Consider the following 53077-nt stretch of genomic DNA (forward strand, 5'->3'; position numbering starts at 1 on the left):
GGTTACATTTCGAACCCGGAAGCTAAGCCTTACAGCGCCGATGGTACTGCAGGGGGGACCCTGTGGGAGAGTAGGACGCCGCCGAACAATTATTGCTGGGAGACCCCGCACCGGGAACGGTGCGGGGTTTTCTGCGTTTTACCCCGTTTTACCCCCGGTTTCTAGCCCACCAGCTTTGTTTCATAGGCCAGGATGACCGCCTGGACGCGGTCCCTCGATCCCGTCTTTGCCAGGATGCGGCCCACGTGTGTCTTCACCGTGGACTCGGCGAGGTGGAGGCGCTCGGCTATCTCCGTGTTGGTCCAGCCCTGGCCCATGACGCGCAGGATTTCGGTTTCGCGTTCGGTCAGTGGGGTCAGGCGCGGATCGGGGGATCCGGGCGCGTGGTCCGGTGGGCTGGTGGCCGGCAGGTGGTGGACGTACGCGTCGAGCAGGCGGCGGGTCAGGCTCGGGGCGACCACCGCGTCGCCCGTGGCCACCGCGCGGATGCCGGAGAGGAGTTCCTCCGGCTGGGCGTCCTTGACCAGGAAGCCGGAGGCGCCGGCGCGCAGGCCTGAGTAGGCGTACTCGTCCAGGTCGAAGGTGGTGAGGATGAGGACGCGGCTGCGGCCGCCGTCCGCGACGATGCGGCGGGTCGCCTCGATGCCGTCCAGGCCGGGCATGCGGACGTCCATGAGGACGACGTCGGGGCGGAGTTCGGCGGCCATCCGGGTCGCTTCGGCGCCGTTGGCCGCCTCGCCCACGACCGTCATGTCGTCCTGGCTCTCCAGAAGCATGCGGAAGCCGAAGCGCTGGAGGGGCTGGTCGTCGGCGATGAGGACGGTGGTCACTGCGGGGATTCCTCCGGTAGGTGCAGGTGGACGCGCCAGCCCCGCTCGGGTGCCGGGCGTGGACCGGCCTCAAGTGTGCCCCCGTACAGGGACGTGCGCTCGCGCATCCCCGGCAGGCCGCGGCCGCCGGTCGGGGCGGGGGACTGGGGCGGAGTCGCCCGGCCCGTGTCGGTGACGGTGAGGGTGGCGGCGCCGTCCGTCCCGTAGGAGAGGTCGATGTGGGCGGTCGCGTCGGGGCCGGCGTGCTTGAGGGTGTTGGTGAGAGCTTCCTGGATGACGCGGTAGAGGGTCAGCTGGCGGCCCTCGGGGAGGGTGGGCTCGCCTTTGACGGTCTTGTGGACGGGCAGCCCGGCCCGGCGGACGCCGTCCAGAAGGCGGTCGAGGTCGGTGAGGGCCGGCTGTGGGGCCAGTTCGGGTGCCGCGCCGTCCTGGGCGTCGTCGCGCAGGACGTCCAGGAGGCGGCGGAGTTCGCCCAGCGCCTGTCGGCTGGTGGTGCCGATGGCGTCGAGGGCCTGGGCGGCGCGGTCCGGGGACTTGGCGGCGGCGTAGCGGCCGCCGTCGGCGAGGCCCGTGATGACGGAGAGGTTGTGGCCGATGATGTCGTGCATCTCCCTGGCTATGCGGGCGCGTTCGGCGGCGGCGGCGAGCCGGACCTGCTGGTCGCGTTCGGTCTCCAGGCGGCGGGCACGGTCCTCCAGGGCTTCGGTGTAGCCGCGCCGGGTGCGCACGGTGATGCCGATGAGAGCGGCCACGCCGACGGCGACGAGCTGCGAGCCGAGCTGCTGGTTCCAGGAGCTCGTGCTGTCCCCGTAGCGGGCGACCGAGACACAGGTCGGCGCGGTCACCACGGCCACCGCCCACCAGAGGTTGCGCAGCGGCAGGCGCAGGGCGATGTGGTGGACGAGGAGGAGTTGGAGCAGGGCGGCCTGGAGGGCGGCGCCCGACCATGCGCTCACCAGTGCCGCGGGCAGCGTGAGGAGGAGGGCGCCCCGGGGGTGGCTGCGGCGCCACACGACGGGGACGGAGAGGGCGAGGCTGAGCACGACGACGAGGACGACGGGGACGTCGGGGTCGTGGGCGACGCTGCGCCAGCCGTCGCCGGTCCCGTCGATCAGGGCGGCCAGGACCCAGAAGCCGGTGAGTGTGAGGTCCCACAGGAGCGGATGGCGGTGGTCGAAGGCGCGGATCCGTCGGTTGACGCGCTGGACGTGGTCGGTGACGGGTTCGGCGGCTCGGTCTTCCGGTACCGGCTTCACGGGCTCCATCCGACCATGGTCGGGGGTACGAGCGCCACGGGCGTCCGTCCGGGGGCCGTATATGAGATGAGGGGCGTAGTACCCGGGTATTACGGTGGCCGGCATGACTGCCTCGGTCCCCGGTGACTACGTGATCCGTTCCATACGCGCCGACGAGTGGCGTGCGGTGAAGGAGCTGAGGCTGCGCGCGCTGCGGGACCCGGTCGCGGATCTCGCGTACCTGGACACGTACGAGGAAGCCGCCGTGCGGCCGGACTCCTTCTGGCAGGAGCGGGCGGCCGGAGGCGCCGAGGGGGCCACCGGGGCGCAGCAGCTCGTTGCCGTGGGGCCCGGCGGGCTGTGGCTCGGCACGCTGAGCGTGTTCGTGGAGGAGGCCGGGACGACGGACTGGGCCGGGTTCCCGGTGGAGCGGCGGCAGGGACATGTCGTCGGGGTGTTCGTACGGCCCGAGTGGCGGGGGAGCGGGCTGACCAAGGCGCTGTTCGACGCCGGTCTCGAATGGGCGTGGGCGAACGGCGTCGAGAGGATGCGGCTCATCGTGCATCCCGACAACGGGCGGGCACAGGGGGCCTACCGGAAGGCGGGGTTCGCGCCGAGCGGGCGGACGGTGCCGCTGGAGGGCGGGCCCGGGGACCACGAGTTGGAGTACGTGCTCGAGCGCTGACCGGGTCCGGCGTCCTTCCGTCAGACGGGCAGTTCGTCGTGGGGCCAGCGGGCGCGGGCCTGTTCGCGGGAGCGGAGCAGGGCCAGGGTCGGCATGCCGATGTCCGTGCCGGTGGCCAGCAGCTCCGGGAGCTGGGGCAGCGGGGCGACGGCCGCGACGTCGTCCAGGACGAGCGTCATTGGTGGGTCGAGGCGACCGGAGGATGACCGTTCGGCCATGCGCCGGCCGCGCTCGACCACGCTGGAGACGAGCGCCGTCAGCAGCGGCATCGCGCCCGGGCTCGTGCGGGGGTCCTCAATGGATTCACCCACCACATAAAGGGTGCCCTGTTCGTGGATGAAGGAATCCAAGGCGAGGGCATCAGTTCGGTTGGGAGTGCATGCCTCGCGGATATTGACCGTGGAGAGCGCGGCGAGGGCCCGGGCGGTGAGCTGCTGGGCCATGTCCCGGCGCTCGGGGTGGGCGGTGAGGGATCCTTCGAGTTCTCCCGCGGAGCCGGGGGCGGCCTTGGGGTGGGTGCGCAGGATGCGGACGGCGTCCTGCACCTGGAGGCCCTGTGACCAGCGGTGGACGTGGCGGATGGTGCGGCCGTCGATGGCGGCGGCGTGGAGGTAGCAGCGCAGCAGCAGTTCGGCCGTGTCGCCGACCGCCTGGTCGAGGCGGGCGGTGGGGCGGACGGGGGTGAGCAGGGCGGCGGCTCTGGCGGTGGCCGTCTGTCTGTCCTCGCAGCCCGCGGTGGGGGACCAGTGGAGGCGGGCGGGGGTGTCGCAGAGGTGGTTCGGGTCGTAGAGGTGGGTGGGGCCGAGTTTGGCGCGGGCGTCTTTGGTCTCCGACCACAGGGCGGGGTTGGAGGTGATGACGAGGGCGGCGCCTTCCGCGTCCCGCAGGGCGCCGGTCGCGGTCTCGTGGCGGCTGGCCTTGGGGCCGTAGTGCACCGCGCCTTCGGCGCGGTTGGCTTCCCACCCACCCACCCGTTCGCCCTTGAGCAGAGAGGCTGAGGGGTGGTCGGTCACCTGGGCCGGAGTGTGTGGAGTCACGGGGTCGTCCTGCTGCGGCGCCCTCGGGGTGGGTACCTCGTGCACCGGCACGTCAGGGAGCGGGGTCTCCCGGACGGGCGTCTCCTGCGCCACCGGTGCCGGCACTGATGGCGGCACCTCGCGCCGTCGTTGTCGTACCGCGCGCCACCGTGCCACCGTGCCCATCACGAACACCGCGAGCACCACCAGCACCATCAGCTGCCCGATGAACAGCCCCCAGAACAGCCCGTACCCGGAGAGTGCCGTCTCGGGGGCGTCCGGCCACGCGCCCGGGATGTCGTGGGGCTCGGCGATCAGTTGGCGCATGGCCTGCGGGGTGCCGGTGAAGCTGACGCCGTCGGGCCAGGAGCCGTGGGCGAACAGGGCGGACAGGCCGGTCGCGGTCCACACCAGCAGGGTCATGCCGAGGATGAAGGCCAGTATGCCGACCAGCAGGCCGTCGGGGATGCCGCCCTGGGCCGGCCGCTGATCGCGGCGGTCGTCCGGTCTCATGCGTCCGGTGCCTCTCCTCGTCCCACTGTCCTGCTGCCCTGCTGCCCTGCTGTTCCTACGCCACCGTCGATTCGGACGAGTCGCCGATGTGCTGCTCCATGAACGCCGCCGCCCGCTCCTCCGCCTCCAGCTCCGCGGCGCGCAGGGCGTCGTCGGTCAGGTGGTCGGCGGAGGACTCGGTCATCGCGCGGTCGGTGAAGACCAGGGGGCGTTCGGTCTCGGTGATCAGGTGTTTGACCACCTGGACGTTGCCGTTGACGTCCCAGACCGCGATGCCGGGGGTGAGGGAGGGGATGATCTCCACCGCCCAGCGGGGCAGGCCGAGGACGCGTCCGGTGGCCCGGGCCTCGTCGGCCTTCTGGGCGTAGATGGTGCGGGTGGAGGCCATCTTGAGGATGGCCGCGGCCTCTCTGGCGGCGGCCCCGTCGACGACGTCGGACAGGTGGTGGACCACCGCCACGAACGACAGACCGAGCCGGCGCCCGAACTTCAGCAGCCGCTGGAACAGCTGCGCCACGAACGGGCTGTTGATGATGTGCCAGGCCTCCTCGACCAGGAAGATGCGCTTCTTCCGGTCGGGGCGGATCCAGGTGTGCTCCAGCCAGACGCCCACGATGGCCATGAGGATGGGCATCGCGATGGAGTTGCGGTCGATGTGGGACAGGTCGAAGACGATCAGCGGGGCGTCGAGGTCGATGCCGACGGTCGTCGGGCCGTCGAACATGCCGCGCAGGTCGCCGTCGACGAGCCGGTCGAGGACCAGCGCCACGTCCAGGCCCCAGGCCCGTACGTCGTCTATGGCGACGTTCATCGCCTCGGCGGACTCCGGCTCGGGGTGGCGGAGCCGCTCGACGATGTCGGTGAGGACCGGCTGGCGTTCGACGATGGTCTCGTTGACGTAGGCGTGCGCGACCTTGAGGGCGAAGCCGGAGCGCTCGTCCAGGCCGTGGCCCATGGCGACCTCGATGATCGTCCGGAGCAGCGCCAGCTGGCCCGTCGTGGTGATCGCCGGGTCGAGGGGGTTGAGCCGGATGCCGTGGTCCAGGGCGGCCATCGGGTCGAGGCGGATGGGAGTTATGCCCAGCTCCTCGGCGATGAGGTTCCACTCGCCGACGCCGTCCTCGCCCTGGGCGTCCAGGACGACGACCTGGCGGTCGCGGAAGCGGAGCTGGCGCAGGACGTACGTCTTCTCCAGGGCCGACTTGCCGTTTCCCGACTCCCCGAGCACCAGCCAGTGCGGGGCGGGGAGCTGCTGGCCGTACAGCTGGAAGGGGTCGTAGATGTAGCCCTTGCCGGAGTAGACCTCGCGGCCGATGATCACGCCGGAGTCGCCGAGGCCGGGGGCGGCCGTGGGCAGGTAGACCGCCTGGGCCTGGCCGGTGGACGTGCGGACGGGGAGGCGGGTCGTCTCCACCTTCCCGAACAGGAAGGACGTGAAGGCGTCGGTGAGGACGGTCAGCGGGTCCCGCATCAGGCTCAGCCCCTACCTTCGGATGCCGGTGGCGAACGGAAGAGTGTTCACGAAGGCGCGATGGTGCTCACGGTCGCACCACTCCAGTTTCAGGTACGACTTTCCGGCCGACGCCCTTATCGTCCGCTTGTCGCGGGCCAGGGCCTCGGGGGTGCGGGAGGAGACGGTGATGTAGCCGACCAGGTTGACGCCGGCCGCGCCGCTGGCGAGGTCCTCGCCGCGCTGGTCGAGACGGCCGTGGGCGGCGATGTCGCGGGGGTCCACGGTCCGGTTCATCTTGGCGGCGCGGGACGCCTCGGCGTCGTCGTTGGTCTTCTCGGTCAGCATGCGCTCGATGGCGACCTCGGTGGGTTCGAGGTCCATCGTGACGGCGACGGTGCGGATCACGTCCGGGGTGTGGACGAGGAGGGGGGCCAGGAAGTTGACGCCCACCGGGGTCATCGGCCACTCCTTGATCCAGGCGGTGGCGTGGCACCAGGGCGCGCGGGTGGCGGACTCGCGGGTCTTGGCCTGGAGGTAGGTGGGCTCCATGGCGTCCAGCTCGGCCGGCCAGGCGTTGCGCTTGGTCATCGCCTGGATGTGGTCGATCGGGTGGTCCGGGTCGTACATGGCGTGGACGAGGGAGGCGAGCCGGCCCTGGCCCAGCGGCTGGCGTACGCGGATGTCGGCTTCCTGGAGGCGGGAGCAGATGTCGGTCAGCTCGCGCGCCATGACGACCGCGAGCCCGGCGTCCCGGTCCAGCTTGCGCCCGGTGTGCGGGCGGGCGGCGCGGGCCATGGTGTGCGCCTCGGCGGCCAGCTCGCGGTTGTAGTGCATGCAGGCGATGAGATAGGCGCGGTGCTGCTCGCTGCTGGTGGACACCATCGACTGGAGCTGCTCGTACGACTGCCGCAGCCACGGCGCCGACTTCTCGTCGCCGCGCTGGAAGACGTCCTTGGCGTGCGCGTCGGGGTCGGCCGGGAGGGTGCGGGCGAGCATCTGGATGCGGGTGACGAAGCCGTCGCCGTTGGCCACGTGCTTGAGCAGGGTGCCGAAGCGGTCGACGAGGGCTTCCTGGTCCTCGGAGTCGCGCAGGCCGACGCCGGGCCCCTCGATCTCGATGGCGGCCGTCACGGTCTTGCGGTCGGCGTGCAGCAGTACGGCGATCTCGTCGGGCCCGAAGGGCGCCGCCAGCCAGGAGATGCGGCCGATGCCGGGCGGCGGGCCGATCTCGATCTCGCGGCCGTCGATCCTGGTACCGGCCTCGATGGCGCCGGAGCGGTACGTGGTGCCCCTGCGGAGGGTGCGCTTGTAGCTGCGGTTGATCTCGAACCACCGGTAGAACGTGCGGTGGTTGTACGGCACGTAGACCGCCGCCAGCGCGAGCATCGGGAAGCCGCAGAGCAGCACGATGCGCAGGGACAGGACGGGGACGAGGAGCCCGCACATCATGCCGAGGAACGCGCCCGCGACGATCAGCGCGATCTCACCGGTCTCGCGATTGCGGCCGACGATCGCGTTCGGCCGGGCGCGGCCGATCAGATACGTACGGCGGGGCGTGACCGTATGGGACACCTGGGACTCGGTCGTCAACGCCCGTCACCTCCTGTGCTCTTGCTGTTGCGGGTGTTGCTGGCGTGCGGTGTGTTCACCGGGCTGCCGGAGCGCGGTGCGGGTGCGGCGGAGGGGACACTTCCGCCGCCGCCGTTCGAGGGGCGAGAGCTGTGCGCGGCGACTCCGCCGGAGGCGGGGTTCGAGGGGCGGGCGGGCGCGGCGGACGAGGACTGTCCGCCGCCGTCACCGCCGCCGCGGCCGCTGTGGGTTCTGATGCCCTGTGCGACCAGGTTCGCCGGGGAGCTGATCACGGCCGCGGCCTTGCCCTCGGCACCCTGCATGATGCGGTTGTTGCGGCCGTTGGCGATCTCGTCGCCGAAGCCGGGGACGAAGCGGTAGATCATCGCCGAGGCGAAGATCGCGAGCAGGATGATGGCGAGGCCGGACACGATGGCGGCCACGGAGTCGGGCCCGTCCTCCGTGGTCAGCGCGCCGGCGAGGCCCAGCACGATGACGATCACCGGCTTGACCATGATCACGGCGATCATGATGCCGGCCCAGCGGCGGACGTGGCCCCACAGGTTCTTGTCGACCAGGCCGGCGTAGACGACGACACCGAGCAGGGCGCCGACGTAGAGCAGGACGGCGCGCAGGTACAGCTCCAGGTAGAGGACGCCCGCGGCGACGATCGACACGAACGACACCAGGATCAGCATGATCGGGCCGCCGCCTATGTCGTTGCCCTGCTGCAGCGCCTGGGAGAACGTGCCGAAGAAGGTGTCCGTCTGGTCGCCGGTGCCCTTGGCGAGGACGTCGGTGACGGCGTCGGTGGCCGACACGACCGTGTACAGGATCAGCGGTGTGAAGGCCGACGCCAGGACGGTGAGCCAGAGGAACCCGACGGCCTCGGAGAGCGCGGTGGTGAGCGGGACGCCGCGGACGGCACGCTTGGCCACCGCGAGCAGCCAGAGGATCAGGGTCAGGAACGCGGACGCCGCGAAGACGACGGCGTACTGCTTGAGGAACGTGTTGTTCGTGAAGTCGACGTCGGCGGTGTTCTTGACGGCGTCGCTGAGCGTGTCGACGGTCCAGGCGGCAGCGTCGGCACAGCCCTTGGCGAGGGAGGAGAGGGGGTCGAGGGTGGAGGGGAGCGTGTCGGGGGCCCCACCACCACCGGACCCACCGCCTTCGCCTCGTTCGCAGTAGTCCTTGGCGGGGCCGTGGATCAGGTCGCAGGGGTCATCGCTCGGCGAGGGCGTCGGAGTAGGGGCGGCGAAAGTGCGGGTGGCGAAGAGGAAGGCCGCTGTCTGCACGGCCGCGACGACGCCGGTCAGTTCGAATACGCGGCGGTTAGCGCGCATACGTGAACCCTCCGTACTCCTGGACGGCCTTGGCCATCTCGTCCGCGGTGGATGCCTTGTCGTCGCCGGGAATTGGCGCGGGGCCGTCCTTCTGCGAGTGCGTCACGATCTTCCAGTCATCATTGACCCACGTAAGCTGCATGGTGATGGTGAACCAGCTGCTCGTGACTGGGGACGTGGAGTTCCGACCCGCGAGGCCGAGAAGGCCGCTGCACCAGACCTCGACGGTCGTGCTGTCGGCTGCGCTCTCGGTGACCTTGGTGCCGATCGGGCTCGTGCGAGACACGAAGGTGTAGCCCTTGGGTGTCGAGCCGTCCTTGTTGAGGCCGACATTCTGGTTGAACTCTGGGCTGTATGCCTTGTCCAGGGTGGCCTCGAAGTCTGCCACTCTGTCGGGAACGATGATGGACTGCAGGATGGCGTCCCGCTTCGCCTTGTCGAACATCCCGTCAGAACCCAGTGCCACCGCGTAGTTCGCCGCCGCGCTCTGTGCTCCCTGCGCGTCGTGGGCGAAGCCCGACTGGACCGGACGTGTTCCCGAAGGCGCCGTCGCCGAGGTCTTCGGCTTGTCTCCGTCTCCGTCCTCCCCGGATGCGGAATCGCTTCCTCCACGGTTCGCGAAGGCGATCGCGGCGATGAGGAGGACGACGACGCCGACCACGGTGACCAGGCTGCGCGAGGAGGAGCGGCCGCCGCGTCGGGGGCCGCCCTCGTCCTCGGGCAGCCGGAGCCGCGTCTGACCGGCGCCGCCGTAATCGCCGGACGACTGGTGATCGTCTCCGAGACTCATGCCGCGTACGCCCCCTCGACGTCGGGTCGGCCGTGTACGTACGACGGTAGCCGTGCTGGGTCCCGCTCGGGCGCGGTGTTATGACTCGACATCAGGGAAACGCAACCTCAGCCGGTTGGCACGACGGGCGGGTGGGATGGAGGGGGAGGAACGGATGTCTGCCGGGCTACACGGCCATCCCGTACACGATGGTGAAGAGCGTGCCGAGCGAGCCGATGATGAACACGCCCGTCAGGCCCGCGATGATCAGGCCCTTGCCCTGCTCCGCGCTGAAGGTGTCCCGGAGTGCGGTGGCACCGATGCGCTGCTTGGCGGCGCCCCAGATGGCGATGCCGAGGCAGAGCAGGATGGCCACGGCCATGACCACCTCGATCATCACCTTGGCCTCGTTGCCCAGGCTGCCGAAGGGGCCCCAGTCCGGAGCGATCCCCCCGATGATGGTGTTGATGTCTCCCTCGTCGGCCGCAAAGAGCATGTAAGTCACCGCCCCTGTTGGGTAGTTCCGCGCCCTCTGCGGACATGCAGAGGTCAAGCCTCATTGTCGCCGACGATGACGCCGTCGCATGTCGCCTTGGCGTCATTGTTTGGCGGGTTTCGTGCGAACAGCTTGTCACCGTCCGGCGCCGGCTGGTCAGTCGGCTCCTTGACGGCTTCTGGTGGTCGTATCGTCACTCTGTGTATCACGGCGGGGCATGGCTGGCAACGATGCGTAAGCGAAACCTGTGGTGCGGTTCGGTCGTTAGGCCCTGATGCGGTGTCAGTACTTGGCGCAAAAGCTGACCCGCGCGACATGGCCGGGAAACGGCACTGAACGGCGTGTCCATGGGGGATGGTTGGGGCATGCGCAAGATGTGGGTCGGTGCCGGTGTCGCGGTCGCCCTGGGGATGGGCTTCGTGATGCTGCTCGTCGTGGGTGTCTACCTCGTCGCCGGGAACCTGGCCGGCGGTGCGGGCGGCGAGGCCAAGAAGCTCGCCAAGGGGAGCGTGCCCGCGGTGTACCAGCCGATCGTGCAGAAGTGGGGCAATCTCTGCCCGGCCATCAACCCCGCGCTGCTCGCCGCCCAGTTGTACCAGGAGAGCGGGTTCGACCCGAAGGCCCGGAGCGCGGCGGCGGCGCAGGGGATAGCGCAGTTCATTCCCGGCACGTGGGCCGTGCACGGGGTCGACGGCGACGGGGACGGCGACCGGGACGTGTGGGATCCCGAGGACGCGATTCCGTCGGCCGCTTCGTACGACTGTTCCCTCGCCTCCTACGTGAAGAGCGTGCCCGGCAATCCGACCGAGAACATGCTGGCCTCCTACAACGCGGGTCCCGACGCGGTGATCAGGTATCAGGGTGTGCCGCCGTACGAGGAGACCAGGAACTACGTCAAGACCATCACCACGCTGGAGAAGAGCTTCGCCGCGCCCACCACCCGGGTCGACCCGTCCGAGCAGGCCGCCGGGGCCATCGCCTACGCGCAGAAGAAGCTGGGGACGCCGTATCTGTGGGGTGGGAACGGGACCGCCGACCAGGGTGGGCGGTTCGACTGTTCGGGGCTGACCAAGGCGGCGTACGAGAGTGTGGGGATCACGCTGCCGCGGGTCGCCAACGACCAGTACAACGCGGGGCCCCATCCGGGACGGGACGAACTGCTGCCGGGGGACCTGGTGTTCTTCTCGGACGACCTCACCAACTCGCGGGCCATCCGGCACGTGGGGATCTACGTGGGCGGTGGGTACATGATCGACGCGCCGCGGACGGGGGCCGTGATCCGGTTCGACCCGATCGACACCCCCGACTACTTCGGGGCCACCCGGGTGACCGAGGATGGCGCGAAAGCGCTGCCCACCACGGTGTGAATGGGAGGGTGTGAACCCAACGTGAAACCCTGCCCTGAGCTGCGACGACGTGTCTCTCTTCGATAACGTCTGCGTGATCATTCAGTGGAGTGTGGAACGTATCAACGGGGACCGTGCGTTCCTGTTGACGTACAGCTGACCACGGGGGTGGCAGAAGAGGCGTGCGTTCGGCGCGCCGGAGGACATGACGAAGGGGCCGCAGCACCATGGCTGGACTCGCCGAATCCGGGTCGAACCCCGACGTCGAGCTGCTCTACGACATCAACGGCCTGGCCAAGGACGCGCCGCACTGGTTCGACCGGGTCATGGAGTTCGTCGGTGAGTACGGACTGCTGTTCGCGATCGTGCTGCTGGTGCTGTGGTGCTGGTGGGGTGTGCGGCGCCGCGGCGGCGAGGACGCGGCGCCGAACGTGGCGGCCCTGGTGTGGGCGCCGCTCGCGGCCGGGGTCGCGGTGCTGGTCAACGTGCCGATACGGGGTTTCGTGGAGCGGCCCCGCCCCTTCAAGTCCCATGAGGGCCTCGAAGTGCTGGTGGAGGGGAAGAACGACTTCTCGTTCGTGAGCGACCACGCCACGCTCTGCATGGCCCTGGCGGTCGGTCTGTTCGTCGCCAACCGGAAGTTCGGGATCGCCGCGATCGTGCTGGCGCTGTTCGGCGGCTTCGCCCGGGTCTACATGGGTGTCCACTACCCGACCGACGTCGTGGGCGGCTTCGCCCTCGGCACGGCCGTCGCGCTGCTGCTGTCGCCGGTGGCGATGGCCCTGCTGACGCCGCTGACCCGGGCCGTCGAGCGTTCGCCCCGGGTGGGGTGGCTGGTCAGCGCGCGGGGGCGGGCCGGTGCCGCCGGGCGCGGTGCCGTGATTCCCGGGGCACGCAAGGGGAGTGCCTCCGAGGCGTCGGGCGAGCGGGACCTCGCCGCCTGACGCTCACAGTGCCTGGGGGAAGGTGAAGACGCGGTCCGGGTCGTACTGGTGCTTCAGACGCGCCAGGCGCGGGGCCGCGTCTGCGTAGTAGGCCTTCCGCCAGTCCGTCAGATCCGGATCCGTGTAGTTCTGGTAGGCGGCGCCCGAGGCGTACGGCCGCATCGAGCCGTAGGCGGAATCCAGCCAGGACCGCGGCGCCCTTCCGCTCGTGCCCGACCGCCACGAGACAAGGTACTGGGCCAGCATCCGGGAGCGCCGGTGCACGAACGCGGTGGCCGTCGGGGAGACGCGGTTCACCGCCCCGCCGAGCGCCGTGAACGCGATGCTGCCGGCGCCGCCGCGCACCCGCGGGAGCTGCGCGAGCAGGGCCTCGATGCCGGCGGGCGGGATCGAGCGGTCGTAGAAGTCCGAGCGGGCGGCGTACGTCTCGCGGCCCAGCGAGCCCTGCGGGGAGTGGCCGGGCGCCGAGCCCGGGAGGTGGCAGCGGGCGTCGGTCGAGAAGGACGAGCAGCCCGCGTACATCTCCATCGACTCCTCGTACGTACGGCGCTTGAGGGAGACGTGGCTCGCGGAGGCGCCGATGCGGTCGGCGAGGCGGTCGACGGCGTTCTGGAGTTCGCCGTAGGTGCCGAGGGAGAAGGCTGAGACCGACAGGGTGGGGGTGTGGCCGGGGGCGGCGGCCAGGTGGAGGGAGGACCAGATCTCGTCGGGCTGGTCCGGGCCCCACTCCTGCCAGGCGCGGACGACCGCGGCCGCCTTCCGCCATGGCCAGGTCATGAACGCCGATACGGCTCTGGGCGCCGGGTGGGTGCGGAAGTGGAACTCCGTGACGATGCCGAAGTTGCCGTTGCCCGCGCCGCGCAGGGCCCAGAAGAGGTCCTTGTGCTCGCCTGTCGCGTCGGCGGTGATCTCCTTGCCGTCGGCCGTGATCAGGGTGGCCCGGGTGAGGCTGTCGCAGGTCAGGCCGTAGGCGCGGGAGACGACGCCGTGGCCGCCGCCGAGGGTGAGGCCGGAGATGCCGACGGTGGGACAGGAGCCGGCCGGGACCGTCACGCCCTTCGCGGCGAGGGCGCGGTAGACGTCGATCAGTTTGGCTCCGGCGCCGACGACCGCCTCGCCGGCGGAGGCGCGGACGCGGTTGAGTTTCGAGACGTCGACGATCAGACGGCCGTCGCCGGAGGACCAGCCGGCGTAGGAGTGGCCGCCGTTGCGGATCGCGACGGGGATGTGGTGGGCGCGGGCGTAGGAGAGGGCGGTGCGGATGTCGTCGGGGTGGGCGGCGTAGGCGACGGCGGTGGGTTCCAGGGTGTCGAAGCGGGTGTTGTAGAGCTGGTGGGCCGTCTTCCAGGTGGGGTCGCCGGGGCGGATCAGCGGGCCGTCCAGGGACTTGGCGAGGGCGGTCCAGGTGGCGGGGGCCTTGGGGGCGGGGGTGGTGCTGCCGGCGGAGGTGAGTGCGGTGCGGGTGCCGGTTGCGGTGCCTTTGGAATCGGTGCCGGGGGGCCCGTCCTTGCCCGTGCAGGCGGCTGTCGTTGCCGCCAGGGCGGCGGCCGTGGTGGTGGCCAGGAATGTGCGCCGGTGCATGTCGCCTCCGCGTCCCGTGGGGGGTCGTGGAGGGAGACGGGGGTGCGGGGGTACGGGTTCCCGGGGCGGGTGGGTGGACAGGTGTACGGCGTTGGGGGCGTCGTGGGGGTGGGGGGAGGCGCGATTGCCCGCAGCCATGCGTGGGGGCTACGTGGGGGTGTGGGTCTTGGCGTCCGTGCGGGCCTGGCTTCTGGCTCTTCGGGCCGGGCCGCGCCAGCCGCAGGTGCAGCGGGCCAGGCAGAAGGGGCCTTGTTCGACCGTTGTCGTGAGGTGTTCCGGGGCGTCCCCGGGGGCTTCGAGACCGTCCTGCTGCGCCACGCCCACAACGTTACCGGGGTCGCCTGCCCCTCGTTAAGCGGGACGGCAGGGGGTCCGGAACGGGCGTACGGCTTGGGATAGCAGGTGGCGATGGTCGGGCGGGAGTGGGAGCGGGAGCGGGAGCGCGAGCGGGAGCTGCGGAGTGGGAGGTCGGGCGGCGGCCTCGCCCTCGCCGGCGGTGCGGTCTGCGTCTGTCTGGCCGTTGCCGGGTGTTCCGGTTCCGGGCAGGAGGCCACGGTCCAGGGAGCGGGCGGCGGCGATCCGGTCGCCGTGCTGCACCGGGCCGCCGACCGGCTGGTGGCCGCCGGGAGCGCCAAGGCGCGCACCGCGATGCAGATGGCCAGCGGCGGGACGCGGGTGACCATCCGGGGTGAGGGCGTGTACGACTTCGAGGAGCGGCTCGGGCAGCTGAAGGTGCGGCTGCCCCAGGACCCGGCGGGGGCGAGTGAGCACCGGCCGATCACCGAACTGCTCGCTCCGGGTGCCCTTTTCATGAAGAACCGGGGTGCCGGTGTCCCCGACGACAAGTGGGTGCGGGTGGAGACCGACTCGCTGTCCGACGGGAACCTGGTGACCGGCGGGGCGACGGATCCGTTCGCCGCCGCCGAGGTGCTGCGGGGGACGCGGACGGCGACGTTCGTGGGACGCACCGAGCTGGCCGGGACCGAGGTGCGGCACTACCGGGGGACCGCCGATCTCGCGCGGGCGGCGCGCGGTGCCTCGGAGGGCAACAGGAAGGCGCTGGCCGCGGCGGCCGAGGGGTTCGCCACCGCCGAGGTGCCGTTCGACGCCTACCTCGACGACGAGGGCCGTATCCGCAAGGTCCGGCACCGCTTCAGCTTCGCCAACGGGCAGGAGGACGGCACCGGCATCGTGGACGTCGCCTCGACGACGCTGCTCTACGATTTCGGCGCCGCCGTGCGCGTACGGTTGCCCGAGGACCAGGACATCTACGCCGGCAAGATCGCCGCCGAACCGGGCGAGCGGGGCGTGGACGGCAAGAACTAGCCCTTCCGTGCCATGCGCGGTGCGTAGGCCGCTCCCTACTCTAGGAAGTCGGTGACGGCAGAGACGAGGTGACGCGTGTGGCTCCGGTCGGCGGTACGGCGGTTCAGGACCACGTGGCCCTCGCCGAGATCGAGCTGTGCGGCGAGCTGATCATCGCGGCGTCGGCCGCCCGGGAGCGGCTCAGCCTGGAGAGCATCGACGAGGTGCTGCGCGTGGCCGAGGAGCGCTCACGTGCGCAGTAGCCTGCCGATGGCCTTCGTCGCCTCTTCCACCTTCGCGTCGATCTCGGTGCCGCCCTTGAGGGCCGCGTCGGCGACGCAGTGCCGCAGGTGCTCCTCCAGCAGTTGCAGCGCGAAGGACTGCAGGGCCTTCGTGGAGGCGGAGACCTGGGTCAGTATGTCGATGCAGTAGACGTCCTCGTCGACCATCCGCTGCAGGCCGCGGATCTGGCCCTCGATGCGGCGCAGGCGTTTGAGGTGCTCGTCCTTCTGCTTGTGGTACCCGTGCACGCCGCGGTCGTGGTCGGTCACGATGTCCGTGCCGTCCGTCTCCGCCTGGTGCACCGTCTGGTTCACGGCCTGGTCCACGGCGGGGGAGGGCGCACCCGCGCCGGCCTCGGTGGTCGTCATCGCGTCCTCCAATAACGGACATATACCCCTGGTGGGTATATGGTAACGAACTTTCCCGGGTAGGGGGCACTTGCCGGAGCGGCCGACGTCGCCCCCCTGCTCATCACTCTGCCTGATGGGCGACACTGGTGGACGGCCGATAGCAGTGGCCGGATGATGCGCCTAGCATCAGCCTGACCGAAACCGATGCACCCCGAGGACCCCACGTGCGCTTTCGTCTGACCCCCAGGGAGACGAGCTTCTACGACATGTTCGCCGCCTCCGCGGACAACATCGTCACGGGCTCCAAGCTCCTGATGGAACTGCTCGGGGCGGACGCATCCGCCCGGGCCGAGATCGCAGAGCGTATGCGGGCCGCCGAACACGCGGGTGACGACGCCACGCACGCGATCTTCCACCAGTTGAACTCCTCGTTCATCACGCCCTTCGACCGCGAGGACATCTACAACCTCGCCTCCTCCCTCGACGACATCATGGACTTCATGGAGGAGGCCGTCGACCTGGTCGTCCTCTACAACATCGAGGAACTGCCCAAGGGTGTCGAGCAGCAGATCGAGGTGCTGGCGCGGGCCGCCGAGCTGACCGCCGAGGCCATGCCGAACCTGCGCACCATGGACAACCTCACCGAGTACTGGATCGAGGTCAACCGGCTGGAGAACCAGGCCGACCAGATCCACCGCAAGCTGCTCGCCCACCTCTTCAACGGCAAGTACGAGGCCATCGAGGTGCTGAAGCTGAAGCAGATCGTGGACGTGCTGGAGGAAGCGGCCGACGCGTTCGAGCACGTGGCGAACACGGTGGAGACCATCGCCGTCAAGGAGTCCTGAGCCGTTCATGGACACCTTTGCTCTGGTCGTGACCATCGGGGTCGCGCTCTTCTTCACCTACACCAACGGTTTCCACGATTCGGCCAACGCGATCGCCACCTCCGTGTCGACGCGTGCGCTGACGCCCCGCGCAGCGCTCGCTATGGCCGCGGTGATGAACCTGGCCGGCGCGTTCATGGGGTCCGGCGTCGCCAAGACCGTCAGTGAGGGGGTGATCCAGACCCCCGAGGGTTCGAAGGGGATGGGGATCCTCTTCGCGGCGCTCGTGGGAGCCATCGTCTGGAACCTCATCACCTGGTACTTCGGCCTTCCCTCGTCCTCGTCGCACGCGCTGTTCGGCGGCATGGTCGGCGCGGCGCTGGCCGGAAGCACGACCGTGTACTGGCACGGGGTCGTCGACAAGATCGTCATCCCCATGTTCGTGTCGCCCGTGGTCGGCCTGCTCGCCGGTTACCTGGTGATGACCGCGATCATGTGGATCTTCCGGCGGGCCAATCCGCACAAGGCGAAGCGCGGCTTCCGCATCGCGCAGACCGTGTCGGCGGCGGGCATGGCGCTGGGGCACGGCCTGCAGGACGCGCAGAAGACGATGGGCATCGTCGTGATGGCACTGGTCATCGCCGACGTCGAGGACTACGGCGACCCGATCCCGGTGTGGGTGAAGCTCGCCTGCGCGCTGATGCTGTCCGCGGGGACGTACGCGGGTGGCTGGCGGATCATGCGGACGCTCGGCCGGAAGATCATCGAACTGGATCCGCCGCAGGGATTCGCCGCGGAGACGACGGGCGCCTCGATCATGTTCGGGTCGGCGTTCATCTTCCACGCGCCGATCTCCACGACGCACGTGATCACCTCGGCGATCATGGGTGTGGGAGCGACGAAGCGGGTCAACGCCGTGCGGTGGGGGGTCGCGAAGAACATCATCATGGGGTGGTTCATCACGATGCCCGCCGCCGCGGTGGTGGCCGCGGTGTCGTTCTGGATCGTGGATCTGGCGGTTCTCTAGCGAGCCGCGAGTTGCGAGTGGCCAGTCGTGAGTCGCCGCGCGGGAAGTGAGAGGGCCCGCCCCCGGAATCCGGGGGCGGGCCCTTGTGCTCCTCGCGGTGGCACCGCCATGCAGCACCGCGAGGGGTTCGGTGGGGCGGGGCCGGTCTAGCCGAAGCGGCCGGAGATGTAGTCCTCCGTGGCCTGGACCGACGGGTTGGAGAAGATGCGCTCCGTCTCGTCGATCTCGATCAGCTTGCCGGGCTGGCCGACCGCCGCCAGGTTGAAGAACGCCGTACGGTCCGAGACGCGCGCCGCCTGCTGCATGTTGTGCGTCACGATGACGATCGTGAAGCGCTCCTTCAGCTCGCCGATCAGGTCCTCGATCGCCAGGGTGGAGATCGGGTCGAGGGCGGAGCAGGGCTCGTCCATGAGCAGGACGTTCGGCTCGACCGCGATGGCCCGGGCGATGCACAGGCGCTGCTGCTGGCCGCCGGAGAGCCCGGAGCCCGGCTTGTTCAGGCGGTCCTTGACCTCGTTCCAGAGGTTGGCGCCCCGCAGCGACTTCTCGACGACGTCGTCCAGCTGGGACTTCTTGTACTTGCCGTTCAGGCGCAGGCCCGCCGCCACGTTGTCGTACACCGACATCGTGGGGAACGGGTTCGGGCGCTGGAACACCATGCCGACCTCGCGGCGCACGGCCACCGGGTCGATGCCCGCGCCGTAGAGGTTCTCGTCGTCGAGCATCACCTTGCCGTCGACGCGGCCGCCCGGGGTGACCTCGTGCATGCGGTTGAGGGTGCGCAGGAAGGTGGACTTGCCGCAGCCGGAGGGGCCGATGAAGGCCGTCACGGAGCGGGGCTCGACGGTCATCGAGATGTCCTCGATGGCCAGGAAGGAGCTGTAGTAGGCGTTGAGGCCGCTGACATCTATGCGCTTGGCCATGGGTATCACTGCTTCTTTCGGTCCGAGTCGCTGACTGTTCTGCGTCGGTCGCGTCAGCGACCCGTCTTCGGGGCCTTCCAGCGGGCGATGCCGCGGGCCGCGAGGTTGAGGATCATGATGAAGGCGATCAGCGTCAGGGCCGCCGCCCAGGCACGGTCGTAGGCCGCGTCGGAGCCCGCGCCGTACTGCAGGTAGATGTACATCGGCAGCGACTCCTGCGGGTCCTGGAAGGGATTCGCGTTGATGAAGTCGGTGCCCCAGACCAGCAGCAGCACGGGGGCCGTCTCGCCGGTGATGCGGGCGACGGCCAGCATGACGCCGGTGACGATGCCGCCGATCGAGGTCGGCAGGACCACCTTGATGATCGTGCGCCACTTCGGCACGCCCAGGGCGAGGGAGGCCTCGCGCAGCTCGTTCGGGACGAGCTTGAGCATCTCCTCGGTGGAGCGGACGACCACGGGGATCATCAGGATGCACAGGGCGAAGGAGCCGGCCACGCCGGAGGGGCCCATGTCCAGGATCAGCACCCACAGGCTGAGCACGAACAGACCCGCGACGATGGACGGGATGCCCGTCATGACGTCCACGAAGAAGGTGACGGCCTTGGCGAGCCGGCCGCTGCCGTACTCGACCAGGTAGATCGCGGTGAGCACGCCGACCGGCACCGAGAACAGCGTGGCGAGGCCGACCTGCTCCAGGGTGCCGAGGATGGCGTGGTAGATGCCGCCGCCGGGCTCGCTGTCGCCGACCACGCCCATCGAGTGGGTCAGGAAGTAGCCGTCGAGGACCTTCACGCCCTGCTTCACGGTCTCCCAGATCAGCGAGAGCAGCGGGATCAGGGCCAGCAGGAAGGCGACCCAGACCATGCTGGTCGCGACCCGGTCCTTGGCCTGCCGGCCGCCCTCGACGCGGGCCGAGATGCCGTACGAACCGGCGACGAAGAGGACCGCGGCGATCAGGGCCCACTGGATGCTGCTGTTCAGCCCGGCGGCGGCGCTGATGCCGAGGCCGAGGAGGACCGAGCCGGCCGCGACCGCCCAGGGGAACCACTTGGGCAGGGTGGCGGCGCGCAGGGAGCTGCGGTTCTTGGGGGCGGGGGTCAGGGTTGCGTGGCTCATGCGTTGGCCCCCGAGTACTCCTTGCGGCGGGCGATGATCATGCGGGCGCCGCCGTTGACCAGCAGGGTGATGACGAACAGGACCAGACCGGAGGCGATCAGGGCGTCGCGGCCCATCTGGGTGGCCTCGTTGAACTTGCTGGCGATGTTCTGGGCGAAGGTGCCGCCGCCCGGGTCGAGCAGGCTCGGGGTGATGTCGAAGGTCGGGGAGAGCACCATGGCCACGGCCATCGTCTCGCCGAGCGCGCGCCCGAGGCCGAGCATCGAGGCGGAGATGACGCCGGAGCGGCCGAAGGGCAGCACCGACATCCGGATGACCTCCCAGCGCGTGGCGCCGAGGGCCAGGGCGGCCTCCTCGTGCATGCGCGGGACCTGCCGGAAGACCTCACGGCTGACGTTGGTGATGATCGGCAGGATCATGATCGCCAGCAGGATGCCCACGGTGAGCAGCGAGCGTCCCGCACCGCCGTTCCACTCGAAGATCCCGGTCCAGCCGAGGTACTCGTCGAGCCAGCCGTAGAGGCCGTTCAGGTGCGGCACCAGGACGAGCGCGCCCCACAGGCCGTAGACGATCGAGGGCACGGCGGCGAGCAGGTCGATCACGTAGCCGATCAGGCCGCCGAGCTTGCGCGGGGCGTAGTGCGTGATGAACAGCGCGATGCCGACCGAGACCGGGACGGCGATGGCCATGGCGATGATCGACGACACGACGGTGCCGTAGGCCAGGACCGCGATGCCGAACTCCGGCGGGCTGCCGGTCGGGTTCCATTCGAAACTGGTGAAGAAGTTCGCCTCGTCGTCGCCGATGGCGAGGACGGCGCGGTAGGTGAGGAAGGCCGCGATGGCGGCCATGATGACCAGCACGAGGATGCCGGACCCGCGGGAGAGCCCGACGAAGATCCGGTCGCCGGGGCGGGTGACGCCGCGGCCCGCGCGCGTGCCCTTGGCGGCGGGCGGCTGGGGTGTGGGGGAGGGGGCTGGCTTCTGGGTGTCCGTTGTTATGTCCATCGGGTTCTCCGGTCTGCGGAGCCGCCGTGGTCGGCGGCTCGGGCGGAGCCCCGGTCAAGGGCTCCTGGCGGCGGTGCACCGGACGGTGCGGTCCGGCCCCGGCGGGCACTGTCGGTCCCGGGAGGGGACGCTGTCGGCTCCGCGTGAGGACCGGACCGCACTCGGGTCAGCTCAGGCCCGAGATGGTCTCGCGGACCTTGGTGATGATCTCGGTGGGCATCGGGGCGTAGCCGGCGTCCGCCAGCAGGCCCTGGCCGTCCTCCGAGGCCATGTAGTTCAGGAAGGACTTGGTGGCGGGCAGGGTGTCCGCCTTGTTGCCCTTGTCGCAGGCGATCTCGTACGTCACCAGGACCAGCGGGTAGGCGCCGTCGGCGTCCGGGGTGTAGTCCAGCTCCAGGGCGAGGTCCTTGCCGGTGCCGACGACCTTGGCCGCGCCGATGGCGGCGGTGGCGTTCTCGACAGTGGCCTTGACCGGCTCGGCGGCCGCGGTCTTGACGTCGACGGTCTTGATGCCGTCCTTGGCGTAGGACAGCTCGAAGTACGAGATGGCGCCGGGGGTCTGCTTCACCAGGCCGGCCAGGCCGGAGGAGCCCTGCGCGGACTGGCCGCCCTTGGCCTCCCAGGACTTGCCGCCCTCGTACTTCCAGTCGGCCGGCGCGGCGGCCTTCAGGTACTTGGTGAAGTTGTCCGTGGTGCCGGACTCGTCCGAGCGGTGGGAGGCCTGGATCTTCAGGTCGGGCAGCTTGGCGTCGGGGTTGAGCTTCTTGATCGCCTCGTCGTTCCAGTTGGTGATCTTGCTGTCGAAGATCTTCGCCATGGTCGGCGCGTCCAGGACGAGCGTGTCGACGCCGGGGACGTTGAAGCCGACCGCGATCGGGCCGCCGACCATCGGCAGGTCGATGGCCTGGCCGTCCTTGCAGACCTTCTTCGAGGCCTCGATCTCGTCCGGCTTCAGCGCGGAGTCCGAACCGGCGAACGCGGTCTGGCCCTGCGTGAAGGCGGTGATGCCCGCGCCGGAACCGGTCGGGTTGTAGTTGATCTGTACGTTCTTGCAGGCCGCGACGTACTGCTTGACCCAGGCGTCGATGGCGTTCTTCTGGGCGGACGAGCCGGAGGCCTGGAGCTGGCCCTTGGCGTCGTCGCACTTGATGTTGCTGTTGGCGGCGGCGGAGCTGGAGTCGCTGCCGCTGTTGCCGCCGGTGTCGTCCGAGCCGCACGCCGTGAGGGCCAGGGCGCCGGAGACGGCGAGAGCACCGAGAGCGAGGGCCCGCCGGTTCATGCGCTGAAGCTTCACTTGAGGGAGTTCCTTCCAGGAGCCGCCGTCCTGAATTCGGCGGCGTGCGAGGAGTGGTAAGGCCGAAATTAGGCAGATGAGATGAAGGCGCCGAAGGGCGTAAATGAACGCGGGGTGAACCCCTGTGGACGGTGCGGTGAGGTCACGGAACGCTTACGTCAAGGACACGGGCCGGTTCCGGGGCGCTCGGGGGCCCGCCGGGTGCTCAGGCTGCGTGCTCAGGGCTGGGTGCTCAGGGCCGGCGCTCAGGGAAGGCGCGTGGCGAGCAGTTCGTCGACGAGGGCCCGGTCCCGGGGCTGGGTGAGGCGGGCGCGGGCCGCGTCGGGGGCCAGCCACAGGATGCGGTCGACCTCGTCCGAGGGGGCGAAGGCGCCGGTGCCGGCCGCCGCGGCCCAGTAGCGGACCTCCTTGGGGCGGCCGTTCGCGAGGTAGCGCACGGCGGTCAGCTCGGCGCCCGGCACGGCGGCGTACCCCGTCTCCTCCGCGACCTCGCGCAGGGCGCCCGCGAGCGGGTCCTCGCCCGGCTTGAGCTTGCCCTTCGGATGCGACCAGTCGTCGTACTTCGGGCGGTGCACGAGGCACAGTTCCCGGCCGTGGGGGGTCGCCTGCGGCGCGGGGCGCCACAGGACGCAGCCGGCCGCGCGGACCGTGGTGTCTTCGTCTGCGGGGTTCACGGTGCGCATGCCTCCCTTCGTCCTGCGGTCGTTCCTGCGGCCGTTCTACGGCAGCCTGATCGGTTCCTTGCGCCAGCTGTGCTGGAACGCGTACCGCGCGGCCTCCACCTCATGCCGCTGGTCGGCGTGGAGCACGCCGAGCGCGTACGCCGTGGCCGGGGCGATGCGCGGGGTGCGTGCGGCCTGGGCTGCGGCCGCGGCGGCCTCGGAGGCGTCGCGGTGCCGGTCGAGGGCCTCACCGGCGGCCAGGAGGCGTACGTCCACCGAGTCCTCGGGAGTCCCGTCGGTCCCGGCCGTTCGGGGGTCCGCGCCGGCCAGCGCCTCCAGGGCGTAGCGGTGCAGGCGGAGCAGCAGGCGGACCTGGTGCCAGGGGGAGTCCTGGGGGTGCGGGGCGGGGTCCGGGGAGAGCCCGTGGACCAGCGCCTCGGCGTTGTACGGACTGCCCGCGGTGACCAGGGGGAGGGCGGCCACGGCGTCCGTGAGGCGCTCCTGCGCGGCGGTGGCCAGCGGGCGGAGGTCTACGGGCGCGGCGCCGGTCGTGGCGCCGGGTGCCGGGGTGAGGGCCGAAGCGGCCCTGCGTCCGGCGCTGCTCAGGGGGACTTCGCTGGCCAGTAAGGCGACCTTGTCGGCGACGGCGTGGAAACGGCTGCTGCCCAGGGCCTGGAGGGCGGTGGAGTGCGCCCGGGTGCGGGCCAGGGTCAGCTGCCGGTCGAGCAGCGCGCCCGCCTTGGCCGCGCCCACCGTGAGGTTGCCGCGGTTCGCGGACGCCGGGTGGGTGTGGGGTGCGGTGGGGGGCAGGGCGGTGGTGGGGGCGGTTGCTGTGGCCCGGCCCACCGGGCGCGGGGCCGGGAACGCCGTCGAACCGGAGAGCCGGTGCAGGGCCTGGAGCAGGCGCTCCAGACGGGACGCGTACGCGTGCTCCAGGGCCAGCGTGCCGGACAGCCAGGCCAGCTCGGGGCGCATCTCCTCCGCCCAGCCGGCGTCCAGCAGCGGCTGGAAGGTGTGCAGGGTGCCGCTGATGCGGCGGGCCGCGCGGCGCAGGGCTCGGGCCGCGTCCACGTCGTCCGTGGGCTGGGCCGCCCGGGGCGGGTCGCCGAGGGCGCCGTTCGCGCCTGCCGTCGTGCCGGCGCCCGTGGCTGTACCCGTGCCCGTGCCCGTGCCCGGCCCCGACTCCCGGTGGCGGCGCAGTGCGCGCAGGAACTCGGTGGCCTGGGCGCGTAGGTAGGCCACCAGGGCGTCGGTGCCCGCGTCGGTGACTTCATCAGTGCCTGCATCAGTGCCTGCGGCGGCGTGCGGGGCCGCACCGGCGTGCGGGTGCGGGTGCGGTTGCTGGTGCGGCGGTCCGGTGGACGCCGGGGGGGCCGTCGGGGTTTCCGTCGGAATGTCCGTCGGGTCAAGGTGTCGCTGTGCCACGCCGGCGCCTCCGGGCGTCTATGAGCATCTCCTGGATGTTGCGCAGGGGCTGGCCGTCCGCGTCGGTCGCGTGCCGGGTCCACTCGCCGTCCGGGCCGAGGTGCCAGGAGGCGGTGCCGTCGGACATGCCGTTCTCGAGGAGCCGGTTCAGGGCCGCCCGGTGGGCCGGGTCGGTCACCCGGACCAGGGCCTCTATCCGGCGGTCGAGGTTGCGGTGCATCATGTCGGCGCTGCCGAGCCACACCTCGGGCTCACCGCCGTTGCCGAAGGCGAAGACCCGCGAGTGCTCCAGGAAGCGGCCGAGGACGGAGCGGACCCGGATGTTCTCCGACAGGCCCGGCACGCCCGGGCGCAGCGCGCAGATGCCGCGCACCCACACGTCGACCGGCACACCGGCCTGGGAGGCGCGGTAGCAGGCGTCGACCACGGCCTCGTCCACCATCGAGTTGACCTTGATGCGGACGTGGGCGGGGCGCCCGGCGCGGTGGTGCTGGATCTCCTTGTGGATGCGGGAGACGAGGCCGTCGCGCAGCGACTTGGGCGCGACGAGGAGGCGGCGGTAGGTCTCGCGCCGTGAGTAGCCGGAGAGGCGGTTGAACAGGTCGGAGAGGTCCGCGCCGACCTGCGGGTCCGAGGTGAGCAGGCCCAGGTCCTCGTAGAGGCGGGCCGTCTTCGGGTGGTAGTTGCCGGTGCCGACGTGGCTGTAGCGGCGCAGGGTCTCGCCCTCCTGCCGTACGACCAGGGAGAGCTTGCAGTGGGTCTTCAGGCCGACCAGGCCGTAGACGACGTGGCAGCCGGACTCCTCCAGCTTGCGGGCCCACTTGATGTTGGCGGACTCGTCGAAGCGGGCCTTGATCTCCACCAGGACGAGGACCTGCTTGCCGGACTCGGCCGCCTCGATGAGCGCGTCGACTATGGGGGAGTCGCCGGACGTCCGGTACAGCGTCTGCTTGATCGCGAGGACGTCCGGGTCGGCGGCGGCCTGCTCCAGGAACGCCTGCACGGAGGTGGAGAAGGAGTCGTACGGGTGGTGGAGCAGGACGTCCTTGGTGCGCAGGGCGGCGAAGATGTCCGGCGCGGACGCGGACTCGACCTCGGCCAGGTCGCGGTGGGTGCCGGCGACGAACTTCGGGTACTTCAGCTCGGGCCGGTCGATGCTGTGGATGCGGAAGAGGCCGGTGAGGTCCAGGGGGCCGGGGAGCGGGTAGACCTCCGCCTCGCCGATCTTCAGCTCGCGCACCAGGAGGTCCAGGACCTCGCGGTCGACGGATTCCTCGACCTCCAGGCGGACGGGCGGGCCCAGGCGGCGCCGCATCAGCTCCTTCTCCAGGGCCTGGAGCAGGTTCTCCGCGTCGTCCTCCTCAACCTCTAGGTCCTCGTTGCGGGTGAGGCGGAAGGTGTGGTGCTCCAGGACCTCCATGCCCGGGAACAGCTCCTCCAGGTGGGCGGCGATGACGTCCTCGACGGGGACGTAGCGGCCCGGGGAGGCCTCCAGGAAGCGGGAGAGCAGCGGGGGGACCTTGACGCGGGCGAAGTGACGGTGGCCGGTGACGGGGTTGCGGACGACGACCGCGAGGTTGAGGGAGAGGCCCGAGATGTACGGGAAGGGGTGGGCCGGGTCGACCGCGAGGGGGGTGAGGACCGGGAAGATCCGGTGCCGGAAGAGAGTGAACAGGCGGGCCTGCTCCTTCTCGGCCAGCTCGCTCCAGCGGACCAGGTGGATGCCCTCCTCGGCGAGGGCCGGGGCGACGTCCTCGTGGAAGCAGGCGGCGTGCCGGGCCATCAGCTCGCGGGAGCGGGCCCAGATCATGTCCAGGACCTCGCGGGGCTGGAGGCCGGAGGCGGAGCGGGTGGCGACGCCGGTCGCGATGCGGCGCTTGAGGCCGGCGACGCGGACCATGAAGAACTCGTCGAGGTTGCTGGCGAAGATCGCGAGGAAGTTGGCCCGCTCCAGGAGGGGGGTGCTCGGGTCCTCGGCGAGTTCGAGCACGCGTTCGTTGAACGCGAGCCAGCTGCGTTCGCGGTCCAGGAAGCGGCCCTGCGGGAGGCGGGCGCCGCCGTCCTGGGACTCCTCCGACTCCTCGTACGCGTCGAGGTCGGAGTCGATGTCCGGCTCCAGGCCGGAGACCGTGGCGGCCACGGTGTCCGGGCGGTGCGCCGCGATGGAACCCACGGAGGGCTGCGTGTGCTGGACCTCGGCCTGAGTGTTCGGCTGCCTCATGAACCCATTCTTCCGCGCCGCGCGCGCGTCAGGCGCGTCGGAGGGCCCGAAGGGCCCGGAAGGCTGTGGCTCGGTCGGCTTCATTCGGTGAGCCTCGCAAGGCTGTCTGAATCGATGGTTACGGGGACATGACGTGTGGGATAGCGGGGTGCCTCTGGAGGGTGGTGGCCCGGGGGTGCCTGCGGCGGCCTGCGCGGGGTCGGTGGGGGTGCGCGTGGCGCGGTGCGTGCGGTGGGTGGGTCGGGGGCGCGCCGGGGGGTGTCCGTCCTCGGAACGGCGCGAAATCGGTCGGCTACGGAAGCGAACTCCGTTGACGCGCCAACCGCTGCGGGCGGACACCCCCCGACCCGCCCCCTTCGCGCCGTACCTACCGAGCTGCGGGCAGTCGTGCCGCTGGGGCGGCACGGGTGGGCGCAGCGGCACCCCGCAACGCCGGGCCGCGTCCCCCACCCCGCGCCCGCACCCACGCCGGGTGCCATGACCACGCCGGGTCACGTGATCCACCGGCCCCGGGTGCCCGCGAACGTTGGTTCACCGCACCCCCTACCCTCGCCAAAGCCTCCGCCAGGAGATCGTGTGAACCGGTCGGGCGGGCTCGTGCGATGAGGAGATGTGAGCGAAACGAGAAGCGACGGGGAGCTGCTGCGGGCCGTCGCGGCGGATGCCGACCGCCGCGCCTTCGAGGAGCTGTACCGCCGGTACGCCCCCTGGCTGACCGCCCGCATGCGCAGCCGCTGCGCCGACGCCGCCGTGGTCGACGACGTCGTGCAGGAGACCTTCCTCGCGGTGTGGCGCGGCAGCGCGCGCTACCGGGAGGAAGGGGACGTAGCGGGGTGGCTGTGGCGGATCGGGTCCCGGCGGCTGATCGACGCCCTGCGGGGCGAGGGCGCGCGCGGACGGCTGCGGCAGGCGCTGGCGCGGCTGCGGCACCGGGACGAGGTCTCGGCGGAGGAGCGCGTCCTGGCCGGGGTCGAGCACGGCGACCTCGCCGGTGCGCTCGTGCGGCTCTCGCCGGAGCTGCGTGCGGTGCTCCAGGCCACCGTCGTCGACGGGCTGACCACCCGTGAGGCGGCCGTCCTGCTCGGCATCCCGCCGGGCACGGTGAAGACGCGGGCGATGCGGGCCCGCAGGCAGCTGCGGGAGGCGCTGGCATGAGGATCGAGGAAAGCCGTCCCCGGGACGCCTGGCACGTGGACGAGGACGACCTGCGGGCCTACGCCCGGGGCGACCTCCCGGCGCCCGCGCTCTGGTCGACCGACGCGCATCTGACCGCCTGCGCCCCGTGCCGGGGCGTCCTCGCGGAGGTGAGCGACGCCGCCGCGCTGGACGCGGGGTGGGCACGGCTCGACGCCGAGCTGGACGCGCCCCGGCCGGGGTGGTTCGAACGGCTGCTGGTGCGGTGCGGCGCGGGCGACGGCACCGCGCGACTGCTCGCGGCCACCCCCATACTGCGCCGGTCCTGGTTCGGCGCCCTCGCCGCGGTGCTGCTCATGACCTTCCTCGTGGCCGTCTCGGCCGGTGCCGCCGGCCGGCCCACGCTGTTCCTGGTCTGCGCCCCGCTGCTGCCGCTGGTCTCGGTGGCGCTCGCCTACGGGCCCGCGCTGGACCCCACGCACGAGATGGCCGTCGTCTCGCCGATGCACGGCTTCCGGCTGCTGATGATCCGTACCGTCGCCGTGCTCGTGGTGGCGCTCGGGGTGGGCGGTCTGGCCAGCCTCGCGCTGCCCGGGTACGGGGTGGCCGCGCTGGCCTGGCTGTTGCCCGGGCTCGCCCTCACCGCGACCGGGCTCGCGCTGACGCCCAGGCTGGGCCCCGTGCTCGCGCCGTCCGTGCTGGTGTGCGCCTGGGCGGCGGTGCTGCTGGCCGCGGACGCGGCCCGCGCGTCGACGGACGGCCCGCTGGCGCCGTTCACCGCGGCCGGGCAGGGCGTGTCCGGACTCGTGGCGGTGCTGGGCGCCGGGCTGCTGTTCCTGTTCCGCGACCGGTTCGACGTATCCGCGCGCGGTGTCGCGTGAGCCCCTCCTTCTTCTCGACCCCCTTCATGTACGGGAGTGCCGAATGACCCCCACTGTTTCCGCCTCCGGGCTGAGCCTGCACTACGGGCGCACCCGTGCCCTCGACGACGTCTCGCTGCGGCTGACCCCGGGCGTCACCGGGCTGCTCGGGCCCAACGGCGCCGGGAAGACCACGCTGTTGCGCGTGCTCGCCACCGCGGTGCCCGCGGACCGGGGGGCCTTCACCGTCCTCGGGCACGACCCCGGGAGTTCGCGCGGTCGGCAGGAGGTGCGGCGGCGGCTCGGGTATCTGCCGCAGACGCCCGGATTCCACCCGGACTTCACCGCCTTCGAGTTCGTCGACTACGTGGCGATCCTCAAGGAGTTGGCGGACCGCCGGGAGCGGCACCGGGAGGTGCGGCGCGTACTGGAGGAGGTCGACCTCGGGGACGTGCGCGGACGCCGGATCAAGAAGCTGTCCGGGGGCATGCGGCAGCGGGTCGCGCTCGCCGCCGCGCTGGTGGGGGACCCGGGGTTCCTGGTGCTGGACGAGCCGACCGTCGGTCTCGACCCCGAGCAGCGGATGCGGTTCAGGGAGCTGATCGCCGGGGCCGGGGAGGGGCGGACCGTGCTGCTGTCCACCCACCAGACCGAGGACGTGGCGATGCTCTGTCACCGGGTGATCGTCATGGCGGCCGGGGCGGTGCGCTTCGACGGGACTCCGGCCGAGCTGACCGCGCGGGCCGCCGGCCGGGTGTGGAACAGCACGGGGAAGGATCCCGGCGCCAAGGCCGGCTGGCGCACCGGCACCGGTTCCTTCCGGAACGTGGGCGATCCGCCGCCCGGTGCCGAGCCCGCCGAACCCACCCTGGAGGACGGCTACCTGCTCGTCCTCGACGGCGCGGGCACGGAGGTGTCGGCATGAGCGCCGTACTGGTGGAGGAGTCCGCGCCGGTGCGGGCGCCGCTTGAGGACCGCGGAGTGCGGGCCGTGCTCGCGCTGGCCCGGTTCGAGGCCCGCAGGCTGCTGCTGAGCATTCCCGTCCTCATCGCCTTCGCGGCGTACGTCGCGTGGATCGTCTGGCGCACCAGGACCTCCTGGGACGGCAGCCCCGCTCTCCAGGACGCCGACCGCGCCACCCAGTCCATGCCGATGCTCGTCGGCCTGGCCGTCCTGCTGTACGCCAACTACGCGGTTGTCCGCTCCGAACGGCACGGCACGGAGCCCCACTTCTCGGTGCTGGTCCTGGAGCCGTGGCGCCGTACGGCCGCCCATGCGCTGGCCGTCGTACCGGCCGCCCTGCTCACCGCCGTGTGCGTGGCCGTCCAGTTCACCTGGGAGGCGCTCAAGCCGGGTGCGATCGGGCACGGTTCGCCGGCCGAGCTGGCCGTGGGGCCGCTGACGGTGCTGGGGTTCGGGACACTCGGGGTGCTGCTCGGCCGGGTGGCGCGATCGGCGTTCGCCGCGCCGCTGCTGGTGGTCGTGCTGCTGTTCACGTTCGTCCTCGGTACCGCGCCCGGCGACGCGAGCGGGCTGTCCTGGCTGGCGCCGGTGGTGTCCGAGACCGGGCCGAACACCTTGCCCTCCGAGCTGCTGGGGCGGCCCGCGGCCTGGCACGCGTTGTACCTGGCGGGCGCGGCCCTGTGCGTGGCCCTCCTCGCGGTGGCCGTCGCCGGCGGGCGCGGCATGCTGGTCCGGGCGGGCCTCGTCCTCGGTCTCGCGGCGGCGGTGACGGGCGGGGTGTTCCAGGCCGGGGGCTCGACGCCGTCGCCGGAGCTGACCGCGGCCCGCGAGCGGGCCTCGGTGCGCCCGGAGCTGACCTGCGCCGAGCACGGTCGGTCGAAGTACTGCGCCTTCCCCGAGTGGGGTCCGCGGATCAGTGCCTGGGCGGGGGTCGTGGACCGCGTCCAGTCCCTGGCCGGGGGTTCGGCGCGGGAGCGGCCCCTTGTCGTGCGGCAGCGGATCGACGCCCGGTACGGGCCGGTGGACGACGTCGCGATCCCCGCGCTGACCGACGCCGACCGGGTGACCGTGGGCGCCGCCTGGGGCGGCAACCGGGTCCCCGAGTTCTCCAGTGCCGTCGCGGCCGTCCTCGTCGCGGGCACGGAGGCGGCGGGCAGTGAGATCTGCGACGGGCGGATGGTCACCGTCATGTGGCTCTCGCTGAGCTGGCAGGACGACCCGATGGACGCGCTGCGCCGGGTCCGCGTCGACGACAGTGTGCAGGGCGGGGCGGTGGTGCTGTCGCCGACCGACCCGCTGACCATGACGGAGGGCCAGACGGACGTCGTACGGCACCTGCTGGAGAAGCCGCCGGCCGGTGTCGGGGCGCGGGTGAAGGAGCACTGGGCCGAGCTGACCGAACCGGGTGTCACGACCGCCCGCGTCGCGGAACTGCTGGGTGTGGCCGCGCCGGAGAAGGCGGACTCGTGCGAGTGACGGTGCGGGCCGGCGACCTGGTCGGTCCAGTGTGGCGCACGCTGCCGTGGCGGGCTCTGGCCGCGGCGGGCGCCCTCGGCCTGCTGCTCGCCGCCGCCCCGGCCGCCACCGGTGCCGAGCCGGCCCCCTGGCAGTCGCTGTTGCTGCTGCGGGGCGCCGCCCTGATCGGCGCGCTCGGACTGGCCTTCCTGCTGGACGACCCGGCCCGCCACCTCACCACCGCCGTGCCGACCCTGCGGCCCGTCCGGCAGGCGCTGCGGGTGGCCCTGGTCGCGCCGCTCGCCGCGCTGTGGTGGTCGGCCGTCCTGCTCCTGACCCCTTCGGCGTCCCGGCCCCCGATACCCCAGGTCACCCTGGAGGCGGTCACGGCGGGCGTCCTGGCGCTCGCCGCTGCCGCCCTGGCCGTACGGCTGACCGACGAGGAACGGCCCGGGCCGTTCGTCGCGGCGGCCCTGCTGCTCACGGCCGTCCTCGCGCCGCTCCTCGCCCCGGAGGGATGGGCGCTCTTCGTCCAGGCGGACGACCCGCGCTGGTCCGCCGCGCACGACCGGTGGGCGGTGCTGGCGGCGGCGGTGGCCGTGGCGGGAGCGGTGTGCGGGCCGGAGCCGGTGGGGCGGGGGCGGACCCGGCGGCTCAGGTCTCCGTGCGGTACATCAGGTCCGTCTCGTGGGTGACGAAGCCGAGGCGCTCGTAGACGGTCACCGCCGCCTTGTTGTCGGCGTCGACGTACAGCATCGCGGTGGGCAGGCCCTGCCCCTCCAGGTGGCGCAGGCCGATGGTGGTCAGGGCCTTGCCCAGGCCGCCGCCCTGGGTGTCGGGGCGGATCCCGAGGACGTACACCTCGCCCAGCCGTTCCTCGGCGTGCACCTTGGTCCAGTGGAAGCCGATCAGTTCGCCGTCCCGTTCGGCGAGGAAGAATCCCGCCGGGTCGAACCACGGCTCCGCCTTGCGGTCGTCGAGGTCGCGCTGGGTGAGCGAGCCCTGTTCGGGGTGGTGGGCGAATGCGGCCGCGTTCACGGCGAGCCAGGCCGCGTCGTCCCTGCCGGGCACGAAGGTGCGCACGCTCACGCCCTCCGGCAGCCGCGGTTCCGGCAGGTCCAGACCGGACAACGGGCGGCGCAGCTGGCGCAGTTCGCGGAAGAGGGAGAGCCCCAGCACCTGTGCGAGGTGCCGGGCCGCAGCGTGCCCGCCGTGCGCCCAGACCCGCAGCCGCTTCCCGGAGGCGGCGAGCAGCGCGGAGCCCAGGGCCCGTCCGTGTCCCTGGCCCCGGTGCGAGGGGTGGACGACCAGCTCGGCGGCCGGCGGCTCGACCGGGTCGGTGCCCTCCAGCTGGGCGTAGCCGACGACTTCACCGCCGTCCAGGGTGAGCAGGAGGTGTACGACGCCCTCCCGGGCGGGGCCGCGCAGTTGCAGCCGGCCCTGCTCGGACACGGCGTGCTGACCGTCGTTCCGGGCCGCCTCGGTGAGCAGGGCGAGGACGGCTTCGGTCTGCTCCGGCGTGAGTTCGGCGAGGGTCTCGATCGAGCGGGGGCGGCCGGGCCGCACGGTGTCGTCGCTGGTCATGCGTACGAGGGTAAGGGGCGGGCTGGGCAAAGCGGCGGCAGTGGACGAGGACGGGGAAGGGGGCGAGGAAGAGGGCGAGGAAGGGGGTGAAGTTAAACCAGGATGTAATCCGGAAGCCCCTGTCGCGCTACGCGCGTTGACTCTAGGCTGCTGCGCCGACGAGCCGTCTCCTCAGCGGCTCGCGCCACGCACACCCACAGGGGGGCGCATGCCAGCCACAGCACAGTCGCACCAGCCGCGTCGCAGACGCCGTACGAGCCGTCTCCTCGTCGCCGCCGCCACCGTCGTCACCGCCGGGGCGCTGGCCGCGGCGGCGCTGCCGGCCTCGGCGAGCGCGGGCGGAAACGACCGCGGGCACGGCGGCCACGGGCACGGTCATGGTCACGGCCAGGGCCGTTATCAGGACGTCCAGCTGCTCTCCTTCAACGACCTGCACGGCAATCTGGAGCCGCCCGCCGGTTCCTCCGGCCGGGTCACCGAGGTCCAGCCGGACGGCACGACGAAGACGATCGACGCGGGCGGCGTGGAGTACCTGGCCACCCATCTGCGCGAGGCCCGCAAGGGCAACCGGTACTCCATCACCGCCGCGGGCGGCGACATGGTCGGCGCCTCCCCGCTCCTGTCCGGTCTCTTCCACGACGAGCCGACCGTCGAGGCGCTGAACAAGCTCGACCTGGACGTCACGAGCGTCGGCAACCACGAGTTCGACGAGGGCGCCAAGGAACTGGCCCGCCTTCAGAACGGCGGCTGCCACCCCACCGAGGGCTGCTACACGGACCAGGAGTTCAAGGGCGCCGACTACCCGTATCTGGCGGCGAACGTCCTGGACGAGAAGACCGGGAAGCCCCTCCTCAAGCCCTACTGGGTGTGGAAGCAGCGGGGAGTCAAGGTCGGCTTCATCGGCGTGACCCTGGAGGGCACCCCGGACATCGTCTCGGCGGAGGGCGTGAAGGGCCTGAAGTTCAAGGACGAGGTCGAGACGATCAACAAGTACGCCAAGGAGCTGCAGCGCCAGGGCGTGAAGTCGATCGTCGCCCTCATCCACGAGGGCGGCTTCCCCGCCTCGTCCTCCTACAACTACGACTGCGACTCCCCGGGCGCGGGCGACGGCATCTCCGGCCCGATCGTCGACATCGCCAAGAACATCACCCCGCAGGTCGACGCGCTGGTCACCGGCCACACCCACAACGCGTACGTCTGCACGATCCCCGACCCGGCGGGCAACCCGCGCATGGTCACCTCGGCCTCGTCCTTCGGCCGCCTGTACACGGACACCACGCTGACGTACGACCGCGCCACCGGTGACATCGCCCGTACCTCGGTGAAGTCGGCCAACCACGTGGTGACGCGGGACGTCCCGAAGGCGCCCGACATGACCCGGCTGATCGGCAAGTGGAGCACCCTCGCCGCCCCGATCGGCAACCGCCCCATCGGCTACGTCTCCGCCGACATCAACCGCGACGGCACCGAGTCCCCGCTGGGCGACCTGATCGCCGACGCGCAGTTCGCGTACGGCAAGGCGCAGGACCCGCAGACCGACCTGGCGCTGATGAACCCGGGCGGCATCCGGGCCCCGCTGACCTACACGGCCTCCGGCGCCGAGGGCGACGGCGTCGTCACCTACGCCGAGGGCTTCACGGTCCAGCCCTTCGCCAACACGGTGAACCTCAAGGACTACACGGGCGCGCAGCTGATCCAGGTCCTCAAGGAGCAGGTGAGCGGCCCGAACGAGGCGGCCCCGAAGATCCTCCAGGTGTCCTCCGGCCTCACCTACACCCTGGACCTGACCAAGTCGGGCGCGGACCGCGTCGTCACGGACTCCATCCGTCTGAACGGTTCGCCCATCGACGAGAACGCCACCTACCGCGTCGCGTCCAACAGCTTCCTCGCGGGCGGCGGCGACGGCTTCACCACGCTGGGCGAGGGCACGAACGAACTCGTCGGCGCGGACGACCTGGCGGCCTTCGAGCAGTACCTGACGGCCAACTCCTCGGCGACCGCCCCGATCACGCCCCCGGCGGCGGACCGGATCACGGTCGTGGAGTAGGCGACGGCCGGCTGCTCGGGGCAGGGGCCCGGCACGTCCGACGGTCGAGGGGCCGCGGGTGTGCCGGGCCCCTCGCCGTGCGGGGACGGGGCGGAAGTCAAGCGGCGGGTGCGGTGTGCGCACCTTCGGGTGACGGGCGGCGGCGGAAACGGTTCACTGCTTTGTGGTCTGAGTATGGTGGGGCCATGGCAGAAAACACGACCATTCAGGTGTCGCGCCGGGCCCGCGACCACCTCGCGCAGGTCGCCAAGGAGCGGGGCATGACCCTCGGCCAGCTCGTCGAGCAGCTCGCCTCGGAGCAGCCGACGGCGGAGCAGATCGCGGAGCGGGTGGCGGCCACCCGCGCAGTCCTGCGCGAACGGCTCGGCTGCACGCTCAGCGACGAGGAGTTCGACGAGGGGCCGAACGTGCTGGCCAACATCTACGCGATGGCCGCGGAGAAGACCCGGGCTCTCCGGGAGGACGCCGCGTGATCATTCTCGACGCGGACGCCGCGCTTGCGCTCGCGCAGGGACACGAGGCACTCCACCGCCTCGCAGACAACGTCGCGCACACGCCCGGTGACTGGCTGCACCTCCCGGCGCTGTGCCTCATGAAGGCGGAGGAGCGGGAGGCGAACGTCGGGAGTGCCCTGCTGGCACTTCCCGGGCTGCACATCGATCCGTTCGGCCAGACCGCGGCCGTAACCGTCGGGGGGATGGTGCGTGACGGCTGGGGCGGCGCCGATACGTGTCACGCGTTGTACGTGGCGACGCCGCACCTGGACTCGGGGGGTATGTCGATCATTCTGACGGGCCGGGAGGATCTCTACCCGCCGGGGTTCCTCACCGTCGACATCGATGCTCCCGGCATGCTCGGCTTCCACTGACGCCGCTCAGGCGTCGAAACGCCTCCGTGCTCCCTCGATGTGGCCGAGGTGGCTCTGGGTCCAGTCGCAGATCAGGTCGACCGTCGCGCGCAGGGCGCGGCCCGGCTCGGTGAGGGTGTACTCGACCTTCGGCGGCACGGTCGGATGCACCGTGCGGTCGACCAGGCCGTTGCGCTCCAGCATCCGCAGGTTCTGGGTGAGCATCTTGTGGCTGATGCCCTCGACCTCGCCGCGCACCTCGCTGAAGCGCAGGGTGCGCTCGCCGAGCGCCTCGATGATCAGGAGCGCCCACTTGTTGGCGACGTCCGAGAAGATCTCCCGCGCCAGGGAGTCCGCGCGCCGCAGGTCCGCGTCCTCGGGCAGGCCGTTGAGCAGTTGCTTGGTCACCATTAGGTTCCCCAGTCACCGAAAAGTGCGTTCTTCCAGTTCAGCCTTCACTCTCCTACAGTTCCCGAGTAACCACAAGAGAGTGATCCGGAAGGGCGAGCACCATGACCACCCACGATGTCTACCGCTTCGACGTGCCGGCCGAGGACGACTTCGGCTACTCCCAGGCGATCAGGTCGGGCGAGCTGGTCCACGTCTCCGGGCAGCTCGCGTTCGACGCGGCGGGTGAGTTCCCGGACGGCGGCGACTTCGCCGCCCAGCTCCGGCGCACGCACGCCAACATGGACCGGGTCCTGGACCACTACGGAGCCACCCGCAACCAGATCGTGTCGCAGACCCAGTACGTGGTGGACCTGCGGCAGCACGCCGCCGCGGTTGCGCGGGGCAACCTGGCGTACTTCGGCGGGCACCGCCCGGCCAGCACGGTCCTGGGCGTGACCGAGCTGACCCTGCCCGGTCAGGTCGTCGAGATCGGCTTCGTCATCGATCTTCGGCTGCCCGCCTGAGGTCCTGCTCCGGCGGCGGCACCGGCGCCCCCGGCAGCCGGATCGTGGCCGTGGTGCCGCCGCCGTCGGCCCGGGTCAGGCCCACCGTGCCGCCCGCCTGCTGCACCGTCCGCGCCACGATGGACAGGCCCAGGCCCGAGCCGGGCAGGGCGCGGGCGCTCGGGGAGCGCCAGAAGCGGTCGAAGACGTGGGGGAGCTCGTCGGCGGGGATGCCGGGGCCGTGGTCGCGGACGGTGAGGACACCGTCCGCGAGGCGTACGTCGATCGTGCCGCCGTCCGGGCTGAACTTCACCGCGTTGTCGAGCACGTTGACCACCGCGCGTTCCAGCGCGGCCGGTTCGGCCCGTACGTACCAGGGGCTCACGTCCGCGTCGATCGCCAGCTCCGGGCCGCGCAGCCGGGCGCGGCGCAGCGCCGACTCGACGACGTCGTGCCAGGCGAGGATGCGGGTGCGGCCCTCGTGCTGGCCGGTGTCGGGGCGGGAGAGTTCCTGGAGGTCGCCGATGAGCGCCGCCAGTTCCGTCATCTGCGCCTTCACCGAGGCGAGCAGCGCCTTGCGGTCGGCCTCCGGGATCGGGCGGCCGGTCTCCTCGCTGCGGGTGAGCAGCTCGATGTTGGTGCGCAGCGAGGTGAGCGGGGTGCGCAGTTCGTGGCCCGCGTCGGCGATGAGCTGCTGCTGGAGGTCGCGGGAGCTGGCCAGGGACGAGGTCATGCTGTTGAAGGATCGGGACAGGCGGGCGATCTCGTCGTCGCTGTCGTCCGCGACGGGGATGCGCACGGTGAGGTCCTCGGTGCGGGCGACGTGTTCGACGGCCCGGGTCAGATCGTCGACGGGCCGCAGGCCGGTGCGGGCCACCCACAGCCCGGCGGCGCCGGCTCCGACGACCCCCGCGCCCGCGACGATCACCAGCACCAGGGCGAGGTCGTTGAGGGAGCGGTTCACCTCGCCCAGCGGCCGGGCGGCGGAGACGGCCACGCCCAGCTCGGGCAGCACGCTGTAGGTGTAGACGCGGTACTGGGCGCCGTCGTCCCCCGTGGCGTCGTGCAGCGCGTCGGTGGCCCGGCCCTCGGCCACGGCGTGGTCGGCGTCGGTGAGCGGCACCTCCTGGGTGCCGATGATGAGGCAGCTCCCGCCCGTGCCGTCCACGAGCTGTACGGACGAGCCGAAGGGGTTCTGCTCGTGCGTGACGGGGTCGTGGGCGCACGCGCCGGTGCGCAGGTTGACGTACTGGCTCACCTGCTGCTTGGTCATGCGGTTCGCCTTGAGGGCCTCGTCCAGCGAGCTGACCAGCACGCTCTTGACCACGAACCAGCAGGCGACGGCCGCCGCCGCCACCGCGAACGCCACCGCCGCCGCCACCAGCAGCGAGAGCCGCGCCCGGATGGGCAGGGCGCGGACCCGGCGGACCAGGCCTGTCACTCGGCGCCGCCCTGCCGCAGGACGTAGCCGACGCCGCGGACGGTGTGCACGAGGCGCGGCTCGCCGCCCGCCTCGGTCTTGCGGCGCAGGTACATGACGTACACGTCGAGGGAGTTCGACGACGGTTCGAAGTCGAACCCCCAGACGGCCTTCAGGATCTGCTCCCGGGTGAGGACCTGGCGCGGGTGCGCCATGAACATCTCCAGCAGGGTGAACTCGGTGCGGGTCAGCTCCACCGGGCGTCCGGCCCGGGTGACCTCCCGGGTCGCCAGGTCCATGGTCAGGTCGGCGAAGCCGAGGGTGTCGTCGTCCTCGGCGGTGGCCTCCACGGCCGCCGCGTAGGAGCTGCGGCGCAGCAGCGCGCGGATGCGGGCGAACAGCTCGTCCAGCTCGAACGGCTTGACCAGGTAGTCGTCCGCCCCCGCGTCCAGGCCGGTCACCCGGTCGCCGACCGTGTCGCGGGCCGTCAGCATCAGGATGGGGGTCAGGTCACCCGCGCCGCGGATGCGGCGGGCGGCGGTCAGGCCGTCCATGCGGGGCATCTGGATGTCCAGGACGACGAGGTCGGGCCGGTACGCCGCCGCCTTCTCCAGCGCGTCGGCGCCGTCGACCGCGACCTCGGTGTCGTACCCCTCGAAGGCGAGGCTGCGCTGGAGGGCCTCACGGACCGCCGGCTCGTCGTCGACGATCAGGATGCGCTGGATCTCGCGGTCGCGGTCGCGGTCGGCGTCTGCGGGGCTCATGGGCTCGGGTCCTCGGATGCGGTCGGGTGCGGGTACGGAGTGTCAACGCCTTCAGCGTCGCACGTCTTCGCGCCCGCTCGGCTGCTCGCCAGTCGCCAGTCAGCTGCTTGTCAGTTGCTTGTCAGTTGCTCGCGCCCGCCCGCAGCTCGGGCAGGTCGGCCTTGACCGTGTTGATCGGGATGGCGAAGCCGAGGCCCACGCTGCCGGCGCTCGCGGAGGACTCGGTCGCCGAGTACATCGCGGAGTTGATGCCGATGATGTTGCCGTTCATGTCGATCAGCGCGCCGCCGGAGTTGCCCGGGTTGAGGGACGCGTCGGTCTGGATCGCCTTGTACGTCGTCGTGGACGAGCCGGTGTCGCCGTTGAACTGCTGCCCGCCGAACTCGAACGGCCACTGGCCGCCCTGCCGCTGCTGCTGTTGCTGCTGGCCCTCGTCCGTGGAGACGGTCACGTCCCGGTCGAGGGCGGAGACGATGCCGCTGGTCACCGTGCCGGTCAGGCCCTCGGGGGAGCCGATGGCGACGACCTGGTCGCCGACCCCGATGCCGGCGGAGTCGCCGAGGGTGGCGGCCTTGAGGCCGGAGGCGTTCTCCAGCTTGATCAGCGCGAGGTCCTTCTTGCTGTCGGTGCCGACGACCTCGGCGGTGTACTGCTTGCCGTCGTTCGTCGTCACCTTGACCGAGGAGGCACCGGCGACGACGTGGTTGTTGGTGATGATCTCGCCGTCGTCGGTGATGATCACGCCGGAACCGGTGGAGGAGCCGGCGTTCGAGGTGGCGTTGATCTCGACGATGCTCGGGCTGACCGCCTTCGCGACGCCGGAGACCGTGCCCTTCTGGCTGGAGGGCACCACGTTGGTGCTGGTCGAGCTGGAGGCGACGGTGTCGCTGCCGGTCAGCTCCTGGATGCCGTACGCCGTGCCGCCGCCGACGGCCGCCGCGACGATCGCCACGGCCACCAGCAGGGCGGCGGGGCCGCGCCGCCGGGCCGGGCGCCCGCCGTGCGGCGGCTCGGGCAGGGGCTGCGTGGGGTGGTTCCCGGGCGGCTGCGCCGGCGGGGGCGGCCACTCCGGGTTGACGGGAGAGGAGGCGTGCTGGGGGGTTCCCTGGTACGGGTTCGCGTGCTCGTACTCGCCGTTGTGGCGGAGGCTCTCGGTCATGTCCATGAGCTTCCCGCCCGCGGATGAGAGCGGCCTGAGTGCTGCCTGAGAAGCCCGGCAGAACCTCGTATGCCCGATATAAGGGCGTCCGCACCAGGGCGTAGGCGGGGGCGAGGGCGCGCGCCGCCGGGCGGCGGCTACGCGCAGCCGCAGGACTGCCGTACGACGAGCTGCGACGGGAAGACCTTCAGCCGCTCGCGGCGGGAGCCCGCCACCCGCAGGCCGTCGTCCAGGACCAGGTCCACGGCGGACCGTGCCATCGCCGACCGGTCCGAGGCGACCGTCGTCAGGGGCGGGTCGGCGAGAGCCGCCTCCTTGATGTCGTCGAACCCGGCCACCGCCAGCTCGCCGGGGACGTCGATGCGCAGTTCGCGGGCCGCGCGCAGCAGGCCGATCGCCTGGTCGTCGGTGGAGCAGAAGATCGCGGGCGGGCGCTGCGGCCCGGAGAGCAGCTCCAGGCCCACGCGGTAGGCGTCGTAGCGGTTGTACGGTGCCTCGAAGAGCCGGCCCTCGGTGGAGAGCCCGGCCTCCTTCATCGCGCGCTTCCATCCCTCGACGTGGTCGGAGACCGGGTCGCCGACGGACGGGGTCTCGGCGGTGCCGCCCATGCAGGCGACGTACGGGTACCCGTGCTCCAGCAGGTGGCGTACGGCGAGCTGGGCGCCGCCCAGGTCGTCCGTGACGACGGCGACGTCGTCGATGGCCTCGGGGCGCTCGTGCAGCAGCACCACCCGGGCGTCCCAGGCGTCGATCTCGGCGGCGGCGTTGTCGTTCAGCGCGTGGCTGACCAGGATCAGGCCGGAGACCCGCATGCCGAGGAAGGCGCGCAGGTAGTGCACCTCGCGCTCGCCGACGTAGTCGCTGTTGCCGACGAGCACCATTTTCCCGCGCTCGGAGGCGGCCCACTCGACCGCGTGCGCCATCTCCGCGAAGAACGGCTGGCGTGCGTCCGGCACGATCAGGCCTATGAGGTCCGTGCGCCGCGACGCCATCGCCTGGGCGACCCGGTCCGGGCGGTACCCCAGTTCCTTGATCGCCGCGAGGACACGCTCGCGCGTGGCCGGGGCGACCGGCCGGGGTCCGTTGTTGATGACGTAGCTGACGACGGCGGTGGAAGTCCCCGCCAGTCGCGCCACGTCATCCCGAGTCACCTTGGCCACGCGCGGAGTCTACGCGGATGGACCCGCTCCGGGCAGGGCGTATCACACCTTGGATGACCTTGCGCCCGCCGCCTCGTCCGTGTCGGCGGCCGCCCTTCCGGGCGCCTCGCCCCTCTCCGCCTTCTCGGCCTTCCCGGCCATCTCGGTCTTGTCGACCTTGTCGGTCTTGTCGGCCTTCTCGCCCTTCTCGCCCTTCTCGGGCTTCTCCGGCGTCACGAAGCGGTAGCCGACGTTGCGGACGGTGCCGATCAGCGACTCGTGCTCGGGGCCGAGCTTGGCGCGCAGCCGCCGTACGTGCACGTCGACCGTGCGGGTGCCGCCGAAGTAGTCGTAGCCCCACACCTCCTGGAGCAGCTGCGCGCGGGTGAACACCCGCCCCGGGTGCTGGGCGAGGTACTTCAGCAGCTCGAACTCCTTGAAGGTCAGGTCCAGGACCCGGCCCTTCAGCTTCGCGGAGTACGTCGCCTCGTCCACCGACAGGTCGCCGTTGCGGATCTCCATGGGGGAGTCGTCGCCGCCGAGCTGCTGGCGGCCGGTGGCCAGCCGCAGCCGCGCCTCGACCTCCGCCGGACCGGCGGTGTCGAGCAGTACGTCGTCGATGCCCCAGTCGGCGGTGACGGCGGCGAGACCGCCCTCGGTGACGATGAGGACCAGCGGGCAGCTGAGGCCCGTGGAGCGCAGCAGCTGGCACAGGCTGCGGATCTGGGGGAGGTCGCGGCGGCCGTCGACGAGGATGACGTCGGCGCCGGGGGTGTCGACGAGGGCGGGGCCCTCGGCGGGGGCGACGCGTACGTTGTGCAGCAGCAGGCCGAGGGCGGGAAGCACCTCCGTCGACGGCTGGAGGGCGTTGGTCAGGAGCAGCAGAGAACTCATCGCGCCCCACCTGCCTGGGACGGTTTGTGGTCGTGCCCGGTTCGCTCGCCCATAACGTCTGGTTCCTCCTGGGTCCCTGCGAGGACGTTTGCGGCACTGCTTCGTACTGGTGGCGTCCGGGAGGTGAATGCCCGGCGGCCGCCCGACGGCCGCCCGGCATCGCTCCCGAAAGCACAAAAGGACCCGGGGGCTACGTTGCCCGAGTCCTCTGCCCAGCAGAATAGCCGACATGAGCAACCGACCGCCGGGTCATGTGGCGCGTTCCACCCGTGGTCCAGCCAATCGTCCGCATCCCGAGACGCCCCGGGGAGCGCCGCGCCGCACGCCCGCGCGCACCTTCCTCCGGACGGCCGACGGTGTCCCCATCGACGCCGTGTACGAGCCGGGACCGGGCGGCCGCGACCCCTCTGACCTGGTGTTCGTCGTCGCGCACGGGTTCACGGGCGACGCCGACCGGCCCCACGTGCGGCGGATCGCGGCGGCGTTCGCGCGGCACGGTGCCGTGGTCACGTTCTCCTTCCGGGGCCACGGCGCGTCCGGCGGGCGGTCCACCGTCGGCGACCGCGAGGTGCTCGACCTGGCCGCGGCGGTGGCGTGGGCGCGCGGCTTCGGGCACGCGCGCGTGGTGACCGTCGGGTTCTCCATGGGCGGCTCGGTGGTCCTGCGGCACGCCGCGCTGTACGCCGGCGACGACGTGGCGGGCACGGACGCCGTCGTGTCGGTCAGCTCCCCCGCCCGCTGGTACTACCGGGGTACGGCACCCATGCGCCGGCTGCACTGGCTGGTCATGCGCCCCGCCGGGCGGCTGGTGGGCCGCTACGGCCTGCGCACCCGGATCCACCACCGGGACTGGGACCCGGTGCCGCTGTCGCCGGTGGAGGCGGTGGCCCGGATCGCGCCGACGCCGCTGCTCGTCGTGCACGGCGACCGGGACGGCTACTTCCCCCTCGACCACCCCCGGATGCTGGCCGAGGCCGCCGGTGACCACGGCGAACTCTGGCTGGAGCCCGGCATGGGCCATGCCGAGAACGCCTCCGGCGAGGCGCTCCTCGACCGCATCGGCGACTGGGCGGTGGCCCGGGCGGGCTAGCCTGACGTTGTTCATCGGCGACGACGAAGGAACGAGATGGCAAAGGTCACGGTGCGCTACTGGGCCGCCGCGAAGGCCGCGGCGGGGGTGGCCGAGGAGCCCTACGACGCGGCGACGCTCGCCGACGTGCTCGGCGCGGTCCGCGAGCGCCACCCCGGCGAACTCACCCGCGTGCTGCTGCGCTGCTCGTTCCTCGTCGACGGCGACCCCGTGGGCACCCGCGGGCATGAGACGGTACGGCTGGCCGAGGGCGGCACGGTCGAGGTGCTCCCGCCGTTCGCAGGAGGGTGAGCGATGACCGACCAGCCGTACCAGCAGTACGACCCGAATCAGCCGTACGACCCGAGTCAGCAGTACGGCGGGAACCACGGGAACCAGCAGTACGAGGCGCACGACGCCCAGGCGTGGCCCGGGCAGCAGCCGTACCAGTCCTACCAGGGGTACGGGGAGCAGCAGCCGGACCCGAACGCCGGCCAGTACACGCAGCAGTGGCAGGGCCAGACCTGGGAGACGCAGGTGCAGCCGCCGGTCTCCGCGGAGGAGACGGCGTACCTGCCGCCGGTCGCGCAAGCCCAGCCGCAGCCGTACGCGTCGCAGGGGTACGGGCAACCCCAGCCCCAGCCCCAGCCCCAGGCCCAGCAGTACGCGCCGCAGCCTTCGCCCGAGCCGTACGCGCACGTCACGGCCGCGCCGAGCCCCGCGCCCACTCCCGCCCCCGACCCCGCTCCCGCCCCTTCCGCCTCCAGTGATCCGGGCTACGGTCCCGCGACCGTCGCCGGGAACACGCGGATCACGGACGCGCAGCGGGCCCGGGCCGAGGGGCGTTCGCCGATCATCGACCCGGGCATGCAGCCGGCCGGTCTCACCGCGCTGCTCGGGCTGCTGCTGTCCGGCGCGGCGGCGCTCGGCACGTACGCCCTCCTCGTCCCGCTCGTCGTCCTCCAGGCGGTCACCGCGGCGGGCTGGTTCCGGCTGAACGGCATGTGGCCCGCCCGGCAGGGCATCGCGCTGGGCTTCGCGGGCGCGCTCGCCGCCGACGCGGCGCTGCTGGTGTCGGACCGCTCCCCGGCGGCGATCCTCGGCACGCTCGGGGTGTGGGTGCTGCTCTCCCTCGTCCTGCAACTGCGCTCGCACGCCGACCCTGACGAGCGGATGTACGGCCTGATGGCGACCATCGCCGCGGCGGCCCTGGCCGTCGTCGCGGGCGGGTACCTGGCCGCCGACGCGGACGCGGTGACGGTCGGCGGGATCGCGGTGGCCGTGGCGGCCGTGGCCCGCGCGCTGCCGCTGCCGACCCCGGCGTCCGTGGCCGTCGCGCTGCTCGCGGCGGCCGGGGCGGGGATCGCGGCCGGCTCGATGACGGACTTCGGGGCGTCGGGCGCGCTGCTCGGCGCGGGTGCGGCGGTCTGCGCGCTGATCGGCCTGCGGGTGGCCGCCTACGACTACCCCTCCCGCTTCGTCCACTTCACGGCGGGCGTGGCCCTGCCCCTCGCGGCGGCGGCCCCGGCCGTCTACGTCCTGGGCCGGGCCCTGGCCTGAGCCCCGGCACCACCGCCTGTCACAGGTGGCGGCACCCCCTGTCACAGCTGTTCGACAAAACCCGGGGGGTGCCCGGGCCCGCGTTACGCTCGCGCTGGACGGCCGCCGGTCGTCGGTCGTCGGGTCCGCCGTCGTCGAGCGTCCAGGGTTGGGGAAACACCGCATGCGTGCACTGCGAATACTGTTGATCGTCGTCGTGATCCTGGGCGGCCTCTTCGTGATCGCCGACCGTGTCGCCGTCAACTTCGCCGAGGACGAGGCCGCGGACAAGCTGCGCAGCACCGAGAACCTCGCCTCGACGCCGGACGTCTCCATCAACGGCTTCCCCTTCCTCACCCAGGTCGCCGGCGGTTCCCTGGACGACGTGGAGGTCGGCATCGTCGACTACGAGGCGGCCACCGGCAACGGCGGCGAGAAGATCCGTATCGCGGATCTGCGCGCGCACATGAAGGGCGTCGAGTTCTCCGGCGACTACAGCTCCGCCGTCGCGGCCAGCGCCACCGGTACCGCGACGGTCGGCTACGACGAGCTGATGAAGGCCACCAGGTCCGAGCCCACGGAGATCGCGCCCGGCATCGACGCCAAGGTGATCGGACTCTCCGACGGCGGCAACGGAAAGATCAAGGTGTCGCTGCGGGCCACGGTCCTCGGGGTCGAGGTGCCCGAGCCCGTCGAGGTGCTCAGCTCGGTCAAGGTCAAGGACGACGACGTCGAGGTCGTCGCCGACGGCCTGCCGAAGATCGGCGGCAGGCAGCTCGCCGAGTCCCGGATCCGGGCCATCACGGACTTCCAGCAGACCATCGACGAGCTGCCGGGCGGCATCAAGCTGGACAAGGTCGAGGCGGCCAAGGACGGCGTCGAGATCGCGGTGAAGGGTTCGAACGTCAAGCTGGCCGGGTAGGACGAAGGCCGGTGCCGCGGGGACCGGCGACGCCCGTGTCCGACAGGCGAGACGGCGCTGTCCGTACCGCAGATGCGGTGACGCCGGCGTCCGCCCCGGCGACCCTCCGGGGCGGGGCGACGAGGCTCCTGATCCCACATCTCGGACGATCGTGTCTCATCATGCGACACGTCGGTGACACGGCCCGCCCTCAATCCCTACGATCGGGACTTATGAAGCAACAGGCGGACCTCACGAAGCGGCGGGCAGTGGACCTGTGCCGCGTTGCCGCCATGCTCTGTCGCTCCTTCTGAGACGGACGGCGACGTCGCCGTCCGTGTCCCCCTCATCCTCGCCCCGCACCGTCGTGGGCACCCGCGCGCGCCGCGGCACGGCCCGAGCGCGCACCCCCTCTCACCGCACGCCCCGCCGCAACTGCCCCGGAGGAGAAAACATGAGCCGCAGCGACGTCCTGGTCGACGCCGACTGGCTGCAGGACCGCCTGGACGACCCCAGCATCGCGATCGTCGAGGTGGACGAGGACACGTCCGCCTACGAGAAGAACCACATCAAGAACGCGATCCGGATCGACTGGACCCAGGACCTCCAGGACCCGGTCCGCCGCGACTTCGTCGACCAGGAGGGCTTCGAGAAGCTCCTGTCGGCCAAGGGCATCGCCAACGACACGCTGGTGGTCCTCTACGGCGGCAACAACAACTGGTTCGCGTCGTACGCCTACTGGTACTTCAAGCTCTACGGCCACGAGAACGTCAAGCTCCTCGACGGCGGCCGCAAGAAGTGGGAGCTGGACGCCCGCGAGCTGGTCCCCGGCGACGAGGTGCCCCAGCGCGCCGCCACCGACTACAAGGCCAAGCCGCAGAACACCGCGATCCGTGCCTTCCGCGACGACGTCGTCCAGGCGATCGGCGCGCAGAACCTGGTCGACGTCCGCTCGCCCGACGAGTTCTCCGGCAAGCTGCTCGCCCCGGCCCACCTCCCGCAGGAGCAGTCGCAGCGTCCGGGCCACGTCCCGTCCGCCCGCAACATCCCGTGGTCGAAGAACGCCAACGACGACGGCACCTTCAAGTCGGACGACGAGCTGAAGCAGCTCTACACCGACGAGCAGGTCGACCTGGCGAAGGACACCATCGCCTACTGCCGCATCGGTGAGCGCTCCGCCCTGACCTGGTTCGTCCTGCACGAGCTGCTGGGCGTGGACAACGTCAAGAACTACGACGGCTCCTGGACCGAGTACGGCTCCCTGGTCGGCGTGCCGATCGAGCTCGGCGCCGCGAAGTAAGCGACACGGGTACGGCACCCGCCGACCTTTCCCAACACACCTCAGGAGTTACGACATGTGCGGAGCGAAGGCCGGCGGCCCCGACGCCTCGACGATCAAGCCCGGTGAGACCACCATCCAGGGTCAGGTGACCCGCGACGGCGAGCCGGTGACGGGCTACGTCCGTCTGCTGGACGCCACCGGCGAGTTCACGGCGGAGGTCCCGACCTCCGCGACGGGCCAGTTCCGCTTCTACGCGGCCGAGGGCACCTGGACCCTGCGCGCGCTCGTCCCGGGCGGCACCGCCGACCGCACGGTCGTGGCCCAGCAGGGCGGCCTCGCGGAGGTCGCGATCGCCGTCTGACGGCAGGCAGCGCGGCGCGCACGCCGCGCGACGGCCGAAGGGGCCGCACCCAGCGGGTTGGACGCCTGGGGTGCGGCCCCTTCGGCGTGTCCGGACCGGGGATCCGGACCTACGCTGGAGGTATGTACGCACGGCGGCGGCACGTCTACTTCGCCATGATGGGGACCTGCATCGTGCTCTTCGTCCTGGCCTGGGGAGTCGTGCGCCTCTGGTCCGTCCCGGCGGCCGTCGGCCTGTGCGTGTTCACGATGCTCATCCCCCCGGTGGCCGCGATGGTCGCCAACCGGCGCGGTCCGGACGACCGCTGGTGGGACGACCCGTCGGGCGACGCGCAGTCCGACGAGTGGTGGGACGAGCTGGACGGCAAGAAGCGCCACTAACGCCGCTAAGGGGTGTCGTCCCCGGCGCCGAGGAGGCTGCGCAGACAGCGCACCGCCAGGTCGGCGGGGGAGTCGGGGCCCTCGGTCGCGGCCTCGGTGCCGGACCAGGTCTCCAGGGCGATCCGGATGGCGTCGGTGGCCGCGGCGGCGACCAGACGCACCTCCAGCGGGTCCCGGCGGCCGTCCGTCAGCCGGGCGATCACCGGAATGAGCAGCTCCTCCGACTCCTGGTTCACGCGGTACCAGACCGCCCGCAGCGCGGGATCGTCCGCGGCGGCGCGCAGCAGACCACGCGTGCGCAGCAGCGCCTCGACGGCCTGCGGATCCGGTGTCGCCAGCGCCTGCTCGACCGCGCCGCGCAGGGCGGGACCGAGGGGGCTGCCCGGCGGCGCCTCGGCCAGCAGCGCCCGCCAGCGGTCGGCGCCGACCGTGAGCAGCGGACCGACGGCGTCCTGCTTGGAGCGGAAGTACCGGTAGAAGGTCCGCAGCGCGACGCCCGCCCGCCGGGCGATCTCCTCTGCCGTCGTGGCCTCCGGGCCCCGGGTGGCGAAGAGCTCTGCCGCTGCGTGCGCGATGTCGAGCTGGGTCGCGGCCTTGCGGCGTTCGGTCAGCGTCGGGGGCGGTGGCGGCTCGGTGCTCACCCCAGAAGCGTACGGCCTGCGACCCCCCGGCGGCACGCCGTGACGTAATGGCAAAACGTGCCACTCAGGCGTACGGTGACGGACATGAACCACATGAACCACTTGCATCGTTACGAGGGCCGTCGCGCCCTGGTCACCGGCGGCGGCTCGGGCATAGGCCAGGCCACCGTGCTGCGTCTGCTCGCCGAGGGTGGCACCGTCGTCGCGGCGGACGTCAGCGAGCCGGGCCTGAAGGACACCGTGGAGAAGGCCGGGCACCACGCGGACCGGCTCACCACCCTCGTCGTCGACATCGCCGACGAGACCTCGGTACGCGAGGGCGTGCGGACCGCGACGGAGGCGCTGGGCGGCCTCGACGTCCTGGTCAACGCGGCCGGCATCCTGCGCTCCTCGCACACCGGGCAGACCAGCCTCGCGGACTTCACCCGGGTCCTGACCGTGAACCTCGTCGGCACCTTCCTGGTGATCCGCGAGGCGATCCCCGCGCTGCTGGAGGGCCGGGACGCGGCGGTGGTCAACTTCAGTTCGACCTCCGCCGCGTTCGCGCACCCCTACATGGCGGCCTACGCGGCGAGCAAGGGCGGCATCCAGTCCATGACCCACGCCCTGGCCGCCGAGTACGCGGGACGCGGCATCCGCTTCACCGCCGTCCAGCCCGGCTCCATCTCCTCGGGCATGACGGACGGCAGCGGGGCCAGCGGGCAGAGCGTCGGCCCCGGGCTGCCCGAGGACGCCGACATGGCCCTGTTCGCGAAGCTCTCCCCCGCACTCGGCCAGGGCTTCGCCGGTCCGGAGACGGTGGCGTCGGTCGTCGCGATGCTGGCCTCGGAGGACGGCCGGTTCATCACCGGCACCGAGGTCCGCGTCGACGGCGGCACCCACTTCTGAGGGCACCCGCCCCCTGAACCCCTGAAAGGAAAGCACGCACCATGCACGACCTGACCGGCAAGAACGTGATCGTCACCGGCGGCGCCCGAGGCCTCGGCGCGGAAGCCGCCCGGCAGGCCGTCGCCGCCGGAGCCCACGTCCTGATCACCGACGTCCTGGACGACGACGGCGAGCGCACCGCCCGCGAACTCGGCGACCGCGCCCGCTTCCTGCGCCACGACGTGACCTCCGAGGAGGACTGGCGGCGGGTCGCCGACTTCGCCGTCACCGAGTTCGGCGCGCTGCACGGCCTGGTGAACAACGCCGGGATCTCGACCGGTACGCCGCTGGAGGCGGAGTCCGTCGAGCACTTCCGCAAGGTCCTCGACGTCAACCTCACCGGCGTCTTCATCGGCATGAAGACCGTGGTCCCCGCGCTGCGGGAGGCCGGCGGCGGATCGATCGTCAACATCTCGTCCGCGGCGGGCCTGATGGGCCTCGCCCTCACGGCCGGCTACGGCGCCTCCAAGTGGGGCGTACGCGGGCTCACGAAGATCGGCGCCGTGGAGTGGGGCACCGCCCGCGTCCGCGTGAACTCCGTGCACCCGGGGATGACGTACACCCCGATGACCGCGGCCGTCGGCATCGAGCGCGGCGAGGGCAAGTACCCGAACACGCCCATGGGCCGGGTCGGCGAGGCCGACGAGATCGCCGGCGCGGTCGTCTTCCTGCTCTCGGACGCCGCGTCCTACGTCACCGGCGCCGAACTCGCGGTGGACGGCGGCTGGACCACCGGTCCGACCGTGGCGTACGTCATGGGGCAGTGAGCCCCGACGCACCCCTTCAGTACACGAGGGCCTGCGTGTCGTCGGCCAGTGCCTCCTGCACGAAGACCTGCGCGCCCGCGATGCGCACGCCCTCGATGACGTCCTTCTCGGTGAGGTCGCGCCGGGCCGCGCACTGGGTGCACAGCGTCACCCGGCCGCCCGCCAGGAGCGAGTCCAGCAGGTCGGGCAGCGGCGCGGCGTGCGGCAGCTCGAACTCGGCCGCCCGCCCCGGCACCGCGAACCACGCGGACTCACCGGTCAGCCACAGCGACACGTCGACCCCGCTGGCCACCGCCACCGCCGCCACGGTGAACGCCTGCGAGCAGCGCTCCGGGGCATCGGCCCCCGCCGTCACCTTGATCACGAGCTTCTTCGCCATGCCGGAAGCGTAGCCCTCGCGGGCGGCGTCAGACCGCGAAGGTGATCGTCACCAGCAGCGTCGCGACGCACAGGACGGTCAGCAGGCCGCTGACGGTGGCGCCGTCCAGCCGGGTGTGCCGCCGGTGCCGGGGCCGCGCCCTGTGCCTCGGCGCGGGCGCGGGCGGATGGCCGGGGTGGAACGGGGGCATCGCGAAGCCGGGGGAGAGGGGCGCCCGGTCCCGTCGCGGCGCGAGCCGCTGGGCCCGCCGGCACTCCTCGTAGGGCAGTCCGCCGTCGTACGTCATCCCTCGTGCTCCTTGCGCTGGTGCTGGCGCAGCAGGACGTTCGCGTCCGACACCGCGCTGTGGTCGAACGCCGCGCGTGCGGTCTCCCGCCGCTCGGCCAGCCAGCCGCACGCCTCGCAGCCCGGCACCGGCAGGGGCGGCCGCTCCGGCTCGCCGGGGGCCGGGGGCGTGGCGAGGGTGCGGTCGTTCGCGGCGCGCACGCTCGCCCCGAGGCGCTCGCGGTCGGTCGCCGGGCGCAGCGCGGGCGGCTCCGCCTCCCACTCCCGGCCGCCGCCGAGGGGGCGGAGCAGCATGCGCGCCCCGCTGCGGCCGCGGTACTCGCCGACCCTGGCGGCGGCGATGTCGTAGAGCACGGTGCCGGGCTCGTAGGTGGCCGGTTCTGTTCTCACGGGGTTCGCTCCCTTACGCCAACATCTATACGGAATGCGACAGTTGCCCTACTCTGCGTAGTGGTGGGCAGTACGAGCATGACCCACGCCGGGGGTCGCCAAGCCCGGAACGGCCGCTAGTGCCACAACGGGCGCTCCAAATTCCACAAATTCCACAGCCGGGAGGGGTGCGGTGCCGCAGCGGAGGGCGATCACGGGTCGCAGTCAGGAACCGAGGGCACGGTTCGCGGAGGAGCTGCGGCTGCTCCGGCACGGGCGGGGCGTGTCCCTGCGGGGCGTCGCCGAGGTGGTGGGCTGGGACGCGTCCCAGTTCGGAAAGATGGAGAACGGCCACACGCTGGGCGGCCCGGAGATCGTCGAGGCGCTCGACCAGTACTACGGCACGGGCGGAATGCTGCTCACGCTGTGGGAGCTGGCGGTGGCCGATCCCACGCAGTTCCGTGAGCAGTATCGGCGGTACATGATCCTGGAGGCCGAGGCGATCAGCCTGTGGCACTACGCGGTGAGCGCACCGCCGGGCCTGCTCCAGACCGCCGGGTACGCGCGCGAGGCGCTGGCCGTGGGCTGGCTCAAGGGACCTGAACTGGAGCAGCAGGTCGAGGCCCGTCTCGGTCGCCGGCAACTGCTGGACGGGGAGGCACCACCACCGTTTCGCGTCATCCTCTCCGAGGCGGTTCTGCGCACGTCGCTGCGCGACGTGGAGGCGTGGCGGGAGCAGCTGGCCCACCTGGCCGAGATGGCCGAGCGCCCGAGCATCACCCTCCAAGTGCTGCCGTTCCGTGCGGGCCCGCACGGTCTGATGAACACCTCCCTGATGTTCTTGAGGCTGCCGAATGGCCGGGTGGTCGCCTACACCGAGAACGACCTGCGCGGTGAACTCGTGGAGGAAAACGCCTCAGTTGAGCTGCTGCAACGTAGGTACGATGCGATGCGTGACTTGGCGCTGTCACCGGCCGAGTCGCGCGATTTCATCCTGCGGACGTTGGAGGAAGCGCCGTGCGAGCCATCGATCTGAGCGCCGTCTCTTGGCGCAAGAGCAGCTACAGCAACACCAGCGGCGGCGAGTGCGTCGAGGTCGCCCCCGGCCTCCCCCTCGTCCCCGTGCGCGACAGCAAGGACCCCGCTCGCGGTGCGCTCCTGTTCGCCGCGCCCGCGTGGGCCGCGTTCGTGGGCGGAGTCCGGCGAGAAGAGCCGAGGTGGGCCGCGTAAGCTGGGGGCGGCCCTGTCGTATGCCCCCCGCTCAAGGAGCACCCCGTGGAGATCTTCTTCGAAGCCCTGCTGGTCCTGGTCTGCGTCGGCGTTCTCGCCTTCGCCGGTCTGACCGTGAAGAAGCTGTACCAGGGCCAGCGCTGATCACCGACGCCAGGAAGTAAGTCCGCTCATGATCGAGATCCCGTCCGACCTGCACAAGGACCTCGTCCCCCTCGCCTTCCTTCTCGGAGACTGGGCGGGCGCGGGCGTGCACGACTTCCCCGGCGCCGAGAAGTGCAACTTCGGCCAGGAGGTCTCCTTCACCCACGACGGCCGGGACTTCCTGGAGTACGAGTCCCACACCTGGGTGCTGGACAACGACGGCAACAAGGTCCGCCCGCTGGAGTCCGAGCACGGCTTCTGGCGCATCGACGCCAACCGCAAGGTCGAGGTGACGATGACCCGCGACGACGGCGTCATCGAGATCTGGTACGGCGAGATGGCCGACCAGAAGCCCCAGATCGACCTGGTCACGGACGCGGTGGCCCGCACCGCGGCCTCGCAGCCCTACACCGGCGGCAAGCGGCTGTACGGCTACGTAAAGAGCGACCTGATGTGGGTCGGCGAGAAGCAGACCCCCGAGGTCGAGCTGCGCCCGTACATGTCGGCGCACCTGAAGAAGGTCGTCACCCCGGAGGACGTCGAGCGCTGGGCCAAGGCCCTGCCGGACGACATGCCGGACGACGGGATCGCCTTCTTCAAGTAGTCGCCCGTTCGGCTGGTCACCCGTTCCAGACGACGGTGCAGATGTAGACGCACTCGTGCCGGGGGACCGCCAGGAACTGGATGAAGCCGCGTCCGCCGACGGGTTACGGAACTTCCCGATCTTCGGTGGCGATCTCGGTGGCGATGCGCTCCACTTCGGCCACGACGCCCACGGGCAGCCCCGCCGTGAGGTACTCCTCGCTCGGGTTGTACTCCCACTTCCAGTCGCTCACAGGCCCGCTTCCGCCTCCGCCTCGGCGTGGATCTTCCGGATCTCGGCGATGGCGTTCGTCGGGTCCTCCGCGCCCGCGCTCACCACGTCTTCCAGGTGGCGCAGGCGGGCCGCGCGGGACGGCCGGCGCTGGATCGCCACGAACACCCCCCAGGTGTGGACGAACGTACGCAGAGGTGCGAGGGACTGCGTCTGCTGCGCGCTGGTCGTCGCCTCGACGAGGTCCTGAACGAAGGCGGGCACCCGGCTCGGCGTCAGACTCGCCACCGCGCTACGCAGTGCCTCGGGCGTGAGGGCGGGCATGGGGATGAGGGGCTCGGTGAGTGATTCCGGGCGTTGAGCGGTCATGGAGTCCTCCGGATCGAGGGCCGGTGCTGGTGTCGACGGTACCGACCGCGGCGATCGTCCGTGGAGCTTCTTGGTCGTCACACCGCGAGGAGGGACGCCGGGCCTAGACTCGTGGTGTGGTGAGCACCGACTGGAAGAGCGACCTCAGGCAGCGCGGCTATCGGCTGACGCCCCAGCGGCAGCTGGTGCTCGAAGCCGTGGACACGTTGGAGCATGCGACCCCGGACGACATCCTCGGCCAGG

The 53077-nt window shown here is 71.6% G+C and carries 60 protein-coding genes and 1 rRNA gene (1 of these 61 cut by a window edge); 30 read left to right on the forward strand and 31 right to left on the reverse strand.

What is annotated here, in order from left to right:
* Positions 1–87 (forward strand): 5S ribosomal RNA (rrf, locus tag ACH4D3_RS36075); the annotation flags it as partial.
* Between the two features lie 74 nt (positions 88–161).
* Here the strand turns inward: rrf and ACH4D3_RS36080 are convergent.
* Both ACH4D3_RS36080 and ACH4D3_RS36085 read right to left on the reverse strand, forming a co-directional pair.
* Positions 162–830 (reverse strand): response regulator, encoded by a 669-nt coding sequence (locus ACH4D3_RS36080; RefSeq protein ID WP_398331424.1) that lies wholly within the window; start codon positions 828–830, stop codon positions 162–164.
* On the reverse strand, positions 827–2095 hold the full coding sequence (locus ACH4D3_RS36085; RefSeq protein WP_398331427.1) for a sensor histidine kinase: 1269 nt from the start codon (positions 2093–2095) through the stop codon (positions 827–829). The genes ACH4D3_RS36080 and ACH4D3_RS36085 overlap by 4 nt, the downstream gene beginning before the upstream one ends.
* A gap of 94 nt (positions 2096–2189) precedes the next feature.
* On the opposite strand from ACH4D3_RS36085, the gene ACH4D3_RS36090 reads away from it, so the two are divergent.
* Positions 2190–2750: a GNAT family N-acetyltransferase gene (locus ACH4D3_RS36090; protein WP_398331430.1), complete on the forward strand. Its 561-nt coding sequence runs from the start codon at positions 2190–2192 to the stop codon at positions 2748–2750.
* A 20-nt stretch (positions 2751–2770) separates the two neighbouring features.
* On the opposite strand, the gene ACH4D3_RS36095 is transcribed toward ACH4D3_RS36090, so the two are convergent.
* The 6 genes from ACH4D3_RS36095 to ACH4D3_RS36120 form a co-directional block, all read right to left on the reverse strand.
* Positions 2771–4279, reverse strand: coding sequence for a type IV secretory system conjugative DNA transfer family protein (locus tag ACH4D3_RS36095; protein ID WP_398331433.1), 1509 nt, complete (start codon positions 4277–4279; stop codon positions 2771–2773).
* Positions 4280–4334: 55 nt separating this feature from the next.
* Positions 4335–5750, reverse strand: a complete 1416-nt coding sequence (locus ACH4D3_RS36100; RefSeq protein WP_003974843.1) for an ATP-binding protein — start codon at positions 5748–5750, stop codon at positions 4335–4337.
* A gap of 12 nt (positions 5751–5762) precedes the next feature.
* Complete coding sequence (locus ACH4D3_RS36105) at positions 5763–7322, reverse strand: SCO6880 family protein (RefSeq protein ID WP_398331436.1); 1560 nt, start codon at positions 7320–7322, stop codon at positions 5763–5765.
* A complete protein-coding gene (locus ACH4D3_RS36110) occupies positions 7319–8644 on the reverse strand; it encodes a hypothetical protein (RefSeq protein WP_398331439.1) in 1326 nt (441 codons plus the stop codon). The genes ACH4D3_RS36105 and ACH4D3_RS36110 overlap by 4 nt, the downstream gene beginning before the upstream one ends.
* Entirely contained in the window at positions 8634–9434 is an 801-nt protein-coding gene (locus tag ACH4D3_RS36115) for a hypothetical protein (RefSeq protein ID WP_398331442.1), read from the reverse strand. The genes ACH4D3_RS36110 and ACH4D3_RS36115 overlap by 11 nt, the downstream gene beginning before the upstream one ends.
* A 166-nt stretch (positions 9435–9600) precedes the next feature.
* Entirely contained in the window at positions 9601–9909 is a 309-nt protein-coding gene (locus ACH4D3_RS36120) for a hypothetical protein (RefSeq protein WP_019526682.1), read from the reverse strand.
* Between the two features lie 347 nt (positions 9910–10256).
* Here ACH4D3_RS36120 and tgdA point away from each other — a divergent pair, with 347 nt between their 5' ends.
* Positions 10257–11276: a transglycosylase TgdA gene (gene tgdA, locus ACH4D3_RS36125; protein ID WP_398331445.1), complete on the forward strand. Its 1020-nt coding sequence runs from the start codon at positions 10257–10259 to the stop codon at positions 11274–11276.
* Positions 11277–11482: 206 nt separating this feature from the next.
* The gene (locus ACH4D3_RS36130; protein WP_398331448.1) at positions 11483–12199 is read left to right on the forward strand and encodes a phosphatase PAP2 family protein; all 717 of its coding nucleotides are present in this window, start codon (positions 11483–11485) and stop codon (positions 12197–12199) included.
* A gap of 3 nt (positions 12200–12202) precedes the next feature.
* Here the strand turns inward: ACH4D3_RS36130 and ACH4D3_RS36135 are convergent, their stop codons facing one another.
* Entirely contained in the window at positions 12203–13780 is a 1578-nt protein-coding gene (locus tag ACH4D3_RS36135) for an FAD-binding oxidoreductase (RefSeq protein WP_398331451.1), read from the reverse strand.
* Between the two features lie 147 nt (positions 13781–13927).
* Positions 13928–14098 carry a hypothetical protein gene (locus ACH4D3_RS36140; RefSeq protein ID WP_398331454.1) on the reverse strand — a complete coding sequence of 57 codons (171 nt, stop codon included), beginning with the start codon at positions 14096–14098 and terminating at the stop codon, positions 13928–13930.
* 90 nt (positions 14099–14188) lie between these two features.
* Here ACH4D3_RS36140 and ACH4D3_RS36145 point away from each other — a divergent pair, with 90 nt between their 5' ends.
* Positions 14189–15106: a hypothetical protein gene (locus ACH4D3_RS36145; protein WP_398331722.1), complete on the forward strand. Its 918-nt coding sequence runs from the start codon at positions 14189–14191 to the stop codon at positions 15104–15106.
* 77 nt (positions 15107–15183) lie between these two features.
* Positions 15184–15348: a hypothetical protein gene (locus tag ACH4D3_RS36150; RefSeq protein ID WP_007451049.1), complete on the forward strand. Its 165-nt coding sequence runs from the start codon at positions 15184–15186 to the stop codon at positions 15346–15348.
* Here the strand turns inward: ACH4D3_RS36150 and ACH4D3_RS36155 are convergent.
* Complete coding sequence (locus ACH4D3_RS36155) at positions 15334–15735, reverse strand: metal-sensitive transcriptional regulator (RefSeq protein WP_398331456.1); 402 nt, start codon at positions 15733–15735, stop codon at positions 15334–15336. The genes ACH4D3_RS36150 and ACH4D3_RS36155 overlap by 15 nt on opposite strands.
* A 206-nt stretch (positions 15736–15941) precedes the next feature.
* Here ACH4D3_RS36155 and ACH4D3_RS36160 point away from each other — a divergent pair, with 206 nt between their 5' ends.
* Entirely contained in the window at positions 15942–16562 is a 621-nt protein-coding gene (locus ACH4D3_RS36160) for a DUF47 domain-containing protein (protein ID WP_030403626.1), read from the forward strand.
* A gap of 7 nt (positions 16563–16569) precedes the next feature.
* On the forward strand, positions 16570–17568 hold the full coding sequence (gene pitH, locus ACH4D3_RS36165; protein WP_398331459.1) for a low-affinity phosphate transporter PitH: 999 nt from the start codon (positions 16570–16572) through the stop codon (positions 17566–17568).
* 146 nt (positions 17569–17714) lie between these two features.
* Here the strand turns inward: pitH and pstB are convergent, their stop codons facing one another.
* The 7 genes from pstB to ACH4D3_RS36200 all read right to left on the reverse strand — a co-directional run bounded on the left by pstB (position 17715) and on the right by ACH4D3_RS36200 (position 26218).
* Complete coding sequence (gene pstB / locus ACH4D3_RS36170; protein ID WP_328658193.1) at positions 17715–18491, reverse strand: phosphate ABC transporter ATP-binding protein PstB; 777 nt, start codon at positions 18489–18491, stop codon at positions 17715–17717.
* Positions 18492–18544: 53 nt separating this feature from the next.
* On the reverse strand, positions 18545–19609 hold the full coding sequence (pstA, locus tag ACH4D3_RS36175) for a phosphate ABC transporter permease PstA (protein ID WP_398331462.1): 1065 nt from the start codon (positions 19607–19609) through the stop codon (positions 18545–18547).
* A complete protein-coding gene (gene pstC, locus ACH4D3_RS36180; RefSeq protein WP_398331465.1) occupies positions 19606–20616 on the reverse strand; it encodes a phosphate ABC transporter permease subunit PstC in 1011 nt (336 codons plus the stop codon). The genes pstA and pstC overlap by 4 nt, the downstream gene beginning before the upstream one ends.
* A 166-nt stretch (positions 20617–20782) precedes the next feature.
* The gene (gene pstS, locus ACH4D3_RS36185; protein WP_398331468.1) at positions 20783–21910 is read right to left on the reverse strand and encodes a phosphate ABC transporter substrate-binding protein PstS; all 1128 of its coding nucleotides are present in this window, start codon (positions 21908–21910) and stop codon (positions 20783–20785) included.
* A gap of 245 nt (positions 21911–22155) precedes the next feature.
* Positions 22156–22593 (reverse strand): NUDIX hydrolase, encoded by a 438-nt coding sequence (locus tag ACH4D3_RS36190; protein WP_398331471.1) that lies wholly within the window; start codon positions 22591–22593, stop codon positions 22156–22158.
* Between the two features lie 36 nt (positions 22594–22629).
* A complete protein-coding gene (locus tag ACH4D3_RS36195) occupies positions 22630–23814 on the reverse strand; it encodes a CHAD domain-containing protein (RefSeq protein ID WP_398331725.1) in 1185 nt (394 codons plus the stop codon).
* A 163-nt stretch (positions 23815–23977) separates the two neighbouring features.
* Positions 23978–26218 (reverse strand): RNA degradosome polyphosphate kinase, encoded by a 2241-nt coding sequence (locus tag ACH4D3_RS36200; protein ID WP_398331474.1) that lies wholly within the window; start codon positions 26216–26218, stop codon positions 23978–23980.
* A 612-nt stretch (positions 26219–26830) separates the two neighbouring features.
* On the opposite strand from ACH4D3_RS36200, the gene ACH4D3_RS36205 reads away from it, so the two are divergent.
* From ACH4D3_RS36205 to ACH4D3_RS36225, 5 genes are read left to right on the forward strand one after another with little or no spacing between them, the layout of a single operon-like run.
* Positions 26831–27373: an RNA polymerase sigma factor gene (locus tag ACH4D3_RS36205; protein ID WP_011029464.1), complete on the forward strand. Its 543-nt coding sequence runs from the start codon at positions 26831–26833 to the stop codon at positions 27371–27373.
* The gene (locus ACH4D3_RS36210) at positions 27370–28233 is read left to right on the forward strand and encodes a zf-HC2 domain-containing protein (protein ID WP_398331477.1); all 864 of its coding nucleotides are present in this window, start codon (positions 27370–27372) and stop codon (positions 28231–28233) included. Before ACH4D3_RS36205 ends, ACH4D3_RS36210 begins: the two co-directional genes overlap by 4 nt.
* Before the next feature lie 43 nt (positions 28234–28276).
* Positions 28277–29137, forward strand: a complete 861-nt coding sequence (locus ACH4D3_RS36215) for an ABC transporter ATP-binding protein (protein WP_398331480.1) — start codon at positions 28277–28279, stop codon at positions 29135–29137.
* Entirely contained in the window at positions 29134–30651 is a 1518-nt protein-coding gene (locus ACH4D3_RS36220; protein ID WP_398331483.1) for an ABC transporter permease, read from the forward strand. Before ACH4D3_RS36215 ends, ACH4D3_RS36220 begins: the two co-directional genes overlap by 4 nt.
* Positions 30642–31325, forward strand: coding sequence for an ABC transporter (locus ACH4D3_RS36225; RefSeq protein ID WP_398331486.1), 684 nt, complete (start codon positions 30642–30644; stop codon positions 31323–31325). Before ACH4D3_RS36220 ends, ACH4D3_RS36225 begins: the two co-directional genes overlap by 10 nt.
* Here the strand turns inward: ACH4D3_RS36225 and mshD are convergent.
* Positions 31285–32214, reverse strand: coding sequence for a mycothiol synthase (gene mshD / locus ACH4D3_RS36230; protein WP_398331489.1), 930 nt, complete (start codon positions 32212–32214; stop codon positions 31285–31287). The two genes, ACH4D3_RS36225 and mshD, sit on opposite strands and share 41 nt — an antisense overlap.
* Positions 32215–32422: 208 nt before the next feature.
* Between mshD and ACH4D3_RS36235 the strand changes: the two genes are divergently transcribed.
* The 3 genes from ACH4D3_RS36235 (at position 32423) to ACH4D3_RS36245 (ending at position 35129) form a co-directional block, all read left to right on the forward strand.
* A complete protein-coding gene (locus ACH4D3_RS36235) occupies positions 32423–34261 on the forward strand; it encodes a bifunctional metallophosphatase/5'-nucleotidase (protein WP_398331492.1) in 1839 nt (612 codons plus the stop codon).
* Positions 34262–34446: 185 nt separating this feature from the next.
* Complete coding sequence (locus ACH4D3_RS36240; RefSeq protein ID WP_398331495.1) at positions 34447–34734, forward strand: hypothetical protein; 288 nt, start codon at positions 34447–34449, stop codon at positions 34732–34734.
* Positions 34731–35129, forward strand: a complete 399-nt coding sequence (locus ACH4D3_RS36245) for a hypothetical protein (protein WP_356722072.1) — start codon at positions 34731–34733, stop codon at positions 35127–35129. The genes ACH4D3_RS36240 and ACH4D3_RS36245 overlap by 4 nt, the downstream gene beginning before the upstream one ends.
* A gap of 6 nt (positions 35130–35135) precedes the next feature.
* Here ACH4D3_RS36245 and ACH4D3_RS36250 read toward each other — a convergent pair whose 3' ends face one another.
* Positions 35136–35519 (reverse strand): winged helix-turn-helix transcriptional regulator, encoded by a 384-nt coding sequence (locus ACH4D3_RS36250; protein ID WP_398331498.1) that lies wholly within the window; start codon positions 35517–35519, stop codon positions 35136–35138.
* Between the two features lie 101 nt (positions 35520–35620).
* Here ACH4D3_RS36250 and ACH4D3_RS36255 point away from each other — a divergent pair, with 101 nt between their 5' ends.
* Positions 35621–36022, forward strand: coding sequence for a RidA family protein (locus ACH4D3_RS36255; RefSeq protein WP_398331501.1), 402 nt, complete (start codon positions 35621–35623; stop codon positions 36020–36022).
* On the opposite strand, the gene ACH4D3_RS36260 is transcribed toward ACH4D3_RS36255, so the two are convergent.
* The 5 genes from ACH4D3_RS36260 to ACH4D3_RS36280 all read right to left on the reverse strand — a co-directional run bounded on the left by ACH4D3_RS36260 (position 35997) and on the right by ACH4D3_RS36280 (position 41377).
* Positions 35997–37442, reverse strand: a complete 1446-nt coding sequence (locus ACH4D3_RS36260) for a sensor histidine kinase (RefSeq protein ID WP_398331504.1) — start codon at positions 37440–37442, stop codon at positions 35997–35999. The two genes, ACH4D3_RS36255 and ACH4D3_RS36260, sit on opposite strands and share 26 nt — an antisense overlap.
* Positions 37439–38185 (reverse strand): response regulator transcription factor, encoded by a 747-nt coding sequence (locus ACH4D3_RS36265; protein ID WP_398331506.1) that lies wholly within the window; start codon positions 38183–38185, stop codon positions 37439–37441. Before ACH4D3_RS36265 ends, ACH4D3_RS36260 begins: the two co-directional genes overlap by 4 nt.
* A 121-nt stretch (positions 38186–38306) precedes the next feature.
* On the reverse strand, positions 38307–39344 hold the full coding sequence (locus ACH4D3_RS36270) for a S1C family serine protease (RefSeq protein ID WP_398331509.1): 1038 nt from the start codon (positions 39342–39344) through the stop codon (positions 38307–38309).
* A gap of 137 nt (positions 39345–39481) precedes the next feature.
* Positions 39482–40504 (reverse strand): LacI family DNA-binding transcriptional regulator, encoded by a 1023-nt coding sequence (locus ACH4D3_RS36275; RefSeq protein WP_398331512.1) that lies wholly within the window; start codon positions 40502–40504, stop codon positions 39482–39484.
* Positions 40505–40546: 42 nt separating this feature from the next.
* Positions 40547–41377 carry a winged-helix domain-containing protein gene (locus ACH4D3_RS36280; RefSeq protein WP_398331515.1) on the reverse strand — a complete coding sequence of 277 codons (831 nt, stop codon included), beginning with the start codon at positions 41375–41377 and terminating at the stop codon, positions 40547–40549.
* A gap of 229 nt (positions 41378–41606) precedes the next feature.
* On the opposite strand from ACH4D3_RS36280, the gene ACH4D3_RS36285 reads away from it, so the two are divergent.
* The 7 genes from ACH4D3_RS36285 to ACH4D3_RS36315 all read left to right on the forward strand — a co-directional run bounded on the left by ACH4D3_RS36285 (position 41607) and on the right by ACH4D3_RS36315 (position 46909).
* Positions 41607–42467: an alpha/beta hydrolase gene (locus ACH4D3_RS36285; protein WP_398331518.1), complete on the forward strand. Its 861-nt coding sequence runs from the start codon at positions 41607–41609 to the stop codon at positions 42465–42467.
* Between the two features lie 36 nt (positions 42468–42503).
* A complete protein-coding gene (locus ACH4D3_RS36290; RefSeq protein ID WP_398331521.1) occupies positions 42504–42758 on the forward strand; it encodes a MoaD/ThiS family protein in 255 nt (84 codons plus the stop codon).
* Positions 42759–42761: 3 nt separating this feature from the next.
* A complete protein-coding gene (locus tag ACH4D3_RS36295) occupies positions 42762–44006 on the forward strand; it encodes a hypothetical protein (protein ID WP_398331524.1) in 1245 nt (414 codons plus the stop codon).
* 163 nt (positions 44007–44169) lie between these two features.
* Positions 44170–44907, forward strand: coding sequence for a DUF2993 domain-containing protein (locus ACH4D3_RS36300; protein ID WP_398331527.1), 738 nt, complete (start codon positions 44170–44172; stop codon positions 44905–44907).
* A 433-nt stretch (positions 44908–45340) separates the two neighbouring features.
* On the forward strand, positions 45341–46186 hold the full coding sequence (locus ACH4D3_RS36305) for a sulfurtransferase (protein WP_398331530.1): 846 nt from the start codon (positions 45341–45343) through the stop codon (positions 46184–46186).
* A 55-nt stretch (positions 46187–46241) separates the two neighbouring features.
* Entirely contained in the window at positions 46242–46529 is a 288-nt protein-coding gene (locus ACH4D3_RS36310; protein WP_115743318.1) for a DUF1416 domain-containing protein, read from the forward strand.
* A 122-nt stretch (positions 46530–46651) separates the two neighbouring features.
* A complete protein-coding gene (locus ACH4D3_RS36315; RefSeq protein ID WP_016326801.1) occupies positions 46652–46909 on the forward strand; it encodes a DUF3099 domain-containing protein in 258 nt (85 codons plus the stop codon).
* Between the two features lie 5 nt (positions 46910–46914).
* On the opposite strand, the gene ACH4D3_RS36320 is transcribed toward ACH4D3_RS36315, so the two are convergent.
* Entirely contained in the window at positions 46915–47550 is a 636-nt protein-coding gene (locus tag ACH4D3_RS36320; protein WP_398331533.1) for a TetR family transcriptional regulator, read from the reverse strand.
* A 93-nt stretch (positions 47551–47643) separates the two neighbouring features.
* Between ACH4D3_RS36320 and ACH4D3_RS36325 the strand changes: the two genes are divergently transcribed.
* Complete coding sequence (locus ACH4D3_RS36325) at positions 47644–48438, forward strand: SDR family NAD(P)-dependent oxidoreductase (protein ID WP_398331728.1); 795 nt, start codon at positions 47644–47646, stop codon at positions 48436–48438.
* Positions 48439–48479: 41 nt separating this feature from the next.
* The gene (locus tag ACH4D3_RS36330; RefSeq protein ID WP_398331536.1) at positions 48480–49244 is read left to right on the forward strand and encodes a glucose 1-dehydrogenase; all 765 of its coding nucleotides are present in this window, start codon (positions 48480–48482) and stop codon (positions 49242–49244) included.
* A gap of 16 nt (positions 49245–49260) precedes the next feature.
* Here ACH4D3_RS36330 and ACH4D3_RS36335 read toward each other — a convergent pair whose 3' ends face one another.
* The 3 genes from ACH4D3_RS36335 to ACH4D3_RS36345 are packed head-to-tail and all read right to left on the reverse strand — an operon-like array spanning position 49261 to position 50298.
* Entirely contained in the window at positions 49261–49623 is a 363-nt protein-coding gene (locus ACH4D3_RS36335) for a DsrE family protein (protein WP_003974797.1), read from the reverse strand.
* 28 nt (positions 49624–49651) lie between these two features.
* Positions 49652–49909: a hypothetical protein gene (locus tag ACH4D3_RS36340; protein WP_398331539.1), complete on the reverse strand. Its 258-nt coding sequence runs from the start codon at positions 49907–49909 to the stop codon at positions 49652–49654.
* Positions 49906–50298, reverse strand: coding sequence for a hypothetical protein (locus ACH4D3_RS36345; protein WP_398331542.1), 393 nt, complete (start codon positions 50296–50298; stop codon positions 49906–49908). Before ACH4D3_RS36345 ends, ACH4D3_RS36340 begins: the two co-directional genes overlap by 4 nt.
* Before the next feature lie 172 nt (positions 50299–50470).
* Here ACH4D3_RS36345 and ACH4D3_RS36350 point away from each other — a divergent pair, with 172 nt between their 5' ends.
* The 3 genes from ACH4D3_RS36350 to ACH4D3_RS36360 all read left to right on the forward strand — a co-directional run bounded on the left by ACH4D3_RS36350 (position 50471) and on the right by ACH4D3_RS36360 (position 52255).
* Positions 50471–51313: a helix-turn-helix domain-containing protein gene (locus ACH4D3_RS36350; RefSeq protein WP_398331545.1), complete on the forward strand. Its 843-nt coding sequence runs from the start codon at positions 50471–50473 to the stop codon at positions 51311–51313.
* Positions 51295–51507, forward strand: coding sequence for a DUF397 domain-containing protein (locus ACH4D3_RS36355; protein WP_361012526.1), 213 nt, complete (start codon positions 51295–51297; stop codon positions 51505–51507). The genes ACH4D3_RS36350 and ACH4D3_RS36355 overlap by 19 nt, the downstream gene beginning before the upstream one ends.
* Positions 51508–51679: 172 nt before the next feature.
* Positions 51680–52255, forward strand: a complete 576-nt coding sequence (locus ACH4D3_RS36360; protein ID WP_398331548.1) for an FABP family protein — start codon at positions 51680–51682, stop codon at positions 52253–52255.
* A gap of 103 nt (positions 52256–52358) precedes the next feature.
* Here the strand turns inward: ACH4D3_RS36360 and ACH4D3_RS36365 are convergent, their stop codons facing one another.
* Positions 52359–52487: a hypothetical protein gene (locus ACH4D3_RS36365; RefSeq protein WP_398331551.1), complete on the reverse strand. Its 129-nt coding sequence runs from the start codon at positions 52485–52487 to the stop codon at positions 52359–52361.
* Entirely contained in the window at positions 52484–52834 is a 351-nt protein-coding gene (locus ACH4D3_RS36370) for a DUF6247 family protein (RefSeq protein WP_361012532.1), read from the reverse strand. Before ACH4D3_RS36370 ends, ACH4D3_RS36365 begins: the two co-directional genes overlap by 4 nt.
* Before the next feature lie 116 nt (positions 52835–52950).
* Between ACH4D3_RS36370 and ACH4D3_RS36375 the strand changes: the two genes are divergently transcribed.
* A protein-coding gene (locus tag ACH4D3_RS36375) for a Fur family transcriptional regulator (protein WP_115743326.1) crosses the window boundary here: on the forward strand, positions 52951–53077 show its 5' portion. It continues 311 nt past the right edge of the window; only the first 127 of its 438 coding nucleotides appear in the window; the start codon lies at positions 52951–52953; its stop codon lies beyond the right edge, outside the window.

It is taken from the genome of Streptomyces sp. NPDC018026 (assembly GCF_044327745.1).
Classification (GTDB): Bacteria; Actinomycetota; Actinomycetes; order Streptomycetales; family Streptomycetaceae; genus Streptomyces; species Streptomyces rubrogriseus.

Bases quoted from the DNA above. Each gene is read 5' to 3' on its own strand.
- ACH4D3_RS36085 (WP_398331427.1), bottom strand. From the start codon at position 2,095: ATGGAGCCCGTGAAGCCGGTACCGGAAGACCGAGCCGCCGAACCCGTC.
- ACH4D3_RS36090 (WP_398331430.1), top strand. From the start codon at position 2,190: ATGACTGCCTCGGTCCCCGGTGACTACGTGATCCGTTCCATACGCGCC.
- ACH4D3_RS36095 (WP_398331433.1), bottom strand. From the start codon at position 4,279: ATGAGACCGGACGACCGCCGCGATCAGCGGCCGGCCCAGGGCGGCATC.
- ACH4D3_RS36100 (WP_003974843.1), bottom strand. From the start codon at position 5,750: ATGCGGGACCCGCTGACCGTCCTCACCGACGCCTTCACGTCCTTCCTG.
- ACH4D3_RS36110 (WP_398331439.1), bottom strand. From the start codon at position 8,644: ATGCGCGCTAACCGCCGCGTATTCGAACTGACCGGCGTCGTCGCGGCC.
- ACH4D3_RS36115 (WP_398331442.1), bottom strand. From the start codon at position 9,434: ATGAGTCTCGGAGACGATCACCAGTCGTCCGGCGATTACGGCGGCGCC.
- ACH4D3_RS36120 (WP_019526682.1), bottom strand. From the start codon at position 9,909: ATGCTCTTTGCGGCCGACGAGGGAGACATCAACACCATCATCGGGGGG.
- tgdA (WP_398331445.1), top strand. From the start codon at position 10,257: ATGGGGGATGGTTGGGGCATGCGCAAGATGTGGGTCGGTGCCGGTGTC.
- ACH4D3_RS36130 (WP_398331448.1), top strand. From the start codon at position 11,483: ATGGCTGGACTCGCCGAATCCGGGTCGAACCCCGACGTCGAGCTGCTC.
- ACH4D3_RS36135 (WP_398331451.1), bottom strand. From the start codon at position 13,780: ATGCACCGGCGCACATTCCTGGCCACCACCACGGCCGCCGCCCTGGCG.
- ACH4D3_RS36145 (WP_398331722.1), top strand. From the start codon at position 14,189: ATGGTCGGGCGGGAGTGGGAGCGGGAGCGGGAGCGCGAGCGGGAGCTG.
- ACH4D3_RS36155 (WP_398331456.1), bottom strand. From the start codon at position 15,735: ATGACGACCACCGAGGCCGGCGCGGGTGCGCCCTCCCCCGCCGTGGAC.
- pitH (WP_398331459.1), top strand. From the start codon at position 16,570: ATGGACACCTTTGCTCTGGTCGTGACCATCGGGGTCGCGCTCTTCTTC.
- pstB (WP_328658193.1), bottom strand. From the start codon at position 18,491: ATGGCCAAGCGCATAGATGTCAGCGGCCTCAACGCCTACTACAGCTCC.
- pstA (WP_398331462.1), bottom strand. From the start codon at position 19,609: ATGAGCCACGCAACCCTGACCCCCGCCCCCAAGAACCGCAGCTCCCTG.
- pstC (WP_398331465.1), bottom strand. From the start codon at position 20,616: ATGGACATAACAACGGACACCCAGAAGCCAGCCCCCTCCCCCACACCC.
- ACH4D3_RS36190 (WP_398331471.1), bottom strand. From the start codon at position 22,593: ATGCGCACCGTGAACCCCGCAGACGAAGACACCACGGTCCGCGCGGCC.
- ACH4D3_RS36200 (WP_398331474.1), bottom strand. From the start codon at position 26,218: ATGAGGCAGCCGAACACTCAGGCCGAGGTCCAGCACACGCAGCCCTCC.
- ACH4D3_RS36210 (WP_398331477.1), top strand. From the start codon at position 27,370: ATGAGGATCGAGGAAAGCCGTCCCCGGGACGCCTGGCACGTGGACGAG.
- ACH4D3_RS36215 (WP_398331480.1), top strand. From the start codon at position 28,277: ATGACCCCCACTGTTTCCGCCTCCGGGCTGAGCCTGCACTACGGGCGC.
- ACH4D3_RS36220 (WP_398331483.1), top strand. From the start codon at position 29,134: ATGAGCGCCGTACTGGTGGAGGAGTCCGCGCCGGTGCGGGCGCCGCTT.
- mshD (WP_398331489.1), bottom strand. From the start codon at position 32,214: ATGACCAGCGACGACACCGTGCGGCCCGGCCGCCCCCGCTCGATCGAG.
- ACH4D3_RS36235 (WP_398331492.1), top strand. From the start codon at position 32,423: ATGCCAGCCACAGCACAGTCGCACCAGCCGCGTCGCAGACGCCGTACG.
- ACH4D3_RS36240 (WP_398331495.1), top strand. From the start codon at position 34,447: ATGGCAGAAAACACGACCATTCAGGTGTCGCGCCGGGCCCGCGACCAC.
- ACH4D3_RS36250 (WP_398331498.1), bottom strand. From the start codon at position 35,519: ATGGTGACCAAGCAACTGCTCAACGGCCTGCCCGAGGACGCGGACCTG.
- ACH4D3_RS36255 (WP_398331501.1), top strand. From the start codon at position 35,621: ATGACCACCCACGATGTCTACCGCTTCGACGTGCCGGCCGAGGACGAC.
- ACH4D3_RS36265 (WP_398331506.1), bottom strand. From the start codon at position 38,185: ATGAGCCCCGCAGACGCCGACCGCGACCGCGACCGCGAGATCCAGCGC.
- ACH4D3_RS36270 (WP_398331509.1), bottom strand. From the start codon at position 39,344: ATGACCGAGAGCCTCCGCCACAACGGCGAGTACGAGCACGCGAACCCG.
- ACH4D3_RS36280 (WP_398331515.1), bottom strand. From the start codon at position 41,377: ATGAGTTCTCTGCTGCTCCTGACCAACGCCCTCCAGCCGTCGACGGAG.
- ACH4D3_RS36285 (WP_398331518.1), top strand. From the start codon at position 41,607: ATGAGCAACCGACCGCCGGGTCATGTGGCGCGTTCCACCCGTGGTCCA.
- ACH4D3_RS36290 (WP_398331521.1), top strand. From the start codon at position 42,504: ATGGCAAAGGTCACGGTGCGCTACTGGGCCGCCGCGAAGGCCGCGGCG.
- ACH4D3_RS36295 (WP_398331524.1), top strand. From the start codon at position 42,762: ATGACCGACCAGCCGTACCAGCAGTACGACCCGAATCAGCCGTACGAC.
- ACH4D3_RS36300 (WP_398331527.1), top strand. From the start codon at position 44,170: ATGCGTGCACTGCGAATACTGTTGATCGTCGTCGTGATCCTGGGCGGC.
- ACH4D3_RS36305 (WP_398331530.1), top strand. From the start codon at position 45,341: ATGAGCCGCAGCGACGTCCTGGTCGACGCCGACTGGCTGCAGGACCGC.
- ACH4D3_RS36310 (WP_115743318.1), top strand. From the start codon at position 46,242: ATGTGCGGAGCGAAGGCCGGCGGCCCCGACGCCTCGACGATCAAGCCC.
- ACH4D3_RS36315 (WP_016326801.1), top strand. From the start codon at position 46,652: ATGTACGCACGGCGGCGGCACGTCTACTTCGCCATGATGGGGACCTGC.
- ACH4D3_RS36325 (WP_398331728.1), top strand. From the start codon at position 47,644: ATGAACCACTTGCATCGTTACGAGGGCCGTCGCGCCCTGGTCACCGGC.
- ACH4D3_RS36330 (WP_398331536.1), top strand. From the start codon at position 48,480: ATGCACGACCTGACCGGCAAGAACGTGATCGTCACCGGCGGCGCCCGA.
- ACH4D3_RS36335 (WP_003974797.1), bottom strand. From the start codon at position 49,623: ATGGCGAAGAAGCTCGTGATCAAGGTGACGGCGGGGGCCGATGCCCCG.
- ACH4D3_RS36340 (WP_398331539.1), bottom strand. From the start codon at position 49,909: ATGACGTACGACGGCGGACTGCCCTACGAGGAGTGCCGGCGGGCCCAG.
- ACH4D3_RS36360 (WP_398331548.1), top strand. From the start codon at position 51,680: ATGATCGAGATCCCGTCCGACCTGCACAAGGACCTCGTCCCCCTCGCC.
- ACH4D3_RS36370 (WP_361012532.1), bottom strand. From the start codon at position 52,834: ATGACCGCTCAACGCCCGGAATCACTCACCGAGCCCCTCATCCCCATG.